At 68.4% G+C, this 55,605-nt stretch carries 59 protein-coding genes, 1 tRNA gene and 1 other RNA gene (2 of these 61 cut by a window edge); 27 read left to right on the top strand and 34 right to left on the bottom strand.

Annotated features, from left to right (window positions below; all coding sequences use genetic code 11):
* Positions 1-472, bottom strand: partial view of a stage II sporulation protein M gene (locus A5747_RS14480; RefSeq protein ID WP_076125301.1) — the 5' end (the start) only. Its footprint begins 530 nt before the window's first position; only the first 472 of its 1,002 coding nucleotides appear in the window; the start codon lies at positions 470-472; its stop codon lies beyond the left edge, outside the window.
* A gap of 36 nt (positions 473-508) precedes the next feature.
* Here A5747_RS14480 and A5747_RS14475 point away from each other — a divergent pair, with 36 nt between their 5' ends.
* Positions 509-1,402 carry an RDD family protein gene (locus tag A5747_RS14475; RefSeq protein WP_076125299.1) on the top strand — a complete coding sequence of 298 codons (894 nt, stop codon included), beginning with the start codon at positions 509-511 and terminating at the stop codon, positions 1,400-1,402.
* 6 nt (positions 1,403-1,408) lie between these two features.
* On the opposite strand, the gene A5747_RS14470 is transcribed toward A5747_RS14475, so the two are convergent.
* Positions 1,409-1,798, bottom strand: a complete 390-nt coding sequence (locus tag A5747_RS14470) for a hypothetical protein (protein ID WP_076125297.1) — start codon at positions 1,796-1,798, stop codon at positions 1,409-1,411.
* A 131-nt stretch (positions 1,799-1,929) separates the two neighbouring features.
* On the opposite strand from A5747_RS14470, the gene A5747_RS14465 reads away from it, so the two are divergent.
* Positions 1,930-2,640 carry a PadR family transcriptional regulator gene (locus A5747_RS14465; protein ID WP_076125295.1) on the top strand — a complete coding sequence of 237 codons (711 nt, stop codon included), beginning with the start codon at positions 1,930-1,932 and terminating at the stop codon, positions 2,638-2,640.
* Between the two features lie 18 nt (positions 2,641-2,658).
* Here A5747_RS14465 and glpK read toward each other — a convergent pair whose 3' ends face one another.
* Positions 2,659-4,206 (bottom strand): glycerol kinase GlpK, encoded by a 1,548-nt coding sequence (glpK, locus tag A5747_RS14460; protein ID WP_076125293.1) that lies wholly within the window; start codon positions 4,204-4,206, stop codon positions 2,659-2,661.
* Between the two features lie 72 nt (positions 4,207-4,278).
* Between glpK and A5747_RS14455 the strand changes: the two genes are divergently transcribed.
* Positions 4,279-5,751 (top strand): glutamate--cysteine ligase, encoded by a 1,473-nt coding sequence (locus A5747_RS14455; protein WP_076125291.1) that lies wholly within the window; start codon positions 4,279-4,281, stop codon positions 5,749-5,751.
* Between the two features lie 19 nt (positions 5,752-5,770).
* Positions 5,771-6,448, top strand: a complete 678-nt coding sequence (locus A5747_RS14450) for a class I SAM-dependent methyltransferase (RefSeq protein ID WP_076125289.1) — start codon at positions 5,771-5,773, stop codon at positions 6,446-6,448.
* 3 nt (positions 6,449-6,451) lie between these two features.
* On the opposite strand, the gene egtE is transcribed toward A5747_RS14450, so the two are convergent.
* From egtE to A5747_RS14400, 10 genes are all read right to left on the bottom strand, one after another.
* The gene (gene egtE, locus A5747_RS14445; protein WP_076125287.1) at positions 6,452-7,600 is read right to left on the bottom strand and encodes an ergothioneine biosynthesis PLP-dependent enzyme EgtE; all 1,149 of its coding nucleotides are present in this window, start codon (positions 7,598-7,600) and stop codon (positions 6,452-6,454) included.
* Positions 7,597-8,562 carry an L-histidine N(alpha)-methyltransferase gene (egtD, locus tag A5747_RS14440; RefSeq protein ID WP_076125285.1) on the bottom strand — a complete coding sequence of 322 codons (966 nt, stop codon included), beginning with the start codon at positions 8,560-8,562 and terminating at the stop codon, positions 7,597-7,599. Before egtD ends, egtE begins: the two co-directional genes overlap by 4 nt.
* Positions 8,559-9,263: an ergothioneine biosynthesis protein EgtC gene (egtC, locus tag A5747_RS14435; RefSeq protein ID WP_076125283.1), complete on the bottom strand. Its 705-nt coding sequence runs from the start codon at positions 9,261-9,263 to the stop codon at positions 8,559-8,561. The genes egtD and egtC overlap by 4 nt, the downstream gene beginning before the upstream one ends.
* Entirely contained in the window at positions 9,263-10,573 is a 1,311-nt protein-coding gene (gene egtB, locus A5747_RS14430) for an ergothioneine biosynthesis protein EgtB (protein ID WP_076125281.1), read from the bottom strand. Before egtB ends, egtC begins: the two co-directional genes overlap by 1 nt.
* A complete protein-coding gene (gene egtA, locus A5747_RS14425) occupies positions 10,570-11,838 on the bottom strand; it encodes an ergothioneine biosynthesis glutamate--cysteine ligase EgtA (RefSeq protein ID WP_076125279.1) in 1,269 nt (422 codons plus the stop codon). The genes egtB and egtA overlap by 4 nt, the downstream gene beginning before the upstream one ends.
* Positions 11,839-11,952: 114 nt before the next feature.
* Positions 11,953-12,600, bottom strand: coding sequence for a sensor domain-containing protein (locus A5747_RS14420; RefSeq protein ID WP_076125277.1), 648 nt, complete (start codon positions 12,598-12,600; stop codon positions 11,953-11,955).
* Positions 12,601-12,620: 20 nt separating this feature from the next.
* Positions 12,621-13,049 carry an organic hydroperoxide resistance protein gene (locus A5747_RS14415; RefSeq protein ID WP_076059501.1) on the bottom strand — a complete coding sequence of 143 codons (429 nt, stop codon included), beginning with the start codon at positions 13,047-13,049 and terminating at the stop codon, positions 12,621-12,623.
* Between the two features lie 57 nt (positions 13,050-13,106).
* Positions 13,107-13,472: a hypothetical protein gene (locus tag A5747_RS14410; RefSeq protein WP_076125274.1), complete on the bottom strand. Its 366-nt coding sequence runs from the start codon at positions 13,470-13,472 to the stop codon at positions 13,107-13,109.
* Between the two features lie 137 nt (positions 13,473-13,609).
* Positions 13,610-13,984: a hypothetical protein gene (locus A5747_RS14405; RefSeq protein ID WP_076059498.1), complete on the bottom strand. Its 375-nt coding sequence runs from the start codon at positions 13,982-13,984 to the stop codon at positions 13,610-13,612.
* Between the two features lie 46 nt (positions 13,985-14,030).
* Positions 14,031-14,987, bottom strand: a complete 957-nt coding sequence (locus tag A5747_RS14400; protein ID WP_076125453.1) for a carbon-nitrogen hydrolase family protein — start codon at positions 14,985-14,987, stop codon at positions 14,031-14,033.
* Positions 14,988-15,105: 118 nt separating this feature from the next.
* Between A5747_RS14400 and A5747_RS14395 the strand changes: the two genes are divergently transcribed.
* On the top strand, positions 15,106-15,435 hold the full coding sequence (locus A5747_RS14395) for a hemophore-related protein (protein WP_076125271.1): 330 nt from the start codon (positions 15,106-15,108) through the stop codon (positions 15,433-15,435).
* Between the two features lie 2 nt (positions 15,436-15,437).
* Here the strand turns inward: A5747_RS14395 and A5747_RS14390 are convergent, their stop codons facing one another.
* From A5747_RS14390 to A5747_RS14370, 5 genes are all read right to left on the bottom strand, one after another.
* On the bottom strand, positions 15,438-16,568 hold the full coding sequence (locus tag A5747_RS14390) for a DUF4185 domain-containing protein (RefSeq protein WP_076125268.1): 1,131 nt from the start codon (positions 16,566-16,568) through the stop codon (positions 15,438-15,440).
* 7 nt (positions 16,569-16,575) lie between these two features.
* Positions 16,576-17,610: an aspartate-semialdehyde dehydrogenase gene (locus tag A5747_RS14385; protein WP_076125266.1), complete on the bottom strand. Its 1,035-nt coding sequence runs from the start codon at positions 17,608-17,610 to the stop codon at positions 16,576-16,578.
* Positions 17,610-18,875, bottom strand: a complete 1,266-nt coding sequence (locus tag A5747_RS14380; protein WP_076115624.1) for an aspartate kinase — start codon at positions 18,873-18,875, stop codon at positions 17,610-17,612. Before A5747_RS14380 ends, A5747_RS14385 begins: the two co-directional genes overlap by 1 nt.
* 113 nt (positions 18,876-18,988) lie before the next feature.
* Positions 18,989-20,002 carry a hypothetical protein gene (locus A5747_RS14375; RefSeq protein WP_076125264.1) on the bottom strand — a complete coding sequence of 338 codons (1,014 nt, stop codon included), beginning with the start codon at positions 20,000-20,002 and terminating at the stop codon, positions 18,989-18,991.
* 57 nt (positions 20,003-20,059) lie between these two features.
* Positions 20,060-20,914 carry a C1 family peptidase gene (locus A5747_RS14370; RefSeq protein WP_083667679.1) on the bottom strand — a complete coding sequence of 285 codons (855 nt, stop codon included), beginning with the start codon at positions 20,912-20,914 and terminating at the stop codon, positions 20,060-20,062.
* Between the two features lie 290 nt (positions 20,915-21,204).
* On the opposite strand from A5747_RS14370, the gene A5747_RS14365 reads away from it, so the two are divergent.
* Together A5747_RS14365 and leuA are read left to right on the top strand one after the other, a co-directional pair.
* Positions 21,205-22,425: a DUF4185 domain-containing protein gene (locus A5747_RS14365; RefSeq protein WP_076125262.1), complete on the top strand. Its 1,221-nt coding sequence runs from the start codon at positions 21,205-21,207 to the stop codon at positions 22,423-22,425.
* Positions 22,426-22,509: 84 nt separating this feature from the next.
* A complete protein-coding gene (gene leuA / locus A5747_RS14360; RefSeq protein ID WP_233148047.1) occupies positions 22,510-24,369 on the top strand; it encodes a 2-isopropylmalate synthase in 1,860 nt (619 codons plus the stop codon).
* A 5-nt stretch (positions 24,370-24,374) separates the two neighbouring features.
* Here the strand turns inward: leuA and A5747_RS14355 are convergent, their stop codons facing one another.
* Positions 24,375-25,367, bottom strand: a complete 993-nt coding sequence (locus A5747_RS14355; RefSeq protein WP_076125258.1) for a DEDDh family exonuclease — start codon at positions 25,365-25,367, stop codon at positions 24,375-24,377.
* Between the two features lie 130 nt (positions 25,368-25,497).
* Here A5747_RS14355 and A5747_RS14345 point away from each other — a divergent pair, with 130 nt between their 5' ends.
* Genes A5747_RS14345 through A5747_RS14335 form a run of 3 tightly spaced genes read left to right on the top strand, consistent with a single transcriptional unit; the run spans position 25,498 to position 27,861 of the window.
* The gene (locus tag A5747_RS14345) at positions 25,498-26,727 is read left to right on the top strand and encodes a Mur ligase family protein (protein WP_076125256.1); all 1,230 of its coding nucleotides are present in this window, start codon (positions 25,498-25,500) and stop codon (positions 26,725-26,727) included.
* A complete protein-coding gene (locus tag A5747_RS14340) occupies positions 26,720-27,427 on the top strand; it encodes a type 1 glutamine amidotransferase (protein ID WP_076125254.1) in 708 nt (235 codons plus the stop codon). The genes A5747_RS14345 and A5747_RS14340 overlap by 8 nt, the downstream gene beginning before the upstream one ends.
* A gap of 2 nt (positions 27,428-27,429) precedes the next feature.
* Positions 27,430-27,861: a hypothetical protein gene (locus A5747_RS14335; RefSeq protein ID WP_076125252.1), complete on the top strand. Its 432-nt coding sequence runs from the start codon at positions 27,430-27,432 to the stop codon at positions 27,859-27,861.
* A gap of 6 nt (positions 27,862-27,867) precedes the next feature.
* Here the strand turns inward: A5747_RS14335 and recR are convergent, their stop codons facing one another.
* Both recR and A5747_RS14325 read right to left on the bottom strand, forming a co-directional pair.
* Positions 27,868-28,479, bottom strand: a complete 612-nt coding sequence (recR, locus tag A5747_RS14330) for a recombination mediator RecR (protein WP_076125251.1) — start codon at positions 28,477-28,479, stop codon at positions 27,868-27,870.
* Positions 28,480-28,492: 13 nt separating this feature from the next.
* On the bottom strand, positions 28,493-28,846 hold the full coding sequence (locus A5747_RS14325; RefSeq protein WP_076125249.1) for a YbaB/EbfC family nucleoid-associated protein: 354 nt from the start codon (positions 28,844-28,846) through the stop codon (positions 28,493-28,495).
* A 98-nt stretch (positions 28,847-28,944) separates the two neighbouring features.
* On the opposite strand from A5747_RS14325, the gene A5747_RS14320 reads away from it, so the two are divergent.
* Positions 28,945-29,706, top strand: a complete 762-nt coding sequence (locus tag A5747_RS14320; protein ID WP_198938190.1) for an Rv3717 family N-acetylmuramoyl-L-alanine amidase — start codon at positions 28,945-28,947, stop codon at positions 29,704-29,706.
* On the opposite strand, the gene A5747_RS14315 is transcribed toward A5747_RS14320, so the two are convergent.
* Positions 29,703-30,140 (bottom strand): SRPBCC family protein, encoded by a 438-nt coding sequence (locus tag A5747_RS14315; RefSeq protein WP_076059553.1) that lies wholly within the window; start codon positions 30,138-30,140, stop codon positions 29,703-29,705. The genes A5747_RS14320 and A5747_RS14315 overlap by 4 nt on opposite strands.
* 127 nt (positions 30,141-30,267) lie before the next feature.
* On the opposite strand from A5747_RS14315, the gene A5747_RS14310 reads away from it, so the two are divergent.
* Together A5747_RS14310 and A5747_RS14305 are read left to right on the top strand one after the other, a co-directional pair.
* The gene (locus A5747_RS14310; RefSeq protein ID WP_198938189.1) at positions 30,268-31,605 is read left to right on the top strand and encodes an FAD-binding oxidoreductase; all 1,338 of its coding nucleotides are present in this window, start codon (positions 30,268-30,270) and stop codon (positions 31,603-31,605) included.
* Complete coding sequence (locus A5747_RS14305; RefSeq protein ID WP_198938188.1) at positions 31,602-32,915, top strand: class I SAM-dependent methyltransferase; 1,314 nt, start codon at positions 31,602-31,604, stop codon at positions 32,913-32,915. The genes A5747_RS14310 and A5747_RS14305 overlap by 4 nt, the downstream gene beginning before the upstream one ends.
* 11 nt (positions 32,916-32,926) lie before the next feature.
* Here A5747_RS14305 and A5747_RS14300 read toward each other — a convergent pair whose 3' ends face one another.
* The 3 genes from A5747_RS14300 to ffs form a co-directional block, all read right to left on the bottom strand.
* Positions 32,927-34,735: a DNA polymerase III subunits gamma/tau gene (locus tag A5747_RS14300; protein WP_076125245.1), complete on the bottom strand. Its 1,809-nt coding sequence runs from the start codon at positions 34,733-34,735 to the stop codon at positions 32,927-32,929.
* A 45-nt stretch (positions 34,736-34,780) separates the two neighbouring features.
* On the bottom strand, positions 34,781-36,082 hold the full coding sequence (locus tag A5747_RS14295; RefSeq protein WP_139333093.1) for an aminotransferase class I/II-fold pyridoxal phosphate-dependent enzyme: 1,302 nt from the start codon (positions 36,080-36,082) through the stop codon (positions 34,781-34,783).
* Between the two features lie 51 nt (positions 36,083-36,133).
* Positions 36,134-36,230, bottom strand: an RNA gene (gene ffs, locus A5747_RS14290) — signal recognition particle sRNA small type.
* Between the two features lie 75 nt (positions 36,231-36,305).
* On the opposite strand from ffs, the gene A5747_RS14285 reads away from it, so the two are divergent.
* Both A5747_RS14285 and A5747_RS14280 read left to right on the top strand, forming a co-directional pair.
* Positions 36,306-36,394, top strand: a tRNA-Ser gene (locus tag A5747_RS14285).
* Positions 36,395-36,442: 48 nt separating this feature from the next.
* Entirely contained in the window at positions 36,443-37,270 is an 828-nt protein-coding gene (locus A5747_RS14280; RefSeq protein ID WP_076125243.1) for a hypothetical protein, read from the top strand.
* A 1-nt stretch (position 37,271) separates the two neighbouring features.
* On the opposite strand, the gene A5747_RS14275 is transcribed toward A5747_RS14280, so the two are convergent.
* Positions 37,272-38,012, bottom strand: a complete 741-nt coding sequence (locus tag A5747_RS14275; RefSeq protein ID WP_076125242.1) for an enoyl-CoA hydratase/isomerase family protein — start codon at positions 38,010-38,012, stop codon at positions 37,272-37,274.
* Positions 38,009-38,389 (bottom strand): hypothetical protein, encoded by a 381-nt coding sequence (locus A5747_RS14270; protein WP_076059465.1) that lies wholly within the window; start codon positions 38,387-38,389, stop codon positions 38,009-38,011. The genes A5747_RS14275 and A5747_RS14270 overlap by 4 nt, the downstream gene beginning before the upstream one ends.
* 138 nt (positions 38,390-38,527) lie before the next feature.
* Here A5747_RS14270 and A5747_RS14265 point away from each other — a divergent pair, with 138 nt between their 5' ends.
* The 3 genes from A5747_RS14265 to A5747_RS14255 all read left to right on the top strand — a co-directional run bounded on the left by A5747_RS14265 (position 38,528) and on the right by A5747_RS14255 (position 42,143).
* Entirely contained in the window at positions 38,528-39,010 is a 483-nt protein-coding gene (locus A5747_RS14265; protein ID WP_076059463.1) for a lipoprotein LpqH, read from the top strand.
* Between the two features lie 83 nt (positions 39,011-39,093).
* Positions 39,094-40,791, top strand: coding sequence for a hypothetical protein (locus tag A5747_RS14260; protein WP_076125240.1), 1,698 nt, complete (start codon positions 39,094-39,096; stop codon positions 40,789-40,791).
* Positions 40,788-42,143, top strand: coding sequence for a CHAT domain-containing protein (locus A5747_RS14255; protein ID WP_076125239.1), 1,356 nt, complete (start codon positions 40,788-40,790; stop codon positions 42,141-42,143). Before A5747_RS14260 ends, A5747_RS14255 begins: the two co-directional genes overlap by 4 nt.
* Here A5747_RS14255 and A5747_RS14250 read toward each other — a convergent pair.
* A complete protein-coding gene (locus A5747_RS14250) occupies positions 42,098-42,466 on the bottom strand; it encodes a hypothetical protein (protein WP_076125237.1) in 369 nt (122 codons plus the stop codon). The two genes, A5747_RS14255 and A5747_RS14250, sit on opposite strands and share 46 nt — an antisense overlap.
* 44 nt (positions 42,467-42,510) lie before the next feature.
* Between A5747_RS14250 and A5747_RS14245 the strand changes: the two genes are divergently transcribed.
* The 3 genes from A5747_RS14245 to A5747_RS14235 are packed head-to-tail and all read left to right on the top strand — an operon-like array spanning position 42,511 to position 46,058.
* A complete protein-coding gene (locus A5747_RS14245; RefSeq protein WP_076125236.1) occupies positions 42,511-43,833 on the top strand; it encodes a hypothetical protein in 1,323 nt (440 codons plus the stop codon).
* Complete coding sequence (locus A5747_RS14240) at positions 43,830-44,963, top strand: hypothetical protein (RefSeq protein ID WP_076125234.1); 1,134 nt, start codon at positions 43,830-43,832, stop codon at positions 44,961-44,963. The genes A5747_RS14245 and A5747_RS14240 overlap by 4 nt, the downstream gene beginning before the upstream one ends.
* 39 nt (positions 44,964-45,002) lie before the next feature.
* Complete coding sequence (locus A5747_RS14235) at positions 45,003-46,058, top strand: dihydrodipicolinate reductase (protein ID WP_076125232.1); 1,056 nt, start codon at positions 45,003-45,005, stop codon at positions 46,056-46,058.
* Positions 46,059-46,069: 11 nt separating this feature from the next.
* Here A5747_RS14235 and A5747_RS14230 read toward each other — a convergent pair whose 3' ends face one another.
* Both A5747_RS14230 and A5747_RS25285 read right to left on the bottom strand, forming a co-directional pair.
* Entirely contained in the window at positions 46,070-47,356 is a 1,287-nt protein-coding gene (locus tag A5747_RS14230) for a serine hydrolase domain-containing protein (RefSeq protein ID WP_076125231.1), read from the bottom strand.
* Positions 47,357-47,367: 11 nt separating this feature from the next.
* A complete protein-coding gene (locus tag A5747_RS25285) occupies positions 47,368-47,532 on the bottom strand; it encodes a hypothetical protein (RefSeq protein WP_175611155.1) in 165 nt (54 codons plus the stop codon).
* A gap of 60 nt (positions 47,533-47,592) precedes the next feature.
* Between A5747_RS25285 and A5747_RS14225 the strand changes: the two genes are divergently transcribed.
* The 4 genes from A5747_RS14225 to A5747_RS14210 all read left to right on the top strand — a co-directional run bounded on the left by A5747_RS14225 (position 47,593) and on the right by A5747_RS14210 (position 50,876).
* A complete protein-coding gene (locus A5747_RS14225; RefSeq protein WP_076125229.1) occupies positions 47,593-47,766 on the top strand; it encodes a CsbD family protein in 174 nt (57 codons plus the stop codon).
* Between the two features lie 93 nt (positions 47,767-47,859).
* Positions 47,860-48,555, top strand: a complete 696-nt coding sequence (locus A5747_RS14220) for a cutinase family protein (protein ID WP_076125445.1) — start codon at positions 47,860-47,862, stop codon at positions 48,553-48,555.
* A gap of 46 nt (positions 48,556-48,601) precedes the next feature.
* Positions 48,602-49,591, top strand: coding sequence for an NAD-dependent epimerase/dehydratase family protein (locus A5747_RS14215; RefSeq protein WP_076125227.1), 990 nt, complete (start codon positions 48,602-48,604; stop codon positions 49,589-49,591).
* A 91-nt stretch (positions 49,592-49,682) separates the two neighbouring features.
* On the top strand, positions 49,683-50,876 hold the full coding sequence (locus A5747_RS14210; protein ID WP_076125225.1) for a zinc-binding dehydrogenase: 1,194 nt from the start codon (positions 49,683-49,685) through the stop codon (positions 50,874-50,876).
* A 69-nt stretch (positions 50,877-50,945) separates the two neighbouring features.
* Here A5747_RS14210 and A5747_RS14205 read toward each other — a convergent pair whose 3' ends face one another.
* Both A5747_RS14205 and A5747_RS14200 read right to left on the bottom strand, forming a co-directional pair.
* Entirely contained in the window at positions 50,946-51,332 is a 387-nt protein-coding gene (locus A5747_RS14205) for a PPOX class F420-dependent oxidoreductase (protein ID WP_076125223.1), read from the bottom strand.
* A 12-nt stretch (positions 51,333-51,344) separates the two neighbouring features.
* The gene (locus A5747_RS14200; protein WP_076125221.1) at positions 51,345-52,055 is read right to left on the bottom strand and encodes an SDR family NAD(P)-dependent oxidoreductase; all 711 of its coding nucleotides are present in this window, start codon (positions 52,053-52,055) and stop codon (positions 51,345-51,347) included.
* 132 nt (positions 52,056-52,187) lie between these two features.
* On the opposite strand from A5747_RS14200, the gene A5747_RS14195 reads away from it, so the two are divergent.
* Positions 52,188-52,742, top strand: a complete 555-nt coding sequence (locus A5747_RS14195; RefSeq protein WP_076125443.1) for a TetR/AcrR family transcriptional regulator — start codon at positions 52,188-52,190, stop codon at positions 52,740-52,742.
* Positions 52,743-52,744: 2 nt separating this feature from the next.
* Here A5747_RS14195 and A5747_RS14190 read toward each other — a convergent pair whose 3' ends face one another.
* Positions 52,745-53,947 (bottom strand): cytochrome P450, encoded by a 1,203-nt coding sequence (locus A5747_RS14190; protein ID WP_076125219.1) that lies wholly within the window; start codon positions 53,945-53,947, stop codon positions 52,745-52,747.
* A 10-nt stretch (positions 53,948-53,957) separates the two neighbouring features.
* A complete protein-coding gene (locus A5747_RS14185) occupies positions 53,958-54,791 on the bottom strand; it encodes a mycofactocin-coupled SDR family oxidoreductase (protein ID WP_076125217.1) in 834 nt (277 codons plus the stop codon).
* 179 nt (positions 54,792-54,970) lie between these two features.
* On the opposite strand from A5747_RS14185, the gene A5747_RS14180 reads away from it, so the two are divergent.
* Positions 54,971-55,605, top strand: the 5' portion of a protein-coding gene (locus tag A5747_RS14180; RefSeq protein ID WP_233148046.1) for a rhomboid-like protein. 106 nt of this gene lie beyond the right edge of the window; the window shows 635 of its 741 coding nt (coding positions 1-635); the start codon lies at positions 54,971-54,973; its stop codon lies beyond the right edge, outside the window.

Genomic DNA, 55,605 nt, shown 5'->3' with positions numbered 1-55,605 from the left:
CGGCCGGGTGCTCGCTGTAGTACGACGCGACGTCGTGGTTAACCAATTGATCGATGTCGGTTGGAGTTCCGATCGCGGATTGCACCTCCGGATTGCCCGCCACCCAGAACCCGATGACCAGCACCATGGCGAAGAATGCCGCCGCCGTCCCCAACCACCAGCGCCAGCTGCGATAGGCCACCACCGGGAAAGACACCGTCCAGAACCGGATGAACGCACTGCTCAGCGGCGCGTGCGCACCCGTCACCGCGGACCGGGCGCGCGCGATGAGGCTCGAGAGCCGGCCGACCATCAGCGAATCCGACCCGATCGTGCTGACCGACCGCAGCATCGACAGATGGGTGGACACGCGCTGGTAGAGCTCGACCAGTTCGTCGACTTCCGCGCCGGTCAGCGACCGGCGGCGCTTGACCAACTGGTCCAGGCGGTCCCAGGTGGCGCGATGGGTCAGCACGAATGCGTCGACGTCCACCCTGAGCAGCCTAATTGGCCTGTAGCGTTCGGTGGTATGTCGGAGGTGGTGACCGGGGACGCCGTGGTCCTCGACGTCCAGATCGCCCAGTTGCCGGTGCGGGCGGTGGGTGCACTGATCGACATCACGGTGATGTTCGTCTTCTACCTGCTCGGGCTGATGCTGTGGGCCGCCACCCTGACGCAGTTCGACAGCGCGCTGAGCGCGGCCGTCCTGATCATCTTCACCGTGCTGGTGATGATCGGTTACCCGTTGACGTTCGAAACCGCCACGCGCGGACGGTCGGTGGGCAAGATCGTGATGGGCCTGCGGGTGGTGTCCGACGACGGTGGCCCAGAACGCTTCCGGCAGGTGGTGTTTCGCGCGCTGGCAGCGGTGGTGGAGATATGGATGTTTCTCGGCAGTCCCGCCGTCATCTGCAGCATGCTGTCGCCCAAGGCCAAACGCGTCGGCGACATCTTCGCCGGCACGGTCGTGGTGAGTGAGCGTGGCCCGCGCTCGAGTCCGCCGCCGGCCATGCCCCCGGCGCTGGCGTGGTGGGCGGCGTCGCTGCAGCTGTCCGGGCTATCCGCCGGCCAAGCCGAGGTAGCGCGCCAATTCCTCTCCCGCGCACCACAACTCGATCGTCAGCTGCGCCAGCAGATGGCGTACCGGATCGTCGGGGACGTGGTGTCGCGCATCGCCCCGCCGCCCCCGCCCGGCGCCCCGCCGGAGCTGGTGCTCGCCGCGGTCCTTGCCGAACGCCACCGCCGCGAACTGGCGCGGCTGCGCCCGACGATGCCGGCGCCGGGACCCTGGCCGCCGGCCGGGCCGACGCCTTGGCCACCCGGGCCGCCCGCGCCGGCCGGCCCGCCACTGGGCGGCCCGCCGCCGGCCGTTCCTTGGCCGCAGCAGGATCCGCAGGCCGGCGGCTTCTCGCCGCCTCGCTGATTGCCGCTAGCCGGAGACGGTAAACGCCATCCAGATCACGTCGATGATCAGCAGCGCCCATCCGGCCAGCGGAACGACGATGCCGCCGCGGCGCTTGGCGGTGAAGACCGAGACGGCGATGACGACGAACGCCACCACGGGCGCGCCGTAGAACGCGACCCCGAAGTCGATCCCCCCGCGGCCCAGGTTCGGGCAACTGCGATCGCTGCAGCCGTCGGTACTCATCACGGCGCCCAGCGCGAACAGCATCACAAGCGCGGCCGCCGGCACCGTGGACAGCGCCAACCCCCAGTTGACCCACGGCCAGACGCGGCGTCCACGCGCTTCACCCTGCGCCTGACCCGTCGCACTCCGCGTTGCGCTGTCGAACGTCACGTTGGAGTTATTTGCGTCCATCCCACAGGTGCTACCCGCCGAGTTCGGGCGCAAACCTGGAATATCTCATTGCATCGCGTTAGTTTACGATATATCGTGATATACCGAAGCGCACGACCCGGTGCGCGATCCAACAGACAGGACCACAGACAATGACCAATCCATTCACTCCTCCCGACGGCCCATTCGGCGCTGGACCCGGCCTGGGCTTCGGTTTCGGCCCCGGCCCGGCTCCCGCCCAGCGGCGCGCCCTGCATGAGGCCAGGCGCCAGGCCCGGCGAGAATTTCGCGAACACCTTCGCGACCAGGCCGGCAACCAGGGCTTCGGCCCCGGCTTCGGGCCGGGTTTCGGTCCCGGGTTCGGGCCCGGCTTCGGCTTCGGCCCCGGCGGCCGGCGCGGCGGATGGCGTCGCGGCGGTCCGGGCCGGGGACGCCGCGGTGACGTCCGGGCGGCCATCCTCGTGCTGCTGGCCGAGCGGCCGATGCACGGCTACGAGATGATCCAGCAGATCGCCGAACGCAGCAACGGAATCTGGCAGCCCAGCCCGGGCTCGGTCTACCCGACGCTGCAGCTACTGGCCGACGAAGGCTTGATCACGGCGACCGAGACCGACGGCAGCAAGAAGCTTTTCGAGCTGACCGACCCGGGACGCGCGGCGGCCGAGAAGATCGAAACCCCGCCGTGGGACGAGATCGCCCAGGGCGCCGACCCGGGCCACGTCAACCTGCGCACCGCCGCGGGCCAGCTGTTCGGGGCGGTCGCGCAGTCGGCGCACACCGCCTCTTCCGACCAGCAGCAGCGCATCGTCGACATCCTCAACAATGCGCGACGGGAGATCTACGGGATCCTCGGCGAGGACTGACGGCCGGCGGACCCTGGATCAGGTCACATCGACCCAATCCAGGGTCCGCTGCACCGCCTTGCGCCAGCCGGCATACCCGGCGGCGCGCTCGTCGTCGCTCCACTCCGGCGACCACCGCCTGTCCTCGCGCCAGTTCGCGCGCAGCTCGCCCGGGTCCGCCCAGAACCCGACGGCCAGACCCGCGGCGTAAGCGGCGCCCAACGCCGTGGTCTCGGCGACCACCGGCCTCACCACGTCCACGCCCAGCACGTCGGCCTGAATCTGCATGCACAGGTCGTTGCCGGTGATTCCGCCGTCGACCTTCAAAACCTCAAGGCGCACACCGGAATCGGCTTTCATCGCGTCGACCACGTCGCGGCTCTGGTAGCAGATCGCCTCGAGCGTCGCGCGGGCCAGGTGCGCGTTGGTGTTGAACCGGGATAGCCCGACGATCGCGCCGCGGGCATCGGATCGCCAGTACGGGGCGAACAGGCCGGAAAACGCCGGCACGAAATACACCCCGCCGTTGTCGGAGACCTGACGGGCCAGCGCCTCGCTCTGGGCCGCGCCGCTGATGATGCCCAGCTGGTCGCGCAGCCACTGCACGGCCGAGCCGGTCACCGCGATCGAACCCTCAAGCGCGTAAACGGGTTTGGCGTTCCCGAACTGGTAGCAGACGGTGGTCAGCAGGCCGTTTTTCGATCGGACGATCGTCTCGCCGGTGTTGAGCAGCAGGAAATTGCCCGTGCCGTAGGTGTTTTTCGCCTCCCCGGCCGCCAGGCACACCTGACCGACCATGGCCGCATGCTGGTCGCCGAGGACCCCGGTGATCGGCACCTCGCCGGCGACGGGGCCGGTGTCGGTGGTGACACCGTACGGTTGCGGCGACGACGACGGCGCGATCGCCGGGAGCATCGCACGCGGAATCGAGAAGAACGACAACAGCTCGTCGTCCCAGTCCAGCGTTTCCAGGTCCATCAGCATGGTGCGGCTGGCGTTGGTGACATCGGTGACGTGCACGCCGCCGCGCGGGCCGCCGGTCAGATTCCACAACACCCACGTGTCCGCGGTGCCGAACAGCGCGTCACCGCTTTCGGCGGCCTCGCGCACCCCGTCGACGTTGTCCAGGATCCACTGCAGCTTTCCCCCGGAGAAGTAGGTCGCCGGCGGCAAGCCCGCCTTTCGCCGGATCACGTCGCCGCGACCGTCGCGGTCTAGCGCCGACGCGATCCGGTCGGTGCGGGTGTCCTGCCAGACGATCGCGTTGTAATACGGGCGCCCGGTGCGCCGGTTCCACACCAGCGTGGTCTCGCGCTGGTTCGTGATTCCCAGGGCGGCAATGTCTTTCGCCGCCAGATTGGTTCGGTTGAGCACCGACGTCAGCACCGAGGACGTGCGCTCCCAAATCTCGACCGGGTCGTGCTCGACCCAGCCCGCGCGCGGCAGGATCTGCTCGTGCTCGAGCTGGTGCCGGGCGACCTCGGTTCCTGCGTGGTCGAAGATCATGCAACGGGTGCTGGTGGTGCCCTGGTCTATGGCGGCGACGAAGTCGGCCAAGTGCTCTCCTCCAACGTTCTGTCGTGTCATCGTCCATGATGGTCCACCCACACGCCGCCGGGAAACTTGCGTTGCCGCCGGTAAACATGTTCCATCGGCTTTGTGGGCGAAGAGGTCAAGCGCACCACCTATGACCACGCACATCGGCGGGAATACCGGCGCAAGGTGCAGTTGTGTCTGGACGTCTTCGAGAAAATGCTCTCGCAGTCACACTTCGATGCCGACCGGCCGCTCACCGGCATGGAGATCGAATGCAACCTCGTCGACGCCGACTACCAGCCCGCGATGTCGAATCGCTACGTGCTGGACGCCATCGCGGATCCGGCCTACCAATCCGAATTGGGCGCCTACAACATCGAATTCAACGTGCCGCCCCGCCCGCTGCCCGGTCACACCGCGCTGGACCTGGAGGCGGAGGTGCGGGCCAGCCTGAACGACGCGGAGACCAAGGCCAACGCCAGCGGGGCACACATCGTGATGATCGGGATCCTGCCGACGCTGCGGCCCGAGCATCTCGACGAGGGCTGGATGAGCGAGTCGACCCGATACGCTGCCCTCAACGAGTCCATCTTCAGCGCTCGCGGCGAGGATATCCAGATCGATATCGACGGCCCGGAGCCGTTGAGCTGGAACACCACCACCATCGCGCCCGAATCCGCTTGCACCAGCATGCAATTGCATCTGCAGGTGGCCCCGCGCGATTTCGCCGCCAACTGGAACGCCGCGCAGGTGCTGGCCGGCCCGCAGCTGGCCCTGGGCGCGAATTCGCCCTACTTCTTCGGCCACCAGCTGTGGTCGGAGACGCGTATCGAGGTGTTCACGCAGTCCACCGATACCCGCACCGAGGAGCTCACCACCCAGGGCGTGCGGCCGCGCGTGTGGTTCGGCGAACGCTGGATCACGTCGATCCTCGACCTGTTCAAGGAGAACATCAGCTACTTCCCGTCCCTGCTGCCCGAGCTGTCCGACGAGGATCCGGCCGCCGAGCTGGCCGCCGGACGCATTCCCGCGCTCTCCGAATTGCGCCTGCACAACGGCACCGTGTACCGGTGGAACCGGCCGGTGTACGACGTCGTCGACGGGCGCCCGCATGTGCGGCTGGAGAATCGGGTGTTGCCGGCCGGTCCGTCCGTGATCGACATGCTGGCGAACTCGGCCTTCTACTACGGCATGCTGCGCGTCTTGTCCGAATCCGACGATCCACTATGGACGAGAATGAGTTTCGCTGCGGCGCATGCCAATTTCGTCGAGGCGGCCCGGCATGGCATTGCCGCCCGCCTGCACTGGCCGGGCCTGGACCACGTGACGGCGCCGGAATTGGTGTTGAACACGTTGCTTCCGATGGCCGACGAGGGGCTGCGGCGGTGGGGTGTCGCCGCCGCGGCCCGCGACCGGTTCCTCGGCGTCATCGAGGGCCGCGCCGCGAGCGGACGCAACGGCGCCAGCTGGCAGGTGGCCACGGTGCGGGCGCTGCAGGACGGCGGGATGACGCGGCCCGCGGCGCTGGCCGAGATGCTGCGCCGCTACTGCGAACACATGCACGCCAACGAGCCGGTGCACACCTGGCCGTCGTAGGCGCGCGTACGTTGGGGCTATGTGTTCTGACATCTTGGACTGGGACAGTGCATACCGCGAGCAGGGCCAGTTCCAGGGCCCGCCGCCGTGGAATATCGGTGAGCCGCAGCCCGAACTCGCGGCGCTGATGGCGGCCGGCAAGTTCCGCAGCGACGTGCTGGACGCCGGCTGCGGGTACGCCGAGCTGTCGCTGGCGCTGGCCGCCGAGGGCTACACCGTGGTCGGCGTCGACCTAACCCCCACCGCCATCGCGGCGGCCACCAAGGCGGCCGAAGAACGCGGCTTGAGCACGGCCCGCTTCGTGCAGGCCGACATCACCTCGTTCTCCGGCTACGACGGGCGGTTCAACACGGTCGTGGACAGCACGCTGTTTCACTCGCTGCCGGTCGAGGGCCGCGACGGCTACCTGAGCTCGGTGCACCGCGCGGCGGCCCCGGGCGCCGGCTACTACGTGCTGGTGTTCGCCAAGGGCGCCTTCCCCGCCGAAATGGAACCGAAGCCGAACGAGGTGGACGAGGACGAGTTGCGCGCCGCGGTGAGCAAGTACTGGGAGATCGACGACATTCGGCCCGCCTATATCCACGCGAAAGTTCCCCAGATCCCCGACGCGCCGTTCGAATTCCCGCCGCACGACCGCGACGAAAAGGGCCGGATGAAGTTTCCCGCCTACCTGCTCACGGCGCACAAGGCCGGCTAGGCCTCAAGCAGACAAAGCCGCCGTCGCGGCGTTCAGTGCCTCGGCGAAGGCGCCCAGGTCGTCGGCCGTGGTGTCCGCGTGCGGCGAGATCCGCAGCACCGGCCCCGTCAGTTCCAGCGGCGCCCGCTGCACCCCGGCGTAGGTCGTCAGGATGCGCCGTTCGCTGAGCAACCATTCGCGCACGGCCGCTACGTCGGCGCCGCCGACCGGGGCCAAAGTGGTGATCGCACTGGGCTCCTCGACCTCCTCGATCACCGCCCACCCGGGCACGTCGGCCAGCACGCTGCGGCTGAGCGCGCCCAACTCGGCCAGCCGGGCCCGCACCGCCTCGGCGCCGCAGGCCAGATGTTCCCCCAGCGCCACCGAAAACCCCACGCGCGCAGCGACATTGGCCTCACCGAATTCCAGCTGCTGGGCCACCGTCGGCGACCCCGATTTCACGGCCCACTCGGGCGCGGCCAGCCTCGGACGCAACCGCTCCATCAGGTCGGGGCGCACGGCGAGCGCGCCCACCCCCCGCGGCCCGGCGATCCACTTGCGCGACGACGAATAGGTGACGTCCGCGCCCACCGCGGTGTCCACGTGACCCAGCGCTTGGGCGGCGTCCACGACCAGCGGCAGGCCCAACTCGGCGCAGAGCTTCGCAACCATCGCCGCCGGCTGGACCACCCCGCTATGGCTGGCCACCGTGGTCAGGTGGACGAAATCGGGCGGGTCGTCCTCGAGGGCCAACGCCGCCTCGTCGAGTGCCACCCGTCCGTCGTCCAGGGTCGGCAGCAGCCGGCGCTCGAACCCGTGGATCTCCATCAAGGCAAGGTTGGGGCCGTATTCGCCGGGCAGGCAGGCCACCGTCCGGCGATCCGCGGGCCAGCCGCCGAGCAGCAGATCCAGCGCGTTCAGCGAGCCGGTGGTGTACACCACCTCGGCGTCGGGCATCCCGCTCAGCGCGGCGAACGCGGCGCGCCCGGCGTCGAGCGCGGGCGTCGCGGCCTCGGCGGCGACATACCCGCCGACTTCGGCCTCGTACCGCGCGTGCTGCGCGGTCGCGTCGATGACCGCGAAACTCTGGCGCGAACAGGCCGCACTGTCCAGGTGCAGCCCGGCCACCGGCGGGCGGGCCTCCCGCCATCGGTCGGCCAGCGAATCGCTCACTTGACGGCTAACGACAACCCGAAATCACCGGCGGCGTCGGTCCACCAGCGGATGCGACGCAGTCCCGCGCCGGCCAATTCGGTGTTCACCCCGTCGGGGCGGAACTTGCACGACACCTCGGTGAGCATTTCCTCGCCGGCCGCGAAGTCGACGGTCAGCTCCAGCGCACCGACGCGCACCCGCTGCTCACGATCGGCCCGCAGCCACATCTCGATGCGTTCCTCGCGCGCGTTCCAGCGGGCCACGTGCCGGTATGCCGCGACGTCGAAATCGGCGTCGAGTTCGCGGTTGATCACCGCGAGCACGTTGCGATTGAACGCCGCCGTCACCCCGGCCTCGTCGTCGTACGCGCGCACCAGTCGGCCGGTGTCCTTGACCAAGTCGGTGCCGAGCAGCAGGCTGTCCCCCGGTCGCATCACCGCCGACAGGGTCGCGAGGAACTCCGCGCGCGGTTCGGGTGTGAGGTTGCCGATCGTCGAGCCGAGGAAGACGAACAGGCGGCGGCCCCCGTCGGGAATCTCGGTCAGATGTTCCTCGAAATCGCCGCAGACGGCTTTGATCTCGATGCCCGCGTACTCGCTCTGGATGGCGGTCGCCGCGGTCGATAGGACGCCGGCGTCGACGTCGAACGGCACGAACCTGCGCAACGACCCGCGGCCATGCAGGGCGTCCAGCAGCAGCCGGGTCTTCTCCGACGTGCCACTGCCCAGTTCGACCAACGTGTCGGCCTCGCTGGCCACCGCGATTTCGGCGGACCGGGCGCGCAGAATCTCGGCCTCGGCGCGCGTCGGGTAGTACTCGGGGAGCCGGGTGATCTGGTCGAACAGCTCACTGCCCACCGAATCGTAAAACCACTTGGGCGGCAGCGATTTCGGTGTGCGCCGCAGGCCGTCGAGCACATCGCGGCGCAGCGCGTGATGCGCCGAGTCGGCGGCGAGGTGGTTGGACAGCGACAGCGTCATCGAGATCCTTTCGGCGGGTGGTCCAGCGGGGTCATCGTGACACCCTTCGCGGTGACTTCGACCAGGTGGCGGTCCGGCACGTCCTCCCAGTCGGAGTCGTCGTCGTACGGTTCGCTGGCCAGCACCACGCCGTCGTCGCGGCGCAGGATGCACAGCGTGTCGCCCCAGGCGGTGGCGAGCAGCCGAGACCCGTTGGCGGCCAATATGTTCAGGCGCGCGAGGGGGTCTGACGTCCCGATCTCGGCGATGGCGTCGCCCAGCGCGTCCAGCCCGCGCTCGAAGATGGTTGCCGCGAGTATCGCGCTGTCGCAGACGGATTCGGCCGACGACGTCAGCGGCAGCACGGTGCGATCGACCACCCCGTTGTGCGACAGCAGCCAGCGGCCGTCGCTGAAGGGTGCGGTCGCGCTGGCCTCGATCGGCATGCCGACCGTCGCCGAGCGGACGGCGGCCACCACGCAGTGGCTGCGCAGTACCGGCGCGACCGACTCGAACGATGCGTCAGCCCACAGCGGCGCCGCGCTGCGCCAGCGCCGAGCGACGTCTCCGTCGAAAAACCCGACACCCCAACCGTCGGCGTTCATCAGGCCGTACTTTTGCCGGCGCGGCGCGTAGGACTGCACCCGCAGCCCGCACGGCGGTTCCAGCATCAGCGAGGAGACCGTGACGTCGGCCCCGAGCCAGCCGAGGTGGCGGCACATCAGCCGGAACCTCCCGCGTCGGGCGCATCCCAGGCCAGCCGGACACCGGAGAAGATCTGACGGCGGAACGGGTGATCCCAGTTGCGGAAGCTGGGCCGCAGGATGGACGGCTCCACCGCCCACGACCCGCCCCGCAGCACCCGGTAGTCGCCGTCGAAGAACGGCTGGGAATACCGCTCGTAGATCATCGGGACGAAGCCCGGCCAGGGCCGCAGCGGAGAACTGGTCCATTCCCACACATCGCCCAGCATCTGCTCAACCCCGTAGGCCGAAGCGCCGCCCGGGTATGCGCCGACGGGTGCCGGACGCAGCGCCGCGCCGCCCAGGTTGGCGAGCGTGTCCGACGGATCCTGCTCGCCCCACGGGTAGCGACGCCGGGTTTCCGTCGCGGGATCCCACGCGCAGGCCTTCTCCCATTCCGTCTCGGTGGGCAACCGCGCACCGGCCCAGGCCGCGTAGGCCTCGGCCTCGAAAAAGGTGACGTGCTGCACCGGTTCGTCGGCGGGTATCTCTTCGACGCGGCCGAATCGGGTGCGCGTTTGCGCGTCGGAGCTCCAGAATTGCGGCGCGGTCAGGCCCGCGCCCTGGCGGTGCTGCCAACCGCGCGCCGACCACCAGCGCGGCTGGTGGTAGCCACCGTCGTCGATGAAGTGTCGCCATTCGGCGTTGGTGACCGGGACCCGGCCGATCCTGAATGCCGGTACATCGACGACGTGGGCGGGACGTTCGTTGTCCAATGAGTAGGGCTCGGCGGCGGCATCCACGCCCTGCACGAACGGTCCGGCGGGAATCAGCACCGACGTCCCGGCCAACCCCGGCCGACCCGCGGGCAGGGTGGACGTATCGGGCAGCAGCGGCGCGCCGGTGCGCAGGTTCAGGGCCTGCAGCATGGTTTCGTCGTGCTGGTTTTCGTGGCTGACCACCATCCCGTACGTGAAGGCGGCACGCTCGCCGGCGGGATCGTCGGGCAGGGCATCCAGCGCGTCCAGCGCGGCGGATCGCACTGTGCGGCAATAGGATCGGGCCCGCTCCGGGGACAGCAACGGTAGCTCGACGCGGCTGGCGCGGGAGTGTTCGAACGCGTCGTAAAGCCCCTCTATCGCGGGGGGCAGCATGCCCGGCCGGCGCGGGTCCCCGCCGCGCAACAGCCACAGCTCTTCTTGCTGACCGATGTGCGCCAGGTCCCACACCAGTGGGCTCATCAACGGGTCGTACTGGCGGCACAGCTCGGCGTCGTCGAAATCGGTGAGCCGCAACGTCCGGGTCCGCGCCCGGGTCAGATCGTCGGCAAGCCTCTCCCGGGAAGTCACGGGCCCCCTTGCGCTCGCGCGGCCCGCGAGACCTCGGCCGCGATGCCGTGCTCGATCACCTCGTCGGAGAAGTCGTCCCCGGGACATCGGCCCCGCTCGACGCTGCGAATCAAGCGCGCCATCGCGTCGGTCAGCTCCGGGGGAGCCTGCTCGGCGGCGGCGGCCACGCACCGATTGGCGGCCTCGTACAGTCGCCGGTCGCGCAGACCGGCCTGGGCGGCGGTGTCCCAGGCGGTGGCGACCGGTTCGACGGCCTCGGCCGCGATATCGGCGGCGACCGGGTGGTCGAGCAGGGTCACCAGGGTGAACACGACAGCGGGCCAGAAGGCGTCCGGCACGCTGTCGAGGTAGCGGATTTCCAGCCACCGCCTGGGGCGGACCGGCGGAAACAGCGTGGTCAGGTGGTATTCCAGGTCGGCGATGGTGGGGCGGCGATCCCCCAGCAGCACCCGGCCGTCCACCCAGTCGGCGAAGGGCACCCAGCTCGTGACCGGCACCGCCTCCGGCGTGTGCACCAGCATCACGGGCGCCTTCAGCGCGTAGCGCGCCCAGTCGGTGCCGGGTTCGTCGCCGCTGGCACCCAGGATCGGCCCACAGCGGGCCGAGTCCATCTGTCCCCACACGCGCTGCCGGCTGGAGACCCAACCGGTGAACTCGCCGCCCAGCATCGGCGAATTGGCCGCGATCGCGATCATCGTCGGCCCCAGGGCATGCGCCAGCCGCACGCGGGCGGCCCACCCCTCCTTGGGCCCAGCGTCCAGATTGACCTGAATCGAGGCGGTGGAGGTCATCATCGCCGCGCCCGCGGACCCGGATTCGCTGGCGGCGAAGAACTCTTCCATGGCGCGGTAACGCGTGCCGGGGTTGATGCGCTCGGGCGGCCGCAGCGGATCCGTGCCGAGGAATACCAGGCCCAGCCCGGCGTCGGCGAAGGCCGGCCGAAGCACGGCCTGGTCGCGGCGCATCGCGTCGAGGGCCGCCAGCACGCCGTCGACGGGCGGGCCGGACAGTTCGACGGCGCCGCCCGGTTCCACGGTGACCCTGCTGCCGCCCGGCAGTGCCGGCAGCCGCTCGATGACGTCGGTGATCTCCGCCCAGCTCGGCCGGCGGAAGGGATCGGTCGGGTCGTGGCAGTGTGCTTCCATTTCCAGCCCGACGGACCCGAGGGGTGCATCCGCCAGACAGCCCTCGGCGATGTATTGCGCGGCGGCCGTGGAACTGGCCATCTCGGCTTCGAGCGCGGCAGAAGTGGCGGCGAACGTCATATCACGATCCCTCCGCGCCCGGCCATGGATCGCCGAGCGCCCTGTTCGCGGCTATCGGGACGATAGCCACCGTCACTTCATCTTCCAGATCGCCCCGACATATTCCCGGCCCGCTTACTGACCCAGCGCGTTCTGCATGGCCCCGGCCAGCACGTTGACGGCGGGCCCGCCGTTGCCAGATTGGCAGACCTTCGCCTGCAGCAACACGTTTTCGCGCAGCCGGGTTTGATCGAAACAGCGCCGATCGGTACCCGCTTCCTGCTTGGTCCAGTTGGCGTCGGTGCCGGTGGCCGGCCCGCCGTCGAACGACCACACCTGGGTGGAGCCGTTGTCCAAATGCATCGCGGTCGTCTGTCCCGAGCAACCGACGGTTCGGTCCACCACGCGATGGAACGCCCGGGACGCGGCGTCGTTGTTCGCGAACACCCCGACCGCCTGCCGGACCAAGTGGGTCTGGTCGTTGGCCGACGTCTGCGTGGTGGCCCCGTTGAACGACGCCAGGTCGGGGTCGTTGTACACCTCGGGCAATCCGATGTCGGCCCAGTTGTTGCATTCCGCGACTTCAACCCAATAACCCTGGAACGGCTGGGTGAAGACCGATTCCCAGCCCATCGGCCCGCCGACGATGTTGCCGACGGACCCCTTGCCGAGCACCGCGTAGGAGACCACCCCGGGTTCCGACGGGTGGGCGCTTGCCACCGGGATCGCCGGCGCGGCGCCCACGGTCACGGCGATCGTCGCCACCGCGGCGCAGATCCGCATGCTCCGATCCAATGGCCCGGCTAGACCTTGGCGGAGACGTCGACGTCGACGTTGCCGCGCGTGGCCTTGGAGTACGGGCACACCTGATGCGCCTGCTCCACCAAATCGTCGGCGACGCTTTGTTCCACGCCGGGCAGGTGGCCGACGATCTTGCCCGTCAGCCCGAATCCGCCCGCGGAATCCTTTCCGAACCCGATTTCGACGCTGACGCTGGTGGCGTCGTCCAGCGTGACCTTTGACTTGCCGGCGACCAGGCGCAGCGCGCCCAGGAAGCAGGCCGCATACCCGGCGGCGAACAACTGCTCGGGATTGGTGCCTTCGCCGCTGCCGCCCATCGCCTTCGGCGGCCGGGTTTCCAGGTCGATCCGGCCGTCGTCGGACTTCACGTGGCCGTCGCGGCCGCCGCCGGTCGCAGTGGATTCCGTGGTGTAAACGACTTCAATGGTCATGGGTCTCGATCATGCCAGGACCGCTGCCCGGCGGCGAATGTCGTTGCCCCCCAGATATCAGGGCCGCGGAGTGCCTTGCGTGTTCGGGGCCGGCGCGGGGGCACTGGTGGTCGGCGACTGCGCGGGACCACTCGGGGCACCGGGTCCATATCCCCACGGCCCGCCCCACGGCGGGCCACCGGGTCCGCCGGGGCCGCCGGGGCCGCCGGGGCCGTACATCATCCCGTGGTGGTGGTGACCGCAGTGATGGTTGTACCCGACGACCATGGCGCCGGCGAAAAACACGGTGGCGAGGATGAAGACGACCCCGGCAACGATCACCACCCATGCCGCGGCCACAAAGAGCGCGGGCGGCTTGACCCTTGGCGGCGGAGCTGCGGCGGCGGAAGTCGGCTGAGTTGATGGTTCAGGTGTTTCGCTCATGCCTCGATCCTGCCCTCTGCCCGTTACGACGGGTAGCCCGGCGCTCGAGGGAGCGCCGGGCTACTTGGTATTCAGTTGGCGGCCCGCCGGGTCCTCCTATCACCCCGCGAGCACGTGGACGGTGTGGAACTCTCCCCCTACGGCGTCCGCGACGGAGCTACCGAGGACGGAACCTGGCTGGGGCCGGGAGCGCCGGGCGTCACGGCTCCGGGTGCGGGTGCCGGTGCACCTGGAGCGTTCGCGCCGGGTCCGCCACCGGGACCGCCGGGGCCGAATCGGTGCATCATCGCGTGGTGCTTGTGGTGGTGATGGTGGTGGTGACCGCCGTGATGCCCCAGCGCCATCCCCGTGAAGAAGATGACCGAGACGATGAACACGATCCCGGCGACGATGGCGACCCAGGCCGCCGCGATAAAGACCCGGGGGGTCCGGTAGAGCGCCGGCTCGGTGGCCGCCGCCGGTGCAGTTGCGGTGGAACTCCGCACAGTGGGGGTTTCAGGTGTTTCACTCATGAGACACATGATGCGGGGGTAAACAATGGTTGCGGCTATGCGTTAGTTAAGTACCAGCTATGAGCTGAAACCCTGGTTGAGCAGCCACATGACGGCGGTAGTAGCGCCTGCCGTGCAGTCGCTGGTAGTTCCACGTTACGGCCGGAAGGGCCCCCCGGCGATGCAGCCAAAAGCCTTTCGGCGGTTGTGCTTTCGGTGCTCGACGGCCGATCACGATATCGGCGCCGACGACGCCCGCGCCCTCGTCGGCGGCGCGGGACGCGAGCACCGTACCGTCGGCGGCGACGATCATGGTTGCGCCTTCGAATCGGCCGCTGTAATCGATTGGCAGCCAAGGCATCCGGCATCGCAGTGCGCCGGCGTGCGCCGCATGGAGCACCGGCGCGCCTACATAGGCGGCGAAGGACTCGGCCGCGTGCTGCGCGGTTGCCGCGTTGCGGGTTTCCATGCGGCGGAAGATCGGCGACGGGTGCCAGCGGGGAACCGACCACCAGCCCGACCCCGTCATGGCCAGGTCGATGCGCCCGCGGAGCCGGTGCACCGTCTGCGTGCGCATGAGCTCCCAGCACATGGCGGCGCCCACGGTGAACTCGCCGGCCGGGATAATTCCGTCGTCGTGGCCGCCGATGTAGAACGAGTTCTCCCACATGGTGGGCAAGTCCTTGTCGTGGCGACCGGCCACGCCCTCCGCGGTCACCAGCAAGTAGGCATTGCGCACGTGCCCGTCGGTATCCCTGGCCAAGAACGACCCGCCGATCATGGCGCCGTGGCGCCGGGCCAGGCCCAACAGCAGTTCGGTGGCTTCGCCATCCGGTGGCAGGGCGGCATCGGCGAGTTCCGGCAGAAAGCCGATGCCGGTGGTGAAGAACTCCGGCAGGGCGATCACGGTGGCGCCCGCGGCTGCGGCCTCGTCGACCAGGCGCTCGACGGCGGCGAGGTTGGCGCCGACATCGGCGGGGACGGCGTCTAATTGGACGGCGGCAGCGCGCTGGCTTATCTCCATGTATCGATGCTCACCCGGCGGGCCGAATGACAGCAAGGACGAAGTAGCGACGATTTCCGCCATTGATTGGGGCGAGCCGACTAGGGTTGATGCGATCAGTTGGAGGGAGGGAGTCCACATGATCAAACTGTTGGCCGGAATGGGTCTAGTGGTTGGCAGCCTGGCAGTGTCGTTGACCGCTGGGGTCGCATCCGCGGATCCCGATCTGGGGTCGGCCGTCAACACGACCTGCAATTACCAGCAAGTCGCCGCGGCGCTGAATGCTCAAGATCCGCAGTATGTCTCGATGTTGAACTCATCGCCGCAAATGCAGGCCGGGTTGCGCCGGTTTCTCGCCGCGCCGCCGCCTGAACGCCAGCGGTTGGCGCAGCTGACGGTGAGCAACCCAGAGAATCAACCGTTAATACCGATCCTTAAAACGGCTTTCGACACCTGCAATAACTTCTGAGCTCACTCCGGCTTGAACGGGTTCACCGCGAACTGAATCACCCGGTACGGCGCGCTCACCCGCGCTCGCGTGTCCCACTGGCTGACGAAAATTCGAAGCTCATCGAGGGTGGATCCGGGCGAGATGTACCCGCCATACGGTTGCGCGAGCCGGTTGTCGTAGGGGGGCGGCAGGCTTTCCGCCGGCTCGGGCCACTCGTCGTGCTGCACCACCGTCGTCACCGGCGCGGTGCCCAGCGACGTCGGGTCGTTGGCCACCCGGACCTCCATGTTTCCCGTGCTGGCATTGAAATACGACAGCACCGCCTTGCCGTCGATCTGCCGGATGCACATCTCGCCCACCTGGTCGGGCCACAGCGGTGTCGGCGGCTTGTTCCACCCGCCGTCGGGTCCGGCCGCCCAGCCCTGCCACCGGGACCTGTCGGTGAACGACTGCGGCGTGGCCCGATACAGCACCACCGGGCGGCGGCGGGTGAAGCTGTTGGCGACGATGTACACCCACCCGCTCGGCGAATCGGGCGTGGGGACCGGGTCGTAGTACCCGCTGATCTGCGTCTGCGAGCCGTCCTGATACGAAGCGACGCGCCGGGAGCCTGGGACCGTCTGCCAGCCGGCGCGCACCGGTTCGGCCGCGACCAGCCGGGAGTTCTGCGGCTCCAGGTCGTGCGTAGTGGTCACCATCAGGTAGTTGCGGCGGTTGATCTCGACCACCCCGGCGGGCAGCTGCGAGTCCCCCGGCGGCGTCGGATCGGCCAACAGCGGCGTATTGATTCCGGTGACGCCGGTGTAGCGGACCCCGGCGGGATCGTCGACCGACGCGGTGTCGACGCGCAACGCGACCGGCGAGTACCAGCCACCGAAGCCGACGCCCTGGCCGGCGAAGCTGTCGCCGCACACCTGCAGCAGCTCGGTGGGGAACGCGACGAACTCGCACAGATCGGTGGCCCCGATGCCGTAGTCGCGGGTGGGGGTCCCGGTGCCGGCCGTCGGGCCGATTCGCAGCACCTGACCCGGGGCCAGCGGCTGCAGCACCGGCTCGGGCTCTGGAGCCGGCGGATCGGCGTGGGCAAGCCAAACAGGCTGGGGCGCAACCAAACACAAAACGCTTAGCAGGGCGGCCCGGGCCGAACTCACCCGGGAACTATAGTTCGGCGGCGAGCAGCTCGGCGATCTGGATGGTGTTCAGCGCCGCGCCCTTGCGCAGATTGTCGCCCGAGACGAACAGCGCCAGCCCCCGCCCGTCCGGGACGCCGGGGTCCTGCCGGATCCGGCCGACCAGCGATTCGTCGACGCCAGCGGCGGCCAGCGGCGTCGGGACGTCGACCAGCTTCACGCCCGGGGCGCCGTCGAGCAGGTCCCGCGCGCGCTCCGGCGACAGCGGCCGAGCGAATTCGGCGTTGATCGACAGCGAGTGCCCGGTGAACACCGGAACCCGCACGCACGTGCCGCTGACCAGCAGTTCGGGGATGCCCAGGATCTTGCGGCTCTCGTGGCGTAGCTTCTGGTCCTCGTCGGTCTCCCCGGATCCGTCGTCCACCAGCGATCCGGCCAGCGGCACCACGTTGAACGCGATCGGCGCGACGTAGGTCTTGGGCGCCGGGAACTCGATCGCGCCGCCGTCGTGCACCAGTTCCTCGGCCTCGCCGACCACCGCGCGCGCCTGCGTCGCCAACTCCTCGACGCCGGCCAACCCGCTGCCCGACACCGCCTGGTAGCTCGAGACCACCAGGCGCACCAGCTGAGCCTCGTCGTGCAGCACCTTGAGCACCGGCATCGCGGCCATGGTGGTGCAGTTCGGGTTGGCGATGATGCCCTTGGGCCGGTTGGCGGCATCGCGGGCGAAGTTGACCTCCGACACGACCAGCGGCACGTCGGGGTCCTTGCGCCACGCCGACGAGTTGTCGATCACCGTGACACCGGCGGCGGCGAATCGCGGCGCCTGCACCAGCGACATCGTCTTGCCGGCGGAAAACAGCGCAATGTCGAGGCCGCTCGGGTCCGCCGTCGCGGCGTCCTCGACCTCGATCTCCTGACCGCGGAAGGGCAGCTTGCGGCCCTGCGAGCGCGACGACGCGAAGAACCGCACCGACGTCGCGGGAAAATCCCGCTCGTCGAGCAGCCTGCGCATCACCTGGCCCACCTGACCGGTGGCACCCACGACACCGAGCGCGACCATCAGCGACCCGTCCCCGCGTACACCCTTGCCTCCTCGTCGCCGCCCAGCCCGAACGCCTCATGCAACGCCACGACGGCCTTGTCCAGTTCCGTGTCGCGGCACAGCACCGAGATCCGGATCTCGGACGTCGAAATCAGCTCGATGTTGACGCCCACCTGGGCCAGCGCCTCACAGAAGGTCGCCGTGACGCCGGGATGGCTGCGCATGCCGGCCCCGATCAGCGACACCTTGCCGATGTGGTCGTCGTACAGCAGCTGGGAAAAGCCGATCTCCTCCTGCAGGGCGTCCAGCTTCGCGACCGCCGTCGGGCCGCTGTCGCGGGAGCAGGTGAAGGTGATGTCGGTCTTGCCGTCCTCGATCTTGGAGACGTTCTGCAGCACCATGTCGATGTTCACGTCGGCGTCGGCGACGGCCCGGAACACCCGGGCCGCGTACCCGGGGATGTCGGGTATGCCGACGACGGTCACCTTGGCCTCGCTGCGGTCGTGCGCGACTCCGGTCAGGATGGGGTCTTCCATGGCTATGTCCTTGATCGATCCGACGACGACGGTGCCTTCTTTGTCCGAGTACGACGACCGGACATGCACCGGAATGTTGTAGCGGCGTGCGTATTCCACGCAGCGCAGCATCAAGACCTTGGCCCCGCAGGCGGCCAGCTCGAGCATCTCCTCGAACGTCACCGTGTCGAGCTTGCGGGCCTTGTGCACGATTCGCGGGTCCGCGCTGAAGATGCCGTCGACGTCGGTGTAGATCTCGCAGACGTCGGCGCCCAGCGCGGCGGCCAACGCGACCGCCGTGGTGTCCGAACCGCCACGGCCGAGCGTGGTGACGTCCCGGGTGTCCTGGCTGACCCCCTGAAACCCGGCTACCAAAACGATCCGGCCCTCGTCGAGTGCCGACTGCAGCCGCGTCGGCGTGACGTCGATGATCTTCGCGTTGCCGTGGGTGCCGGTGGTGATGACGCCCGCCTGCGACCCGGTGAACGACCGGGCGTGCGCGCCGAGCGATTCGATGGCCATGGCCACCAGCGCGTTGGAGATGCGTTCACCGGCCGTCAGCAGCATGTCGAGTTCCCGGGGCGGCGGGACGGGGCACACCTGCTGAGCCAGGTCCAGCAGGTCGTCGGTGGTGTCACCCATCGCGGAGACCACCACGACGACGTCGTTGCCCTGTTTCTTGGTCTCGACGATGCGTTCGGCGACGCGACGGATCCGGTCGGCGTCGGCCACCGAGGATCCGCCGTACTTCTGCACGACGAGCGCCACTGTTGTTCTTTCGGTCCGGAAGGTGATCGGAGGTCCAAAACAGAATACGTGTGGCGGCGCCTCATTTTTTCCGCTGTCGATTCCGCTGCCTCAGCGACCGGGCCGCGAAGCCCTCAGTTGAGGTTGGCGATTACCGCCCACGTGGCGATGGCCGAGCCCAGGGACGTCCAGTAGCCGTAGCGTTTGTAGATCTCGGTGGCCCAGCGCGCCTGGGCTTCGAGGTCGCCGATCTCGGCAGAGACCTGCGGGTCGCTGGCATTGCGAATCGAGCACCACTGGGGCGGGTCCGCAAGATCGGCGAGGGCCAGCGGCAATGTGGCATCGTCCATCTCCTCCGTCCGGGCGCCGGGGTAGTTGTGGACGATCCCGAACGAGTCGCTGGTGTTGGCGAAGCCGAAGTAGTCGACGGTTTCCACCCCGCCCAGGGGACCGCCAAAGGTCAGCCTCGGCGGGCGGGTGACCAGCGGATGCAGCCGTCCCGCGTTCGGGGCCACCAGGGCATCGAAGGCGGACGCGTGCCCGCCGCCCCACAGCCCCGGCCCGGTGAAGAGTCGCTGGGCCCAGGGCTTGTCCTTGAATGCCTTGGCGCAGTTGAACTTGGCGTTGGTGACGACGAAGACGTCGCCGAGCTGGGTGGCCGTCCCGATGCCTCCCGCGGTTCCGGTGGTGATGACCAGCTTCGGCTGGGCTTCGCTCACCATTTGCCGCCACAGCGCCACGATCGGCGCCGAAACGGCGTCGGTGGCCAGGTGCAGCTCCGACTTCACCGCCAGCGCGTCGACGTTGCCGATCCGGACCCGGGCCACATAGCCCAGGCAGCCGGCCTCGCGGGCCGGCGAACGCGCCGTGAGTTCGGTCTGGAAGCTCTCCCAGCGATGGGCGTAGGGCATCCAGCTCGCCCGCGGCATTCCCGGGGTCAGCACGTCAGCGAGGGCCTGCCCCTCGGCCGCCGTCCAGGTCACCACCAGGACGTCGCAGGACGGCAGCGGCGCGTCGGCCGGGCGGCCATAGGGGGCGCCGCGCGGCGCCAGCCCATCCGGCCACGGGATGGGGGCGGGCGCCTCGTGGGGCACCCGGTACGTGATGCGTTCGAGGAGGAGATCGTTGCTTACCTGTGCTATCGACATGGCCGGAGTTCCCTTCGAGCTGCTGCATCACGTCCGGGTGCGTTGTGCGGTGAGGTGCTACGGCGAAACCATCTGGATCGCCCAGAAGTCGCTCGCCAAGTGCGCCCCGTTGATGGGCGAGCTATCGGAGCTGGCCTTGGAACCGGTCAGATACTCGTAGGGCAGGTAGAAGTATCCGTGGTCGCCCCACGACGGTCCCCACGAGTTGCGAACGATCAAGTGGCTCTTGGGATCCGAGTAGCCGACGGCGACTACGGCATGGCCGCCGACCGTGGCCTCACCCCGTTTGGGCATGGGCACCACACCCGTTTGAGCGACGGGCTGCGATTCGAAACTCTGGTACACGGTAAACCCGAAAACGACGGGCAGATTCGAGGCGATCGCATCCTTGAGGTCTCCCAACGTCTGGATCGCCTCGTATTGCACCGCCTTGTCCTTCTTCGCGGCGACGTAGCAACGCTTCGGCGGTTTCACCGTGAACACACCGATGTCGTACGGCCACAACGTTTCCGGGCAAACGCCCTCGCGGTTCACTACCTTGATGCCGTCCCTGATGACCGCGCCCGAGTCGCTGGACACGGTTCCTTCGAGCGCGCGTTCGTTGTAGTAGATGAACAACCGCGAAGGGACAAAATCGGATAGGCCCTGCCGATCCCGCTCGTACTCCATCGCGGCGGCGATGGCATTTCCGGTGCACGATCCGAGCTGTCCCTGGTCGTAGACCGCTGGCATCGACGGACGCAGGTCGTACTCGCTGGGCGGCAGGTCCCTAAGCCTGGCGGTGTACACCATGTCGCGCGCATCCGGGAGCTGTGGGCGCCAGCCGAAACCGCGAACGTGACTCCAGTCTTGTGCCTGCGCGTCGCCTTTGACGCGGCTTTTGACGTGGCTGGTCTCTTGCAAAGTGGTCATTGCAACCTCCAAATCTCCTGTGGTGCGTCGACCGTAGGAGCCCAGACCTAGGGACGGCATGCGTAGTGCACCACCTGATTTCTCGGCCAACTACGCCATCCCGACGAGTAGGCCCCGCGCCGAGTTCGGTCGAGCAGGCCGGTCGGCGGATCGCCGAGGAAGACACAGGTAGCCCGCTACTCGTGCCCCCGGTGGCAGGTCCTCCGCATTGTTGGGGGTAAAGACGTTGTGGGAGTCGTCGTCGAGTCCGAGGGGTGCGACGACTCGGCCGGGACGCTAGCGGAGGAGCGATGCACGAGGCGGCGTTGCGCAAACAGGTGCTGCGGAGAGTCCGCTCGGGCGAGAAGGTGTCCACGATTGCGGCCAACAGCGGCGTCAGCGCCTCCACGGTATATAGGTGGAAGCGCGAAAGTGGCTGTGTCGCAACGAAACCGCGCGCCGCACTGCCGTCGGCCGAGGGCTACGTGGGGGACATCACCGGCCCGGGCATCACCGACACGTGGGGTGTTACCTGCACCGACCTGGGCGTTTGCGCGGTGGCGCCCAACGGCAAGCTGGTATCGGTGTTCGGGGATACCTTCTCGGGCCGCACCGTTGGACAGGGTGATTGGCGCGCTCCGGTCGCGCTGGTCGGCAGCGGGGACGCCAACGATCAGATCCGCTATGAGTACGCGGGCGGCGCCGACCCGAACTATGCGCGGCAGTTGTGGCCCTACGTCCACGACGGCGCGCCGTGGAACCGGGGCGGGATCAGCACCGTGATTCCGTCCGACGTCCTGGTCGTCGGGCAGACGATGTACCTGCATGCCATCGTCAACCGCGGCTTCGGGAACGTGATCTGGACCGGGATCTGGGCCTCCGTGGATAACGGCGTCAGCTGGCGGCGGATGGGCGCCCGGGCAAGGTTTCCCGCATCGCTGCACAACGGCTGCGCGCAGCTGTGGTCGTGGGACTACAACCCCGACGACGGCTGGGTGTACGTCGTTTCCACGGGGTTCCAGCGAGACAAGGGCGTAATCCTGCGCCGCGTGCGTCCGGGCGATATCGGCGACAGGACCAAATACTCCGGCTGGGGCTGGGCCGACAACCAGTGGGCGTGGGGCAACGCACCCACGCCCATCACGCCGCCGGCCGAAACGTGGGGCGAGCTGACCTTGCGCAGGCTCGATACCGGCACCTGGATCCTGGGCGGCTTCCTGTCCTCGGGATACGCATTGGGGTACCGCACGATCGACTCGCCGACCGCCAATCTGTACGAAGCCGAGGTCCAGACGCCGGTGGTCGGGACAACCTGGGACGCCCAAGACCTCGCGGCCAATAAGGTCGCCCAACTGTACGGCGGATATGTTCTGCCCGGCTCACGGCTGGACGTTCAGGGCGGCGTCGGCCTGGTGGTGTCGCAGTGGAACACCGCGACGGGGTGGCCGTACCGGACGATGCAGTTCAGGGTCACACTCAAGGACACCACGGCCCACGACGCTCGATTTCGGTCGCCGGGCCGAGCGCGGTAGAGTGCTCTACGTGCAGCGGGTGCTCCTCCTCGGACGCCGCGACGGGGTCTGATCCAGACCGGCTTCCCGTCGCGGGCGTTCGCGATGCGCCGGTCTGAGGTTCCTTCTGACACCCCCGGAGCAACTACCGTGACAAGTTTTTCCCAGCCTTCCGGTCCCGACGCCTATACGTCGGCGCGGACCGTCGTCCAACCCGCGGGCCCACCCGCACCCGGTCAGCCCGTGTGGAATCCCCAACGTGGTTCGTCGATGCCGATCAATCGGTACCGACCGTTCTTCGAGGAGGTCGAGCCCATTCGGCTCGCCGACCGCAGCTGGCCCGACCGCGTCACCGACACCGCACCGCTGTGGTGCGCGGTGGATCTGCGCGACGGCAACCAGGCGCTGATCGACCCGATGAGCCCGGCCCGCAAGCGCCGCATGTTCGACCTGCTGGTGCGCATGGGCTACAAGGAGATCGAGGTCGGGTTCCCGTCGGCCAGCCAGACCGATTTCGACTTCGTCCGCGAAATCATCACCGCCGGCGCCGTTCCCGACGACGTCACCATCCAGGTGCTGACCCAGTGCCGACCGGAACTGATCGAGCGCACGTTCGAGGCGTGCGAGGGCGCGTCGCGGGCCATCGTGCACTTCTACAACTCGACGTCAATCCTGCAGCGGCGCGTGGTCTTTCGCGCCGACCGCGCCGCGGTGCAGGCCATCGCGACCGACGGCGCGCGCAAGTGCGTCGAGCAGGCCGCCAAATACCCGGGCACCCAGTGGCGGTTCGAGTATTCGCCGGAGTCCTACACCGGCACCGAACTCGAGTACGCCAAGGATGTGTGCGACGCCGTCGGCGAAATCATCGGACCCACACCGGACAACCCGATCATCTTCAACCTGCCCGCCACCGTGGAGATGGCGACGCCCAACGTCTACGCCGACTCGATCGAGTGGATGAGCCGCAACCTGGCCAACCGCGAGTCCGTCATCCTGAGCCTGCATCCGCACAACGACCGCGGAACCGCAGTCGCCGCAGCCGAATTGGGCTATCAGGCCGGCGCGGACCGCATCGAGGGCTGCCTGTTCGGCAACGGGGAACGGACCGGCAACGTGTGCCTGGTGACGCTCGGGCTGAACCTGTTCTCCCGCGGCGTGGACCCGCAGATCGACTTCTCCAACATCGACGAGATCCGCCGCACAGTGGAGTACTGCAACCAGCTGCCGGTGCACGAGCGTCACCCCTACGGCGGGGACCTGGTGTACACCGCGTTCTCCGGCAGCCATCAGGACGCCATCAACAAGGGCCTGGATCAGATGAAGATCGACGCGGACGAAGCGGACTCCGACGTCGAGGACATGCTCTGGCAGGTGCCGTATCTGCCGATCGACCCGAAGGACGTCGGGCGTACCTACGAGGCGGTGATCCGGGTCAACTCGCAGTCCGGCAAGGGCGGGGTGGCCTACATCATGAAGGCGGACCACGGCCTGGCCCTGCCGCGGCGTCTGCAGATCGAGTTCTCCCAAGTGATCCAGAAGATCGCCGACGGCGAGGGCGGTGAGGTCTCGCCGAAGGAGATGTGGGACGCGTTCTCCGAGGAGTACCTCGCCCCGGTGCGGCCGCTGGAGCGGATGAAGCAGCGAGTCGACACCTCCGAGGAGGACGGCGGTCCGACCAGCATCGCCGCGACCGTCAAGATCAACGGGGTCGAGACCGAGATCACCGGCGTCGGCAACGGCCCGCTGGCCGCTTTCGTCCACGCGCTGGGCAAGGTCGGGTTCGAGGTGGCCGTCCTGGACTACTCCGAGCACGCGATGAGCTCCGGCGACGACGCGCAGGCCGCGGCCTACGTCGAGGCGTCGGTGGGCGGCCGGACCGTGTGGGGTGTAGGCATCGCGCCGTCGATCACGACGGCGTCGCTGCGGGCCGTGGTGTCAGCGGTCAATCGCGCCTCCCGCAATTAACCCGCTCAGAACAGCGCGAGCTGTTCGTCGACGGTGGTGACGTCGACGAATTCCTCCATGTTGGTGCCGCCGAGGACACCGCGCAGGGAGTCCATGAACTGCGCATCGGTCACGACGGGCACGCCCAGCTTGCGGGCCAGAAAGCCCTTGCCCTGCTCGGGTGCGACGTCGTTGCACACCACCAGCGAGGTCTCCAGGTCGACAGTGTCGCTGTAGGCCAGCCCGGCATGCAGGATCCGCTCGACGAGTTCCTCGTGGGTCCGGCGCACCTCGGCCGCCAGCGCCACCCGCATGCCCTGCACCAGCGGCCTGCCCGGGTCGTAGGGCCCCGGGTTCAAATACGGGCAGGGCATCCGGGAAGCCAGCACCTTCAGTGGCCGCAGCTCGTCGTGGGTCACCCGGCCGTTCGGCCAGCGGCGGCGGGTCACCGGACGCACCGGCAGCCAGATGTCGCGTTCGCGCGCCCGCGCCAGCGCCGACGCCAGCACCCCGGTCAGCACCATCGCGTCATCGAAGGCGTCGTGCGGCCGCTCCTGCGTCACGCCCCAGTGCGCCGCGAGCGTCTCCAGCCGCAGATTGTCGATGCCGAGGTCAAGGCGGCGGGCCAGCTCGACCGTGCACATGACGCTGTCGACCGGCAGTTCGGCCTCGGCGAGCTCCGCCTCCGCGGCGAGAAATGCGTAGTCGAAGGCGACGTTGTGGGCCACCAGCGTGCGGCCCCGCAGCACCTCGATCACGTCGCCGGCGACGTCGCGGAACTGCGGCTGGTCCTCCAGCATCGCGGCGGTCAGGCCGTGCACGTGGGTGGGCCCGGGGTCCACCCCCGGGTTCAGCAGGCTGACGACGGATTGCTCGACGTTGCCGTCGGCGTCGAGGCCCAGCGCGGCGAGGCTGATGATCCGCGCCTGACCTGGGCGAAAGCCCGATGTCTCGACGTCGATGACGGCCCAACCCCCGTCCGGCTCGCTTGCCGGGCGACCCCAGGACACCCCGTTCATAGCCTGAGGATTGCACGTCGGACCGACATCACCGGTTCGCTGCGCGCCGTGTCGTCAACTAAATCGATGAGGGCGACCCGCGGCACCCGGCGCCGAGCGCCGCGCTTGCGATCGCCCTTAAACTGCGCGGGTGGTCACCACCCGCGCACGCCTGGCACTCGCCGCAGGAGCGAGCGCGCGGTGGGCGTCGCGGGTCACCGGGCGCGGGGCCGGCGCGATGATCGGCGGCCTGGTCGCCATGACGCTCGACCGCTCGATCCTGCGTCAGCTCGGCGCGGGCCGGCGCACCGTCGTCGTCACCGGAACCAACGGCAAGTCCACCACCACCCGGATGACCGTCGCGGCCTTGGGCACGCTCGGCGCCGTCGCAACCAACGCCGAGGGCGCCAACATGGACGCCGGCCTGATCGCCGCACTGGCAGCCAACCGCGACGCGCCGCTCGCGGTCCTGGAAGTCGACGAGATGCACGTGCCGCACGTCTCCGATGCGGTGGAACCCAGCGTCATCGTGCTGCTCAACCTGTCGCGCGACCAGCTGGACCGGGTAGGCGAGATCAACGTGATCGAACGCACGCTGCGCGCCGGCCTGGCCCGGCACCCGCGCGCGGTCGTGGTCGCCAACTGCGACGACGTCCTGATGACGTCGGCCGCCTACGACAGCCCGAACGTGGTGTGGGTGGCCGCGGGTGGGGCGTGGGCGAACGACTCGGTGAGCTGTCCGCGCAGCGGCGAGGTCATCGTCCGCGAGCACGGCCACTGGTATTCGACCGGCGCCGACTTCAAGCGGCCCAGCCCGCAGTGGTGGTTCGACGACGAGACGTTGTACGGGCCCGACGGCGTGGCCCTGCCGATGCGGTTGACGCTGCCGGGCGCGGTGAATCGCGGCAACGCCGCCCAGGCCGTGGCCGCCGCCGTGGCGCTGGGCGCGGACCCGGCCCGGGCCGTCGCGGCCGTCTCGGCGGTCGACGAGGTCGCCGGGCGCTACCGCACGGTCCGCGTCGGCGCGCACGATGCGCGGATCCTGCTGGCGAAGAATCCGGCGGGCTGGCAGGAGGCGCTGTCGATGGTGGACAAGCACGCGGCTGGCGTGGTCATCGCGGTCAACGGGCAGGTGCCCGACGGCGAGGACCTGTCCTGGCTCTGGGACGTGCGCTTCGAGCATTTCGAGGACACCCAGGTAGTCGCCGCCGGGGAACGCGGCACCGACCTGGCGGTGCGGCTGGGATATGCCGGCGTCGACCACACCCTGGTGCACGACACCGTGGCGGCCATCGCGTCGTGCCCGCCGGGGCGGGTGGAGGTCGTCGCCAACTACACCGCGTTCCTTCAGCTGCAGCGGGCATTGGCGCGCCATGGCTGACTCGAGCGTGCGGATCGGGCTGGTGCTGCCCGACGTGATGGGCACCTACGGCGACGGCGGCAACGCCCTGGTGCTGCGCCAGCGGCTGCGGTTGCGCGGCATCGACGCCGAGATCGTCGAGATCACGCTGGCCGATCCGGTGCCGGAATCCTTGGACCTCTACACGCTGGGCGGGGCCGAGGACTACGCGCAGCGGCTGGCCACCAGGCACCTCATCCGGCACCCCGGACTGCAGCGCGCGGCGGACCGCGGCGCACCCGTGCTGGCGATCTGCGCGGCCATCCAGGTGCTCGGGCACTGGTACGAGACATCGGCCGGGGAACGGGTCGAAGGGGTGGGCATGCTGGATTTGACGACAGCACCGCAGGACAAGCGCACCATCGGCGAGCTGGTGACCAAGCCGTTGCTGGCCGGCCTGACCCAGCGCCTCACGGGCTTCGAAAACCACCGCGGCGGAACGGTTTTGGGGGCCGCGGCCGCACCGTTGGGCGCGGTGGTCAAGGGCGCGGGCAACCGGGCCGGCGACGGCATGGACGGCGCGGTCCAGGGCAGTGTGGTCGCCACGTACATGCACGGGCCGTGCCTGGCCCGCAACCCGGAGCTGGCCGACCTGCTGCTGAGCAAGGTGGTGGGCGAGCTGGAACCGCTGCAGCTGCCCGAGGTGGAGCTGCTGCGCCGCGAACGACTGGCGGTGCGCTAACCATGCGCGCGAAGATCAGCCCGCGGCTGGCCGCCGGCGCAGCTCTGCTCGGCGCTGCCGTGTTCGTCGCTTCGCCGACACCGGCGCACGCCGACTACGACGTCCCGAATGGCCGGTACAACGTGCTCTACCAGGACAGCGACAAACCGACCGCCTGGCTTTTCGTCCCATGCGGCTCGGACTGCACCCTGGCGACCTCGCAAGATGGCGGGACGTTTGTCATCAGCTGGGAATTCCACCTCGCCAACGGGCGATGGACGCACAGCGGCACGGCCCAGGCGCGGTGCCCAAACGGCGCATCGGCCCCGGTGAACGTCATTTACAGCTTCGATGCGGTGTCGCTTGCCGGCGAAGGCCTGACGACGACGTCGGACGGGTGCGGTGACGAGCCGGGCAAGACCTTTACGAGGTCATTCCAATTGAGCAAGGTCTGAGGGACGTCAGGCCATGGCCCGGCGGCCGGTGAGTGCGCGGCCCAGCGTCAGCTCGTCGGCGAACTCCAAGTCGCCGCCCATCGGCAGCCCGGACGCGATCCGCGTCACGGTCAGGCCGGGGATGTCGCGCAGGATCCGCACCAGATAGGTCGCGGTCGCCTCGCCCTCGGTATTCGGGTCGGTGGCGATGATCACCTCGGTGATGTCGACATCGTCGACCCGTTCACCGATCCGGCTCACCAGCTCGCGGATCCGCAGCTGATCGGGGCCGACGCCGGACAGCGGATCGAGCGCACCGCCCAAAACGTGGTAACGGCCACGGAATTCGCGGGTGCGCTCGACGGCCTGGATGTCCTTCGGCTCCTCGACCACGCACACCACCGACGCGTCGCGACGGGTATCGGAACAGATCCGGCACCGCTCGTCGTCGGAGACGTTGCCGCACACCGCACAGAACCGCACGCCGTCGCGAACCTTCGCCAGCACGGCGCTCAGCCGGTCGATATCCGCGGGTTCGACGGACAGCAGGTGGAAGGCGATGCGCTGCGCGCTCTTGGGTCCGATACCCGGCAGCTTGCCGAGCTCGTCGATCAAATCCTGGACGGGTCCCTCGAACATGGCGTTGGGAAGTTCAGAGCCCCGGCATTTGCGTCGGCGGCGCCGGCGGCTGTCCGGGCGGGCCACCCAAGCCGCCGGCCAGCGAGCCCAGCTGCTCCTGCGCCATCGCGGTGACCTGCTTGGAAGCGTCGGCCATGGCGCCGACGATCAGGTCCTGCAGCGTTTCGACGTCCGCGGGGTCGACGACCTTCGGATCGATCTTCACCCCGATCACCTCGCCGCTGCCCTTGACGATGACCTCGACCAGGCCGCCGCCGGCGTGCCCGTGCACCTCGGAGTTCGCGAGCCGTTGCTGCGCTTCCATGAGCTTTTGCTGCATCTGCTGCGCCTGGGCGAGCAGCGCCGACATGTCGCCTCCGGGTTGCATGACAATCCCCTCGCATCTTGGTCTCGAGTTGGTTTCGCCTGTGGATGTCGGGCGATTCGAAACACTCAGCGTAGACCGCGCGACGTTACCTTTGCGCCGTGGACCTACGAGTGAGCAGGCGTGTCGGGATCAAAATGACGATCGGCGCGCTGGTTGCCGCGTCGACGGCGGTGATGCCCAGCGCGTGGGGAGTCCCCGCCAACATCGCCGGCATGGTCGTGTTCATCGATCCCGGCCACAACGGCTCCAACGACGCGTCCATCACGCATCAGGTGCCCACCGGCCGCGGCGGCACCAAGGACTGCCAGACCAGCGGGACGTCGACCAACTCCGGCTACATGGAACACACCTTCACCTGGGACACCGCGCTTCGGGTCCGCGCCGCGTTGAACGCGCTCGGCGTCCGCACCGCCATGTCCCGCAACAACGACACGGGCGTGGGGGCGTGTGTCGACGCGCGCGCGGCCGCGGCCAACGCGTTGCGCCCCAACGCGATCCTGAGCATCCATGCCGACGGCGGCCCGCCATCCGGGCGGGGGTTCCACGTCAACTATTCGGCCCCGCCGCTCAACCAGGCGCAGGCCGGGCCGTCGGTGCAGTACGCCCGAATCATGCGCGATCAGTTGCAGGCGTCGGGCATTCCGCCCTCCAACTACATTGGCCAGGACGGACTCTACGGGCGGTCGGATCTGGCCGGCCTGAACCTGGCGCAGTATCCGTCGATCCTGGTCGAGTGCGGCAACATGAAGAATCCCGTGGATTCGGCGCTGATGGAGTCGCCCGAAGGCCGGCAGAAGTACGCCGACGCGCTGGTCCGCGGCGTCGCGGGGTTCCTGGCCACCCAGGGCCAGGCGCGCTAGCTTTCGAGTTCCTTTTTCAGGTTGGCCAGCACCTCGGCCTGGATCTTCTTCAGACCCAGTGGCGCAAAGGTCTTTTCGAAGAATCCCTTGACGCCGCCCGCACCGGTCCAGCTGGTCTTCACGGTGACGCTGGATCCCGGGCCCGCGGGAGCCACCGTCCAGTTGGTGACCATGGACGAGTTTGCGTCCTTCTCGATGACGGTGTGGCCGGCGACGTCGACGTTCACCTGTACATCGCGGACCCGTGATTTGGTCGCCTGCAGCCGCCACTTGGCAACCGTTCCGGCGCCCTGCCCGCCTTGGGTGACCTGGTACTCGCTGTACTGCGGGGACAGGATTTTCGGGCGAACGTTCTGATAGTCCGCAACCGCGGCCAGCGTGGCCTCCGGCTCGGCGTTGATCAAGATCGTGCTGGCCGCGCTCACCTGGCCCATCAGGCGCAACTCCTCTTTCCGATGCCGCCCCGCGCGGGTGCACGGGCTGTTTCCGAAGACTAGGGTATATGTGGTGCCAAGCCCTGGATCTGCACTCTCGGCTCACACATCGGGCGTTGATCGGTTGATGGCGAGTTATCGGTCCATCCCAGCAACGTCCGCGGTCCGGCTCGCCAAGCCCAGCTCAAATCTGTTCCGCGCCCGCACCAAACGTGACGCGCCTGGCCTGGACACCTCGGGGCTGACTCAGGTGCTCGGCATCGATCCGGACGCCCGCACCGCCGACGTCGCGGGCATGTGCACCTATGAGGACCTGGTGGCCACGACCCTGCCGTACGGGCTTTCGCCGCTGGTGGTGCCGCAGCTGAAGACCATCACCCTCGGCGGCGCGGTCAGTGGCCTGGGTATCGAGTCGGCGTCGTTCCGCAACGGTCTGCCCCACGAATCGGTGCTGGAGATGGATATCCTCACTGGCGCTGGCGAATTGGTCACCGCGTCCCGCGGACAGCACGCCGAACTTTTCCGCGCTTTTCCCAATTCCTATGGGACGCTTGGGTATTCGACGAGGCTCCGCATCGAGCTGGAGCCGGTGGCGCCGTTTGTGGCGCTGCGCCACATCCGGTTCCGCTCGTTGCCCGACCTGGTCGCCGCGATGGAACGCATCATCGACACCGGCGGGCAGGGCGGCACCGAAGTGGACTACCTCGACGGCGTGGTATTCAGCGCCGACGAAAGCTATCTGTGCGTCGGCAGGCGGACCGCCACCCCCGGCCCGGTCAGCGACTACACCGGCAAAGACATCTACTACCGCTCGATCCAGCACGACGCGCCGGGCATCGAAGCCACCAAAGACGATCGGCTGACGATTCACGACTACTTCTGGCGCTGGGACACCGATTGGTTTTGGTGTTCCCGCGCGTTCGGCGTGCAGAATCCCCGATTGCGCCGCTGGTGGCCGCGCCGCTACCGGCGCAGCAGCGTCTACTCGAAGCTCGTCGCGCTGGACCAGCGCTTCGGCATCGCCGACCGCATCGAGGCGCGCAACGGTCGTCCGGCGCGGGAACGGGTGGTGCAGGACGTCGAGGTGCCGATCGAGCGGGTCGTCGACTTCTTGGATTGGTTCGGCGAGAACGTGCCCATCACACCGATCTGGTTGTGCCCGTTGCGGCTTCGCGATCACGAAGGCTGGCCGCTGTATCCCATGCGACCCGACCACACCTACGTCAACATCGGGTTCTGGTCCTCGGTGCCGGCCAGTGACCCCGCCGAGGGCGCAACCAACCGGGCCATCGAGGCGAAGGTAAGTGAGCTCGACGGGCACAAGTCGCTGTACTCCGACTCCTTCTACACCCGCGAGGAGTTTGACGAACTCTACGGTGGGGAGGCCTACAAGACAGTCAAAAAGACCTACGATCCCGATTCGCGTCTCCTCGACCTCTATGCAAAGGCGGTGCAACGGCGATGACAACGACACGAGAGCCCGAACGCCCCACCAAGTCGGGCAAATTGAGCATGGCGGAGATCCTGGAGATCTTCACCGCCACCGGGGGACAGCCGCTGAAGTTCACCGCGTACGACGGCAGCACCGCCGGCAGCGACGAAGCCGAGCTGGGCCTGGATCTGCGGTCGTCCCGCGGTGCCACCTACCTGGCGACGGCCCCCGGCGAACTCGGCCTGGCCCGCGCCTACGTCTCGGGTGATCTGCAGGCGCACGGCGTGCACCCCGGCGATCCGTACCCGCTGCTCAAGGCGCTGACCGACCGGGTCAACTTCAAGCGTCCGTCGGCGCGGGTGCTCGCCAACGTGGTCCGCTCGATCGGCGTCGAGCATCTGTTGCCGATCGCGCCGCCGCCGCAGGAGGCGCCGCCCCGGTGGCGGCGGGTCGCCGACGGCGTGCTGCACAGCAAGACCCGGGACGCCGAGGCGATCCATCATCACTACGACGTGTCCAACACCTTCTACGAATGGGTGCTGGGCCCGTCGATGACCTACACCTGCGCGGTCTATCCCACCGCCGACGCGACGCTGGAAGAGGCCCAGGACAACAAGTACCGGCTGATCTTCGAAAAGCTGCGGCTGCAACCGGGCGACCGGCTGCTCGACGTCGGCTGCGGCTGGGGCGGCATGGTGCGCTACGCCGCGCGCCGCGGTGTCCGGGCGGTCGGCGCCACCCTGTCGGCCGAGCAGGCGAAGTGGGCGAAAAACGCGATCGAGGCCGAAGGGCTCGCGGAGCTGGCCGAGGTCCGGCACTCCGACTACCGCGACGTGGGTGAGGCGGGGTTCGACGCCGTTTCCTCCATCGGGCTGACCGAGCACATCGGCGTCAAGAACTACCCCGCCTATTTCGGCTTCCTGAAGTCGAAGCTGCGCACCGGCGGGCTGCTGCTCAATCACTGCATCACCCGGCACGACAACAAGTCGACCCCCTTCGCCGGCGGGTTCACCGACCGCTACGTGTTCCCGGACGGGGAGCTGACCGGTTCGGGCCGCATCGTCACCGACATTCAGGACGCCGGTTTCGAGGTGTTGCACGAGGAGAACTTCCGGCATCACTACGCCATGACGCTGCGTGACTGGTGCCGCAACCTGGTCGAGCACTGGGACGAGGGGGTCGAGGAGGTCGGGTTGCCCACGGCCAAGGTGTGGGGCTTATACATGGCGGCGTCACGAGTGGCCTTCGAGCGCAACAACCTTCAACTGCATCACGTGCTGGCGGCCAACGTCGACGAATGGGGCGACGACGAGCTGCCGCTGCGGCCGTGGTGGCAGCCGTGACCCGAAAGGGATCAGCCGCCGTCGATGCGGCGCGCGCCCAACTCGTTCTGTAACAGCTCGAGCGCGGCCTCTTCGGGGTCGCGGCGCGGCGCCGACGGCTCGTCGCGCCCCGCTTCGGCGAGCATGTGTTCCTCTTCGTCCCGCTGAGCCGAATCCGCTTGGGCGGGCTCGTCCGCGGGGGGATCCGGTTTGGCGGGCGGCGGGGCGCTCGGCCCGGGTTCCGCCGCGCCGACCTCACAACGCACTCGCCAGTTCACCCCCAGCGCGTCCTTGAGCGCTTCGGCGATGACGTCGGCGTTGCGCTGTTCGGACAGCCGCTTGGCCAGCGGCGCCGAGGCGTGGGTGAGCACCAACGTGTTGTCCTCGATCGCCCGGACGGTGGCCCCGGCGAGCATCACCTCGGTGGTGCGGCTGCGCTGGCGCACCTTGTCCCGCACCGTCGGCCACATGGTTCGCACCGCGGACGCGTTGAGTTCGCCTGGGGCAGAGGCTGATTCAGGGACCGCTTCAGGGACCGGCTCGGGCGCGGCTTCGGGTGGCGGCGGTGGAGCCGGTTCCGGGACCGGGGCGGGCTTGGGCGCCGCTGCCCGCTTGGGCGGCGGGCTGGGCGCGGCGGCCCGCGGCGGGGCCGGCGGCGCGGCGGTCGCCTCTGACGCCGGGATGGAAACGCCCAGCCGGGTCTCGATCCGCTCGACGCGTTGCAGCAGCGCCGCCTCGGCATCGCTGGCCGAGGGCAGCAGCAGTCGCGCGCAGACCACTTCGAGCAGCAGGCGTGGCGCCGTCGCGCCGCGCATCTCCCCTAGCCCCGCCTGCACCACCTCGGCGTAGCGCGTCAGCGCCGCCGGCCCGATGCGCGCCGCTTGCTCGCGCATCCGATCCAGCACGTCCTCGGGGGCGTCCACCACGCCGCGGCTCGCCGCATCCGGAACCGCTTGCAGCACAATGAGATCGCGGAACCGCTCCAGCAAATCGGTGGCGAAGCGCCGCGGGTCGTGGCCGGCGTCGATCACCGACTCGACCGCACCGAACAATGCGGCCGCATCCGAAGCAGCCAGCGCGTCGACGGCGTCGTCGATCAAGGCGACATCGGTGGCGCCCAGCAGGCCCAGCGCCCGCTGATACGTCACGTGCTGGCCCTCGGCCCCGGCCACCAACTGGTCCAGCACCGACAGCGTGTCGCGCGGCGAACCGCCGCCGGCGCGGATCAGCAACGGATACACCGCATCGTCGACGACGACGCCCTCCTGCTCGCAGATCCGCCCGACCAGCGCCCGCATGGTGCGTGGCGGCAACAACCGGAAGGGGTAGTGATGGGTGCGCGAGCGGATCGTCGGCAGCACCTTCTCCGGTTCGGTGGTGGCGAAGATGAAGATGAGGTGTTCGGGGGGTTCCTCGACGATCTTGAGCAGCGCGTTGAAGCCCGCCGTCGTCACCATGTGCGCCTCGTCGACGATGAACACCCGGTAGCGCGACTGCGCCGGCGCATAGAACGCGCGGTCGCGCAGCTCGCGGGTGTCGTCGACGCCGCCGTGGCTGGCCGCGTCGAGCTCCACCACATCGATGCTGCCCGGTGCGTTGGGCGCCAGCGCCACGCAGGATTCGCACACGCCGCACGGGTTGGCCGTCGGCCCCTGCGCACAATTCAACGACCGGGCCAGGATGCGCGCGGACGACGTCTTGCCACAGCCGCGCGGCCCGGAGAACAGATACGCATGGTTGATCCGGCCGGCTTCCAGGGCGATGGACAGCGGTTCGGTGACGTGCTCCTGCCCCACCACTTCGGCGAAGGTTGCCGGTCGATACTTGCGGTAGAGGGCCACGCTCAGCAGGCTACCGACGCCCGGTGACTCGGGCCCGACTGGCCGTCAGCGCACACTCGACGCGGACGGTGCCAGGTTCAGCATCGACTCCGAGGCCGCCAGCAGCGCGCACGTCGCCAGCCCGTCAACGGCGGCACGCAGGTCCGGTATCGACGGGAAAGTGGGTGCGACGCGGATGTTCTTGTCGTCCGGGTCTTTCCGATACGGGAAGGACGCGCCAGCCTCGGTGACCGCGATACCGGCGTCCTTGGCCAGGGCGACGGTCCGCCGCGCCGTGCCGGGCCACACGTCGAGGCTGATGAAGTATCCGCCCTTGGGTTCGGTCCACGAGGCGATCTTGGATTCGCCCAGCCGCTGATCCAGGATTTCCAGCGCCAACGCAAATTTCGGCGCCAGGATCTGCTGATGCCGCATCATCTGCAGGCGGACCCCGTCGGCATCGCCGAAAAAGCGCAGATGCCGCAGCTGGTTGACCTTGTCCGGTCCGATCGACTTCTTCCCCGCGTACTGCAGATACCAGGCGATGTTGCCCAACGAACCGCCCAGGAAACTGACGCCGGCGCCGGCGAAGGTGATCTTCGAGGTCGACGCGAACACATACGGCCGGTGCGGGTTGCCGGCCTTGGCCGCCAGCCCGAGGACGTCGACCTGGCGGACGAAGTCGTGGGTCAGGGTGTGGACCGCGTACGCGTTGTCCCAGAACAATCGGAAGTCGGGCGCGGCTGTCCGCATCTGGATTAGTCGGCGAGCCGTTTCCCACGAATAGGTGACGCCGGTCGGGTTGGCGAAGACCGGTACCGCCCACATCCCCTTGATCGCGGGATCCACGGCGACCAGTTCTTCGATGAGGTCGATGTCGGGACCGTCGGGCAGCATCGGGATCGGAATCATCTCGATGCCCATGGTCTCGGTGAGGTTGTGGTGCCGGTCGTAGCCGGGGACGGGACACAGGAACTTGACGCTCGGCTCGTCCTTCCACGGCCGTGGCGAGTCCACGCCGCCGTGCAGCAACGAGAAGACGACGATGTCGTGCATCAGCTCCAGGCTGGAGTTGTTACCCGCGATCAGGTTGGGCACCGGAATGCCGAGCAGCTCGCCGAATATCGCCCGCAATTCCGGCAGCCCGTGCTGGCCGAGGTAGTTGCGGGTGTCGGTGCCCTCCTCGTCGCGGTAGTCGTCCTCTCCAGGCAGGGTCAGCAGCCGGTTGGACAGGTCCAGCTGCTCTTCGGACGGCTTGCCGCGGGTGAGGTTCAGCGACAGCTTCATGGCCTGCAGCTCCGCGTACTGCTGCTGGTGGCGCGCGTGCAGGGCCGCTAGCTCGTCATGGCTGAGGGAATCGAACGCCACCAGGGGACCTTTCGCTGATCGCACGAGCTTCGGGGTCATGAATGCCCCCGGACATAGGGGACCCCGCGCACCCGACAGAGCCCATTGACCCTTGCTGCCTTCCGGCCCTGGGGGAGTTCACAGGATAGACGCCGCGCGGGGTCCATCGCGAGTGTAATACCTGGCCCGGAGTAACCCACGTGCAACCGGTGGGGGCCGTAGCGCACTCGGCTACCATGGCCACGGAGGATTCGCCTAGTGGCCTATGGCGCTCGCCTGGAACGCGGGTTGGGTTAATAGCCCTCGCGGGTTCAAATCCCGCATCCTCCGCCAGCTAGTCCCCGGTGCGGCCGAGGACTCACCATCAGCATGAGGAGGCGTATGGGGCGCAAGGTCGCCATACCGTGGCACTTGTTGTTTTCGATCGGTGCCGGCGTCCTCTATTTCTTCTGCGTGCTGCCCCGCTGGTACGAGCTGACGGGCGAGATGACGCGCGGACTGGGGATGGCGGGCCGCATCGCGTCGGGCGCGCTCATCGGGCTGGCCGCGCTGCCGGTGGTGTTCACCCTGCTGCGCACCCGCAAGCCGGAGCTGGGCACCCCGCAGCTGGCGCTGTCCATGCGGGTCTGGTCGATCGTGGCCCACGTGCTGGCGGGCGTGCTGATCGTCGGTACCGCGATCAGCGAGATCTGGCTCAGCCTGGACTCCGCGGGGCGGTATCTGTTCGGCATCTACGGCGCCGCCGCCGCGATCGGCCTGCTCGGAATCTTCGCCTTCTACCTGTCGTTCGTCGCCGAATTGCCGCCGCCACCGCCGAAACCGATCAAGGCGAAGAAGCCCAAGAAGCGTCGTCGCAAGAAGGACGAGGAGACCGACGAAGCCGCCGAGGACACCGAGGCAGCGGAGTCCGAGGCCGACGAAGAAGCCGAAGAGCCCGAAGACGAGGCCGAAGAATCCGAAGAAGCCGAGACGGTCGAGCCGGTCGCGGAAACCGAAGAAACCGCGGAAACCGAAGAAGCTGAAGAGCCAGTCGAGGCCGGGGAAGCCGAAGAGCCCGCCGCCACCGAAAAAGCCGAAGAGGCAGCGACGGAAGAGCCGGCCGCCGAGGAGACCTCGGGCGGGCTGCGCAATCGCCGCCCCACCGGCAAGGGCACCCACCGCATGCGCCGCCGGCGCACCCGCGGCGGCGTCGCGGTCGACGACGAATAACTCAGCGGCGCCGTAAGCGCTCGAGCGAGTCGGCGATGCGCGTCCGGGTCTGCTCGGCACCCCACAGCTCACGCACCTCGCGGTCGATCTCGCCGGCCTCGCCGATCCGCGCCAGAACGGGCGCCCTCAGCTGGGCTTTGGTGTGCCGATAGGCGTCGGGCGAGATCTCACCCAGGCCCGACGCCTCCGCCACGGCCGCCCCGACGAGATCGTCGGCGACGACGCGGTGGGCAAGTCCGCTGGCGACAGCGTCGCCGCCGCGATAGAGGCCGCCGCCGAGCAGCACCTCCTCCGCGTGATCGCCGCACGCGTGACGGATGACCTCGAGCGCGGCGGCCGGGAACGGCACCCCGACGCGGACCTCCGTCGCCCCGATCTGCGCGTCCGGGCCGATCAGGCGGCGGTCGCACGCACATGCCAGCACGCATCCGCCCGCGATCGCGGCGCCGTTGATCGCGGCGACGGTCGGCCCGGGGTAGCCGAACAGCGCGACGAACGCGTCGGACAGCGCGGGGATCAACCGCTCGGCGTAGTCGGCCCCGCCCTGCAGCACGCGGTTGAGGTCGACCCCGGCGCAGAACACCCGGCCCGCGCCGGTGACGACGAGCGGGCCGGCGCCCGAATCCCACAGCTCGCCGACGGCGGCGGTCAGCTCCTCCAGTAGCTCGACATCGAGGGCGTTGACCCGGCCCGAAGACAGGGCCAGCACCCGCACCGTTCCGACGGTCTGGATCTCGATCATTGCGGCCGGCCGACTATGACGACGGGAATGTCGGTGTTCTCGTCGGTGTGATAGCTCGCGCACACGCGGTGGTAGCCGTCGGCGATCTGCAACGGAACGCCGGTGGCGAAGTCGCCGCGGACCAGCAGGATGGGCGAGAGCGGTTCACCCTTTTTGATCTTGGAGAGATCGGACGCGACGTGTGGATTGTCCACCGGCAGCAGGCTCAGCTGGGCGGCCCGCAGTATGTCCTTGGCCTTCTTGTGCACAACGTCGGAGGTCTGCAGGCTATAGGTCAGCTCTTCGACGGTGTGCGGGTCGGCGAGCAAGGCGAGATAGTCGGCCGCGGCCGGAAAGTCATGGGCCTCAGGCTTTCCCAGCCATTTCACCTTCGGCAACGGCTGCCTCCGTTCGTAGGGCCACGTCGAGGCAGCCTACCGGTTGCACCGAAAAATTGGGATCGGTAGCAATTCGGGCGTTCTGTACTCCTCCCATGACGACGCCAACAGGGCGGCGCATGAAGGAAGGAAATCCCAGTGAAACGTCTTCTCGCGGCAGCGATTGGAGGCCTTGGCGTCGCGTCGGCGCTGGTGGCCTGCTCGAGCGGCGGCCACACGGCCAGCACGGGGTCAAGTGGCGCGCCCAGCGCCTCCACCGGCACCGGCGCCCAGGTCAAGGTCGGCGGCAGCGACCTCGCGGGGTTGAACCCGGCCTCGGTGACCTGCGTCAAAACCGGCGGCAAGATCGACATCGGCAGCGGGTCCACCGGCGGTGGCCAGCAGGCACTGGCGGTCGTGATGACCGACGAGGCCACGCCGAAGGTCGAATCGTTGGCCCTTGTCGTCGACGGCAACGCGCTGTCGGTCAGCAGCGGCATGGGCGCCAAGGTCGGCTCGGCGAACGTGGCGGTGGACGGTAAGACCTACACCATCACGGGCCAGGCGCAGGGCGCCGATTTGAAGAACCCGATGGCCGGCATGGTCACCAAGGACTTCAGCATCAAGGTGACCTGCGGTTGATCGGTCGAACTCCGGGCGGCGGACGTGGCCGGATCACACGTCCGCCGCTCCGGGTTTGCGCCGCCAAGACTTATGATGCAGCCGTGTCGATTCCGGCCGAGTTGGAGCGCGCACGCAAGCTGGCATTCGCCGCCGACGAGGGCGCGGCGCGGGATCTGCTGCTGTCGTTGCTGCCCCGCATCGAGCAAGAGGATCGCGACGATCTGGCGCTCGAGGCATTCGCGCAGCTTGGCGAGATCTACCTGGCGCGGGGAGCGAATGATGGCGTCCGCGAGTCGATTCGGCGCATCCGCGACTGCCTGGCCGCCTATTCCGCACAACCGGGTGCGCCCGCCGCGGATGTGGCGCACATGATCCGTCGGTACTCGCGGCGAGCCCAATTCCTGCAGACGGGACTGACCGCGGCGCTCGGCGATCACGAAGGCGCCGCGAAGGAGCTGGCGGCGTTGGACTACTCGAACACCGATTTCACCGACCTCGCCGACGAACATGCCTACCTGCTCACCTATGGGCAACTGCTGTGCGCGACCGCGCTCTGCGACGACGACCTGCATCTCGAGTCGCTTCCCTTGTGGGAGCGCGTGCTCGGCGCGGTAGCGGATCCGGATCGCCTGGGCGGCGACAGCGAGGCCGGGGACCATCTCCGGATCGATGCGGCTACCGCATACGGCAGGTTCTGCGTGGAAACCGGGCGGTTGTCCGAGGCGCAGCCGTGGCTGCGTCGCGCGGGAGCCCGCGCACAGGCGCGTGGATGGGAATTAGCCACGGCCAGAACACAATTGGAACGTGCCGCGGCATGCTGGTCGGCGGCCGACCACGCCACGACCGAGCAGCTGGTCTCGGAGGCCCAGCCCATCCTCGCGCGATACGCCCGAGCGCACGACGAGGCCCGGTGCTGGCTGTACCTGGGACTCACCCGGCTGGCCTCAGGCGCATTGGAAGCGGCCGACGAATGCTGGGGACACGCCGAGCGGCGGTGGCGTGAACTGGGCAAGCCACTGTACCTGCACCGTATCCTGTTGCAGCGCAGCTGGATAGCGATCTTCTGGGGCCGCTTCCCGGACGCGGTCGAGCTCATCGCCCAGGCTCGCGAGCTGCTCGACTCGTCGCCGCGCAGCAGCTGGCTGCAGTACGCGCAACTCGACAACCACCTCGGAACCGTGTGGCGCGCTGACGCATTGACCGACCTAGGGTTCGACAGTTCGGGGGACCCAGACGAGACGCTGCAGGAAACCGAGGCGCGGCAGGCCGAGGGCCTCGGCATCCTGCGCGGCGAAGTGGGCACCCCAGAGTATTGGCGCGGTATGACCAAACTCGAACAGGCCGCGGAGCTCAAGGTGCCGGCCGCGTTGGCGGTCGACTCGGTGCGGTACTCGATCGCCGACGCCGACGCGAGATCACGCTGGGCCACCAACGTCTCGGCGCCGATCTTGGCCAGTGCCTTCGCGGTCGCCTGGGAATGGGAGAACACCGAGCTGATCAGCGAACTGGTCGAATACCACAGCGCGCGAGGGACTTTCAATGCCGAACCGCAGGCGGCCAAAGTCGGCGAATGGGCATCCGCGGCCGCACCTTCGCTGCTGATCGACGCCGGTGAAGCGCTGGCAGCCGCCGGCCCGCCGGCGCGCGGCGGCGCATCGCTGACGCAGCTGGGCCCGTTGCCGCCGCTACAGATGCAGCCGGACGCCGGCCCGATTTTGAGTCACTATCGCGCGCTGGCGTTGCAGCGCTACGGCCGGGCGGTCACCGCCGACGAACCCGCCTGGTCGACCTGGCCATGAGTGACACGGACCGGCCGACTCTGGTCCTGCGCTTCGCGGATCTCGGGATCGTCACGTACGCCAGTTTGCGGATCGTCGGGCAGCCGTCCAGAACCGTCAATTGGGTGGTGGAGGAACCGATTCTGCTGGCGGCGCTGCAGGAGCTGGCCGACGCGTTGCCCGAGCCGCACGACGGTCAGAGCCGTCGAGACGCCATCGAGCGGGCGCTGACGGGCGGCCCGTTCGCGACCCCACGGGCCGAGCTGACGCTCGCCTACATCCTGGGTGTGCTGCTCATCGCCGAGCCCGGGTGGGAGCTGTTGACGGAATGCGTGGCAAGCCCGCGCGCGGTGCTGTTCGTCTCGCCCACCGCGCGCCTGGCTCGCGTCCCGTGGGGCCTGCTGGCCTTGCCGAAGTCGGGGCCGAGCAAGGAAGAACTCGTCCGCGCCCGCCAGGACGCCATCACCGCCAGCGGCAGGGTTGCCGCCCGAATCCCTTGGCAGCTGGCCGATATCGGCGAGCACACCGATGGGTACCGGCTGATGGAGATGGTCGACCTGCTGATGGCGGTTCCGCAGAACATCGTGCACTCGCCGCGGTCACCGGCCGGGTGGGACGCCCGCCGAGACGGTCCACCCGTGCTGGTGCTCGACCCCCGGGTGCCCGGCCAGCGCCCGGACTCCGCGCTCGGGTCGGTGCTCGGCAGGCCATCGGCCGAGACGGCGTTGGCGCGGCACTACACCGGGCTGATGGCACACCGTGCGGTGCTGCCGACGGTCGACGCGGCGGTGGAACTGTTCCGGCGTCAGGATGCCGACCGCCGCTGGCTCGCCGAACTGTTGGCGCAGTCCCCGAGCAGGCTGATGTACGTCGGCCACGCGAGTTCGCCGGATGGCCATGCCGCCCAGGCCGATCGGGCCGCCCTGCACCTGGCCTGCACCGCGGGCGCTCCCGGGGACGCCGACGCCATCGGCGACCACCGCCCGCTGACCGCCTCGGACCTGATGGCGTTGCGGCTGCCGATGCCGCCCCGGGTGGCGCTGCTGGCCTGCGCATCGGGCGGCGACTATCAGTTCGACGAGGCGACTGGCCTGGTGGCCGCCGTGATCCTGGGTGGCGCACAGTTGGTGACCGCCACGCTGTGGTCGCTGCCCACCACCGCGGCCTACCGGCAGTTCGCGGGCGATGACCGGACCGATCCGATGTCCGACGCGGTGATCGCCGTCGACGAGGCACACGAGGCCGTCGACGCGGGCTGCGCGGTGAATCGGTGGCAGCGTGAGCAGATGCGGCGCTGGCGCGACGGCGACGCCACGGCCAGCCCGCTCTACTGGGCCGCGCTGGTCAGTTTCGCCGTCGACGGCGCTCGCTGACAGTGGACGGCCAAGACGTCGTCGGGCAGCGAAAGGTCTTCGCGGGCAGCGGGATCGAACGCCACCAGGACGACGAGGCCCGGGCGCAGTATCGAGGCGTCCGAGCCCTCACCACACGCCAACTTGCCGACGAACGTCTCCCCCGACACCGCCACCACCTCGACGAAAACCTGGCGCCCGACCGCGCGCACGGTGCCGACGCCGACGGTGCGTTCATGGGAATGCCGATGCCGAGCGACGAGGCCACGAAAAGCGGTGTACAGCAGCATTGTCAGCGTCTTCATGTGACCAGGTTCGCGGTACGGACCGGCTACCGAACCCAACTTTTTCGCTGCCGCTATCTTCGGAAAGCCCCTATCCTGTCCTGATGAGTGCGGATTCGCAGGTGGCGACCGCCATCGCGGTCGGCCACCCGCGCAGGTCGGTGATCGAGAAGGCGTGGCGCGCGATCGGTCCCGGCGTGGAGGTGCTCAGCAGCGACGACGGCGGCCCGTTGAGCCGCACCGTCAAACGCATCGTGGACCCGTTGGTGCTGCGGCTGCGGTCCAACCCCCAGTATTCGAACCCCGTCGTCGATCCCGAGACGGCCGCCGCCATGCACGAGCTGATCGTCGGGAGCGCTGCCCAATTGCGTTCCGCCGCGGCATGGTTCGACACTCTCAAACTCGAGCGCCGCCGGCAGCGGATCCGCACGGGAAACGCCCAGGAGCTGTACTTCCCGGTGTGTTTCGAGCTCGCGGTGACGAAAGGCCCACCGGCACCGGAGGATCGCGGGACGGTGGCCGCAATACTCAGCGAAATCCACCTCGGCCGGGACCGCACCGCGATCGAAGTGTTGCGCCAGTACGTGGCGAGCCCAGCCGTCGTCGCCACGCTCACCGGCCAGCTCGATCGCAGCTGGCGTGACGTGCGGGCGGCCGGCAGGACCGACACCGGTCCCTTCCTGGCCGAGCTCACCACCGCGCTCGGTCGTGCGGCTGGCCACAGCGCCGCGGCCGCGCGCCAACGGGCGTGGTCTGCCGTCATCGCCGACTCGGCACCGTACGACCTGGGCGCCCTGGCCCGCACCGAAACGGCCGAGCTACCGTGGTCGATCGTCGAACTGGGTCTGAGTTCCTTTGCACCACAACGCAAACCGCAGATGTCCGCCGGCTCCGACAGCGATCGCCCGCTGGACCGCAGCGTCGTGGACCGGGTACGCGCGACGCTGCGGCGCGCCCTGGACCGCGACGCGTTGCCCGACATCCCGCTGCTGTGCGAGGAGGAGGTCGACCGCGCCTGCGCGCCATGGGGGCTGTTGTCCGAGGACAAGCAAGCCACGTTGGTCGCGGGCATCGAGGTGGCGGTCGAGCTGGCGCCGTTGGACCCGTCCGTCATGAGCCACTACGGGCTGGCCGCGCAGATCCAGGCCCGGCTGCGCAAGGAGGCCTACGTCTTGCACGCCAGGCGCTATCTCGCCGAGGGCGGTCCGATTCATCCGCGGCAACGGCAGGTCGTCGACGATCTCGCCGCCTACGCGCAGCCGTATCTGAGCCGGCTCTGGGCCCGGCTGCACGGGCGCGACGTCTGGCAGGAGCCCTGCGACGACGTCGACGACGTGCGGTCGCTGCTGGAGGGGGTCGCGCGCTCGGTGAGCCTCGACCACCGGCAACGGATCAAGGCGATGCTGGAGTTGCAGGTGGCCGGATGAGATTGGTTGCCGATTCCGGTCTTTGGCAAACCGGCCCCGCCACCGCACCCACGCCGCTGACCGCGGTGCTGGAAGTCAGCGGGGCCGTGCTGTCCTGGACGGTCGACGATCCCTCCGGCGCGGCCCAGATCACCTTCACCGATGTGGCACGCGCCGACTGGCTGTGGCGCGTCCTCGGCGAATCCGGACACGTCACGCTGGCTGCCGCGTTGGATGGCCCGGCCGACCGACCGCACAGCGTCGAGCTGACCGGTGTCGACATCGTGCCCGGATCGGTCGACCCGCTGCGACGGCTGGCCCTCGGCCACTGGCTGCGGCGCTGGTGGCCCGCCAGTCGCCGGGACGGCATCGCCGGGCTGGACCGCGCCCTGCTCGACGTCGAGGTCGCGCTGCTGACCAACGGGGCGCAGGGCTTCTTCACCGATGACACCCTGGATTCGGACGTGGCGCAGCTGCTGGCGCCGCACGCCGCGGCCCTGCTCATGCACGCCCGAAGTGACGATCCGCGAGTGCTCGACCTGGTGCGGGCCGGCGCCAGGGTAGCCGACGAAGCCGGCGTCGACGGCATCGGGTGGCCGGAATTGCATGCCGCCCTTGATGATTCGGGCGCCGAACTCTCGATGCCGAGCCGCCATCAGGATGACTACGCGCTGGCCGCCGCTGGGGACACGGGTGCGCGAGGGGCAACGGCGATCGCCGGCGGCGTCGCATCGATCAACTGGGGCGCGGTTCCGCCGGCGATATTCGACGCGGGCGAGGACACCGTCGACTGGGTTGTCGAGGCGGCCGGGGCCGCGCCGGTCGCCGCCGTGCGCGCGGCCGTCATCGGGCCGGACCCGGCCGCCGGCGTGGAGGTGCGACTGCGATCGGGGGTCATCAGCGGCACCGGTGTCCTGGACGCCGACGGCCGCGCCACCCTTCCGTTGGTCGACGGCCAGCAGCGGCCGGTCACGGAGTCGGCGGCCTGGGACCACGACTGGACGGCGACGTCGGTGACCATCGGCGCCGACGTCGCGGCGGAGACGCGCGAAATGCGGGAGCGGGTGCGTCGCTGGGCGCGAGCGCGGCTGGACCGCCCCGGCGACGACGCCTTCCTGGCCGAGATCCTCGCCGCCGAATCCGCCTACTAAGGCTTACTAAGATTCGGGTCGATTCCCTATGCTGAGCGAGTGCCAAACACCTATCGCGTCGTTCAGTGGAACACCGGAAACGTCGGCAAGAGCTCGCTGAAATCCATCGCCGACAACCCCACCCTTGAGCTGGTGGGGTGTTATGCCTGGTCAAAGGACAAGGTCGGCCGCGACGCCGGCGAGCTGGTCGGCATTCCGCCGCTCGGGATTGCGGCGACCAACGACGTCGATGCGCTGCTCGCCCTGAAACCGGACTGCGTGGTCTACAACCCGATGTGGTTCGACGTCGCCGAGCTGGTCCGCATCCTGTCGGCCGGCGTCAACGTTGTCACGACGGCGTCCTTCATCACCGGGCGCAACCTCGGCGACGGCCGCGACCGGCTGGTGGAGGCCTGCGAGCAGGGCGGCTCGACGCTCTTCGGGTCGGGCGTCAGCCCGGGCTTCGCCGAACTGCTGGCCATCGTGTCGGCGATGGTGTGCAACCGGATCGACAAGGTCACCGTCAACGAGGCCGCCGACACTACGTTCTACGATTCGCCCGACACCGAGAAGCCGGTGGGCTTCGGCCAGCCGATCGACCATCCCGAGCTGCAGCAGATGGCCGCCAAGGGGACGGCGATTTTCGGCGAGGCGGTCCAGCTGGTGGGGGACGCGCTCGGCATCGAACTCGACGAGGTCCGCTGCGTGGCCGAATTCGCCCAGACCACTGCCGATCTCGAAATGGCGTCCTGGACCATCGAAGCGGGATGCGTGGCGGGCGTCTACATCAGCTGGCAGGGCATCCTCGACGGCAAGACGGTGATTGACCTCAACGTCCGGTGGCGCAAGGGACAGACGCTCGAGCCCGACTGGAAGATCGAGCAGGACGGCTGGGTCGTCCAGATCGACGGGCAGCCGACGGTCACCACCAAGGTCGGCTTCCTGCCGCCACCGTATTTCCAGGCGGAGACGATCGCCGACTTCATGGACCTCGGGCACATCATGACGGCGGTGCCCGCGATAAACGCCATCCCCGCCGTCGTCGACGCGGCGCCGGGCATTGTCACCTACGCCGACCTACCGCTGACGCTCCCGCGCGGCTTCGTCAAGACCTAGCAGCCGAAAAGCTACGCGCTGCCCGACGCCGCCGCGTCCGCCCGTCGCCGGGCGGGTTTGGCGTAGGTCGCACCCAGCTGCGGCACCTCGAGCGGACCCTGACGTCGGGCGGCCTCGATCGCGGTGCGCAGCGGCCGGGCCAGGCCCGCGAACGATCCCATGTCGAACAGCCGTTGCGTCAGCAGCCGGTTGTGGACGTAAGCGAACGCGCTGCCGGTCTCCGGGTCGGCCCAGCCCAGCGTTCCGCCCAGCCCGACATGACCAAAACCCTTGAGCAATCCGGGCACCGGCGATTCGTGGTAGCCGAGATGAAAAGGCATGGGCACCACCATGTTCGCGTCCGGCCACTTGAACGGCGACCGACCCGCCAAACCGCGCGTCAACTCCTTGGACAGGTACCTTTTGCCGTCGATGCGGCCGTCGTTGGCCAGCACCGCGAACATCTTGGCCAAGCCGCGTCCGGTCACCACGCCGTTGGCCGCGGGCACCTCGCCGTCCAGGAACGCGGTGTCGCCTTTCACCAGCGATATGACCCCGGGGAAATACATCGCGCCGAGCGCCCCGGAGAACGGCAGACCGGCCACCCGCGGTGCGACGAACTTGAGCACCGGCATGCGCCACTTGCCCTGCGGCATCAGAATCTGCGCCGCCCTGGTGGGCGAACCGGCGGGCGGGCGGCCGAGGTGCAGGCCGTCGGTGTTGAGCGGCCGCGCGACCTCCTGGCGGATCAACTCCCGCATGCCTTTGCCGGTGACGGCGCGGGCCAGACCGGACAGCAGCCAGCCATAGGTCAGCGCGTGATACGCCTGCACGCCGCGCAGGTGATCCAGGGGCGCCTCGGCCAGGCGCTGCTCCATGAGGAGGTGATCCATCAGCTCCGTCTTGGTGACGCCCCGCAGATGCGACAAACCGGATCGATGCCGCAAGACGTCGCGAACCGTGATCTCGGCCTTCCCGTTGGCCGCGAACTCGGGCCAGTATTCGGCGACGGGCTCGTCATACGACAACAGGCCACGATCGGCCAGCCGGTGAATCACCGTCGAGGCGACCCCTTTGGTCGCCGAGAACACCATCGCGCCGGTGTCCGCGGTCCACGGCTCGGTGCCCGCCCGGTCCGACCACCCCGTCCAGACGTCGACGACCGGCCGGCCGTCGATGTAGACGCAGAGGGCTCCCCCACCCAGCCGCCGCCCGGGAAAGCGCTCGGCGAACGACTTGACGACGTTCGCGAAATGCGGATCGGCGGCGCCGCACACGTGGCGTGGCAGGCCGTCGTCGGTGACCAGCAGAGTCGACATCGAGAATGAAGCTAGCAGTGGGGTTGGTCAGGGGGTTCGCGCACGTCGGCGCCCGGGGGCGCATCGGGCGGCGCTTCCCGCAAAAACTTCCTCAGCCGAAGAAGCTGATTGACGACCATGCTGATACCCAGCAGCATCAGCGTCGCCACCACGGCCACCACGATTGCGGTGCTCACAACCTCCATGGTGGCAGCCCGCCACGTTATCCATTGCCGTACGTGGGTAGCCGAAAGTACATGAGTACCGAAGACAAGTTGAAGAACAAGATCGACGATTTGGGCGGCCGGGCCAAAGAGGCCATCGGCAAGGCGACCGGCAACGACGACACCAGGGCCGAAGGCCGCGCGGACCAGGCCAAATCCAGCCTGAAGGATGCCGGCGAGAAGGTGAAGGACGCCTTCCGGAAATAGCCACCCCATAGCCCGGGGCGCACCGGACGATTGAAAAACGAGGCCGGGGGCAATCCCTACCGCGATCGGCATCGAATACCAAGGGTGGAGGTCGTGGACTTGATCGGCACATGGGTGCGCCGGGTGGTGGTCGCCGGCGCGGTACTGTTCGCTTCCGCACTGCTCGGACCGTCGGCCCCATTGGCGTCGGCCGACCCCTGTCCCGACGTCGAAGTCATCTTCGCCCGCGGCACGGGCGAGCCACCCGGCGTCGGCAACATAGGGCAACAATTCGTCGACGCCCTGCGCGGGCGGATCGGCGCGCGATCGCTCGGGGTGTATCCCGTCAATTACCCAGCCAGCAGTGACTTCGGAAATCCTGATTTTCCGCTGACGGTGATCGACGGGATTCGCGACGCCGGCGCTCACGTCCAGTCCATGGCGGCGAACTGCCCCAAGACCCGGGAGGTGCTGGGCGGCTACTCCCAGGGTGCTGCCGTTGACGGCTACGTGACCTCGGCTGCCGTACCGCCCGGAGTGCCCGCTGACTTGGTACCGAAGCCGATGCCACCCGAGATCGCCAATCACGTTGCCGCGGTGACGCTGTTCGGGACGCCTTCCGACCAATGGCTGGCGCAGTATGGCGCGCCGCCGATCGCGATCGGCCCGCTGTACAAGCCCAAGACCCTCGAATTGTGCGCACAGGGCGACCCCATTTGCGGTACCGGCAATGACAACGCCGCGCATGTCATGTACGGGGTGAACGGCATGACGGACCAAGCCGCGGACTTCGCCGCCAGTCATCTGTAATACCCCTGGCGCCTCCGTAACCGACGGCCGTTGCGAGAATCGCACGATGCACGTTCTGATCACGGGCGGGACCGGATTCGTGGGCGGCTGGACTGCCAAGCTCATCTCTGACGCCGGACATTCCATCCGGTTCCTGGTGCGAAATCCGGATCGGCTGCAGACCTCGGTCGCCAAACTGGGAGTCGACGTGTCGGACTTCGCCGTCGGGGACATCACGGATCGCGTCTCGGTCCGCGACGCGTTGCGCGGCTGCGACGCCGTCGTGCACAGCGCCGCCCTGGTGGCAACCGACCCGCGCCAGACCAACGAGATGCTGACCACGAACATGCAGGGAGCCCAGAACGTCCTTGGCCAGTCCGTCGAGCTCGGCCTGGATCCGATCGTGCACGTGTCGAGCTTCACCGCGCTGTTTCATCCCGGCCTGGAGATGTTGACGGCGGACCTGCCGGTGGTCGGCGGGGCGGACGGATATGGGACGTCCAAGGCGCAAGTCGAGATCTACGCGCGCGGCCTGCAGGACGCGGGGGCACCGGTGAACATCACCTATCCCGGAATGGTTCTCGGTCCGCCGGTCGGTGACCAATTCGGCGAGGCGGGCGAGGGCGTCAAGGCCGCGTTGCAGATGCATGCGATCCCGGGGCGAAGCGCGGCATGGTTGGTCGTCGATGTTCGCGATTTGGCCGCGTTGCACGCGGCGCTGTTGGAGCCGGGCCGCGGGCCGCGCCGTTACACCGCGGGCGGGCATCGGGTTCCGGCGGCCGAGCTGGCCAACATGCTCGGCCAAATCGCCGGCACGCCAATGGTTGCCGTCCCGATTCCCGACACCGCGCTGCGGGTAGCGGGTGCGGTGCTGGATCGAGCGGGGCGGTATCTGCCCTTCGACACGCCCTTCACCTCGGCGGGGATGCAGTACTACACCCAGATGCCGGCCTCTGACGACTCGCCAAGCGAGCGCGAACTCGGCATCACCTATCGCGATCCGACCGAAACCGTCGCCGACACCTTCGAAGCGCTTCGCAGCGCCGCCGGCTCGTAGGGGCCACGAGAGCGCAACTACCGACGCCCTTTCTCGTCGGGAAACGCGTCGTCCATTGCACTTTCGCGATAGCCCGAGGACCATCCCAAGCATGAAGAGCGTCACGTGCACCAACGCAAAGCTCGAAGTCGTCGACACCCCAACCCCGGCGCCGGGCAAGGGCCAGTTGCTCATCGAGGTGCAGCGGTGCGGCATCTGCGGATCCGACCTGCATGCGCGCCACCACTGCGACGAGCTCGCCGACGTGATGGCCGAATCCGGGTACGACGCGTTCATGCGATCGAACCAGCACGTGGTGTTCGGCCACGAATTCTGCGGCGAGGTGCTCGATTACGGGCCCGGCACCCGCAAGGCCCCGCGGGCCGGTACCCGCGTCGTCGCCTTGCCGCTGCTGCGCCGCGGCAAGGAGGTGCACGGGATCGGGCTGTCGACGATGGCCCCGGGCGCCTACGCCGAGCAGCTTCTCGTCGAGCAGTCGCTGACGTTGCCCGTCCCCAACGGGCTGGCGCCCGAGGTGGCCGCCCTGACCGAGCCGATGGCGGTCGGCTGGCACGCGGTGCGGCGCGGCGAGGTCGGCAAGGGTGACGTCGCGATCGTGATCGGCTGCGGGCCAATCGGTCTCGCGGTTATCTGCATGCTCAAGGCGCACGGCGCGCGCACCGTGATCGCCAGCGACTTCTCGCCCGGCCGGCGCGCGCTGGCGACCGCCTGCGGCGCCGACACAGTCGTCGACCCCGCGCAGGATTCCCCCTACACGACGGACGCGAGCGGCAAACACCTGCAGGGCATCCTCGAGGCGTTCGATCTGGCTGTCGACACCATCGAGAAGCTGCAGCGGCTGCGACTGCCCTGGTGGCACGTGTGGCGTGCCGCCGAAGCCGCCGGCGCCACGACGCCGAAGCACCCCATCATCTTCGAATGTGTCGGTGTCCCAGGCATTATCGACGGGATCATCGCGGGCGCGCCGCTGTTCTCGCGCATCGTCGTGGTCGGTGTCTGCATGGGCTCGGACCACATCCGCCCGGCGATGGCGATCAACAAGGAGACCGATCTCCGATTCGTGCTCGGCTACACCCCGCTGGAGTTCCGCGACACGCTGCACATGCTCGCCGACGGCAAGGTCAACGTCGCGCCGCTGATCACCGGGACGGTGGGGCTGCCCGGGGTCGAGGCCGCGTTCGACGCGCTGGGCGATCCGGAGGCGCACGCGAAGATACTGATTGACCCCAAGAGCGACGCTACGAGTCCCGTTCCGGTCGACGCCATTCCGCGACGCCGAGACTGAAACCGCGCACACCCGCCGCGGCGTTCTTGTGCGTGTTAGTGTCGCGGCGCCCGCGGGCCAGCAGCCCCGTCAACCGGCGGGCTGGATCTCCAGCCCGACGTGCACCTTGTCGATGCCGCCGCGCACGATCGAGTGCGCATAGAACCACCAGGCATGGTACCAGTACCGCTTGAGCACGGCGTTGTAGACCCGCCGCGTCTCGGATTTCGGCAGGACCCGGGCGACGCCTTCGACCGGGTCGCCCTTGGGCTTGCCGAGTGCGGTGCTGCGCGCGATCGTCACCCGGGGCGTGTTGTTGATCCGCCTCACCTTCCACGACCCGTCGTCGGTGATGACCAGCAGCTTGTCGCCGTCCGGCACTCCCCAGATCGCCGTCGGCTTGGGGCGGCCGTCCTTGGTGAAGGTGGTCAGGAGCAGGTACTTGGACTTGATCACGTCCTGAAAACTGGGAGCCACACCTAATGCTTATCAGGTGTTGCGACCACCGTTGACGCCGAGAATCTGCCCGGTGATGTAGCCGGCTTCCTCGGAGACGAAGAACGCGCACGCCGCGGCGATGTCCTCGGGCTTGCCCACGCGCCGAACCGGCGTGCGATTGATGTGGTCCGCTACGGTGCCGCCGAGCAGGTGCCGGCTCTCGGCGCTGCGCAACATCGGTGTGTCGATGAACCCCGGCGGCACGGCGTTGACGGTGATTCCGCTCGGCCCGTACTCCAGCGCCAGCGACTTGGTCAGCCCGTTCACCGCGGACTTCGCCGCCACATAGTGGGCCATGAACGGCTGTCCGGAGTGCGTGCTGGACGACGAGATGTTGACGATGCGTCCCCAGCCGGCCTCGACCATGTCGGGCAGCACGGCCTGGATGGTGTGGAAGACACCGTTGAGGTTGACGTCGATCACCCTGGACCATTCCTGGAAGGACATGCTCAAGAACTTCTTGAAGCCCTCCACCCCGGCGGCGTTGACCAGCACCAGGATTGGGCCGAACTCGTCGCGGATCGCCGATACCGCCGCATCGACCTGCGCGCGATCGGTGACGTCGGCGACGTGTCCGGTCCCGTCGTCGGTGGGCGACAGATCGATGACGGCCACGTGAAATCCGTCGCGGCGCAACCGTTCCGCGACGGCACGGCCTATGCCCGACGCACCGCCGGTCACGACCGCCGTCTTCTGGCTCAATTCCTCACCCTTCGCGAAAGCTGAGCGATCGCTCAGGTCCGTTGGCCTCACCTGCCTATCACCCCGGCGCACCACGGTCAAGTACGATTTGGGCAATCGCTCAACGAAGGTAGGTCGATGACCACTCGCGACATGCTGATCGACGCGACGAGTCGGATCATGGTCGACGAGGGCTACGCCGCGGCCACATCGCGGCGGGTCGCGGCCGAAGCCGGCGTCAAACCGGCGTTGGTGCACTACTACTTCCCCACGATGGACGAGCTGTACTTGGACGTGTTCCGGCGCGGCGCCGCCGCGTATCTGGAGCGGCAAAAGAAGGCGCTGGCCTCCGACCGGCCCCTGCATGCCTTGTGGGACACCCTGATCGGGCCGAAGGACACCCGGCTGCTCCTGGAATTCATGGGCCTTGCCAACCACCGCAAGGAGATCAGGGCCGAGATCGCGGCGTGGCAGGAGCGGTGGCGCGAAATGCAAATCACGGCACTGAACTTCGTCGTTCGCGAACATGGGCTTGACACAACGGAATTCCCACCGGCGGGCATCGCGGTCGTCATCGCGTCGATTGGCCGCATGCTCATCTTGGAACAGGCGCTCGGCACTTCCGGGGGTCACGACGAGGCCGTCGCGCTCGTCAACCGCCTGCTGGACCGGTACGAGATGCCGACACCGAAGCCGCGCCGCGGCTGACCTCAGGGCAGCACCACCCGCAGCCGCTCCCAGCCGCGAACCGTCGACGTCGGCGCCAATTTTGCTGTGTCGTAGTCGATGTCCCATTCGGGCCAGCGGTTGAGCATCTCGTCGAGCGCGACGCGCCCCTCCAGCCGGGCCAGGTTGGCGCCCAGGCAGTAGTGCACTCCCTTGCCGAAGGTGATGTGCGAGATGTTGTCGCGGTGGATGTTGAACGTGTCCGGATCGGTGTAGCGGCGTGGGTCGCGATTGGCGGCTCCGAAGAGTAGCAGCATTGCGCTGCCAGCCGGAACGGTGGTGCCGTAGATTTCGAAATCCTTTGCCATCCAACGGGCTACGTGGGGGCCGGTGGGTTCGAACCGCAGCGTCTCGTCGACGGTGCGGTTCAGCAGCGACCGATCCTCGTAGATCTCCCGACGTTGGTCGGGATGCTCGGCGAGCACCTTGGCGAGCCAGCCGATCAGCCGACCCGTCGTCTCGTTACCGGCGCCGGCGACCACCTGCGTGTAGTGCAGGACCTCCTTGCGGGTGAGCTTGCGGTGCACGCCCGCATCGTCGTCGAACTCGACGTTGAGCAGCTGCGTCATCAGGTCGTCGGACGGGTTCTTCGATCGCCACTCGACGTAGTCGGCATAGATCCGGCCGTCGGCGATGGAGTCGGCGTCGGCGACCTTCAGCGGCGCGCCCGGCTTGGTCCGCAGGTTGGCATCGTTGGCGTCCCGGACCGAGATCTGCTCGGACTCGGGAATTCCCAGCAGCATGCCGATCACCCGCATCGGCATCATCGACGCGAGCTCGGCGATGATGTCGAATCCGTCCGATCCGACGAGCGGATCCAGGCACCGGACGCAGTAGGCGCGGATCTGGTCTTCGATTTCGGCCATCCGGCGCGGGGTGAATACCCGTGACATCAGCCCGCGCAGCGCCGTGTGCTCGGGCGGATCCTGGAACATCATGACGCCGCCGGGCATGTCGAATTTCGACTTGATCAGCTCGAGGATGTCGCCGCGTCGGTTGGAGAAGGTCTCCCAGTTGGCCAGTGCCCGTTCGACGTCGGAATGTCGTGATATCGCCCAGAAGTCGTAGCGCTCGTTGTAGTAGATCGGCGCCTCGTCGCGCAGCCGCGCGTAGGTCGGATAAGGGTCGGCGTTGATGCCGGTGTCGTAGGGGTCGTAATAGACGTCCGTGTCGTTGGTGACGGTCACGATGCGTTCCTTACTTCAGGCTGCTGCCGGCATCCACGTTGAGCGCGACGCCGGTGATGTAGCGCGCTTCGTCGGAGGCCAGGAACAGCACGGCGTTGCTGATGTCTTCGGGGGTCACCCAGGGGATCGGCAGGACGTGAAAGCTCTGGCACACCGGCGCGAGATCGTCCGGACCGGGGTTTTCCAGTTCGGGCCGAAATGCGCGGTAGGTCTGCTCGTTCATCAACAACGGCGAATTCACATGGGTCGGGAGAACGGCGTTGACCCTGATCATCCGCTGACCCAATTCGACGGCGAACGATCGCATCAGGCCGATCACCCCGTGCTTGGCCGCCACGTAGTGCCCGACGTGCGGGTAGGCCTTGAAACCGGCCACGGAGGACGTCAAGACGATCGAGCCGCCGCGATCGCCCCGCAGGATGTGTGGAACGCCGGCCTTCACCGTCTTCCAGACCCCGCTCAGATTGACGTCGATCATCTCCTGCCACAGCGCCTCGTCGGCCTTGTGCAGCTTTCCCGCCGTCGTACCGATACCGGCGTTGGCCACGATGACATCCAGGCGACCCAGCTGCTCGACTCCGCCGTCGACGACGGCGCTCAGGGCGTCGAAATCGCGCACGTCGACTTCGGCGGTGACGACACGGCCCCCGGCGTTCTTCACCATCCCCGCCGTCTCGTCGAGATCTTCCGGCGTCGCGCCGTCGGCGGGCGAAGCCTCGAATTTGCGGCAGATGTCCACGGCGATGATGTCGGCCCCCTCCCGCGCGAGCCGCACCGCGTGGCTTCTGCCCTGCCCGCGGGCCGCCCCCGTCACGAACGCGACCTTGCCGTCCATCCGGCCCATTGCACCCTCCGCCCGGGCTGTTTTTGGGCGATCGCCCAATTTGCTGCGCAGGGCCATGTCTAGCAGCATCACGATTGCCTCGTCAAGAGCCCCCGAAAATCTGTGAAGATTCATCACACGGGTGTGAAAGCTTCGTTAAGAATGTGGCCGATCGCGCCGCCAACCAGCATCGTTGACGTATGAAGGCGACGGTTGCGCGATTGCGCGTCACGGCCGGATACGCACTGTTGCTGATCGGGGTGTCTCTTACGCTGACCATGCTCGGTCCGCACGCGCGCGAGGCCGCCGTGAGCCGCATGAGTACCAACTTGCACAATCTGCGCCACGGCCACATGGGCACCCTGGTCGGCAGCGCCTTCGTCGACGGCAGCGATGCGGTCTATGTCTGGTTGCCGGGCTTGGTGTGCCTGCTGGCGCTTGGCGAACTGATTTGGCGCAGTAGGGGTTTGGTCCTCACGTTCACGGTCGGTCACATCGGCGCGACGCTGTTGGTCGCGATAGGTTTGGCCGCCGCGCTGAAGGCGGGATGGCTGCCGATGTCGGTGGCGCGGGCCAGCGACGTGGGGGTCAGCTACGGCGCGGTGTGCGTTCTTGGCGCGCTGACGGCATCGATACCGTCGCGCTGGCGGGCGGCCTGGGTCGGGTGGTGGCTCGGCGTGGCGATGATCGCGGCCCTGGGAGCCGACTTCACCGCCTTCGGTCACATCCTCGCGCTGCTGCTGGGCATTCGGCTGTCCTTCCAACTGCCGTCAACGGCCCACTGGACACCCATGCGGGTGGCCTTACTCTCCGTCGGCATCGCGTTCGGCTACTT

Origin of the sequence: Mycobacterium sp. IS-836 (assembly GCF_001954275.1) — a bacterium.
GTDB lineage: Bacteria > Actinomycetota > Actinomycetes > Mycobacteriales > Mycobacteriaceae > Mycobacterium.
This window is presented reverse-complemented; position numbering and strand designations above follow the sequence as displayed.

What these genes read in the sequence shown, in the direction of transcription:
- A5747_RS14475 (WP_076125299.1), top strand. Translation starts at nt 509, where the DNA reads ATGTCGGAGGTGGTGACCGGGGACGCCGTGGTCCTCGACGTCCAGATC.
- egtC (WP_076125283.1), bottom strand. Translation starts at nt 9,263, where the DNA reads ATGTGCCGCCACCTCGGCTGGCTCGGGGCCGACGTCACGGTCTCCTCG.
- A5747_RS14185 (WP_076125217.1), bottom strand. Translation starts at nt 54,791, where the DNA reads ATGGGCCGGATGGACGGCAAGGTCGCGTTCGTGACGGGGGCGGCCCGC.
- A5747_RS14420 (WP_076125277.1), bottom strand. Translation starts at nt 12,600, where the DNA reads ATGCGGATCTGCGCCGCGGTGGCGACGATCGCCGTGACCGTGGGCGCC.
- A5747_RS14335 (WP_076125252.1), top strand. Translation starts at nt 27,430, where the DNA reads ATGCGCGCGAAGATCAGCCCGCGGCTGGCCGCCGGCGCAGCTCTGCTC.
- A5747_RS14240 (WP_076125234.1), top strand. Translation starts at nt 43,830, where the DNA reads ATGAGATTGGTTGCCGATTCCGGTCTTTGGCAAACCGGCCCCGCCACC.
- A5747_RS14395 (WP_076125271.1), top strand. Translation starts at nt 15,106, where the DNA reads ATGATCAAACTGTTGGCCGGAATGGGTCTAGTGGTTGGCAGCCTGGCA.
- A5747_RS14340 (WP_076125254.1), top strand. Translation starts at nt 26,720, where the DNA reads ATGGCTGACTCGAGCGTGCGGATCGGGCTGGTGCTGCCCGACGTGATG.
- A5747_RS14245 (WP_076125236.1), top strand. Translation starts at nt 42,511, where the DNA reads ATGAGTGCGGATTCGCAGGTGGCGACCGCCATCGCGGTCGGCCACCCG.
- glpK (WP_076125293.1), bottom strand. Translation starts at nt 4,206, where the DNA reads ATGACACGACAGAACGTTGGAGGAGAGCACTTGGCCGACTTCGTCGCC.
- A5747_RS14470 (WP_076125297.1), bottom strand. Translation starts at nt 1,798, where the DNA reads ATGGACGCAAATAACTCCAACGTGACGTTCGACAGCGCAACGCGGAGT.
- A5747_RS14315 (WP_076059553.1), bottom strand. Translation starts at nt 30,140, where the DNA reads ATGGGCCAGGTGAGCGCGGCCAGCACGATCTTGATCAACGCCGAGCCG.
- A5747_RS14465 (WP_076125295.1), top strand. Translation starts at nt 1,930, where the DNA reads ATGACCAATCCATTCACTCCTCCCGACGGCCCATTCGGCGCTGGACCC.
- A5747_RS14230 (WP_076125231.1), bottom strand. Translation starts at nt 47,356, where the DNA reads ATGTCGACTCTGCTGGTCACCGACGACGGCCTGCCACGCCACGTGTGC.
- A5747_RS14210 (WP_076125225.1), top strand. Translation starts at nt 49,683, where the DNA reads ATGAAGAGCGTCACGTGCACCAACGCAAAGCTCGAAGTCGTCGACACC.
- A5747_RS14375 (WP_076125264.1), bottom strand. Translation starts at nt 20,002, where the DNA reads ATGTCGATAGCACAGGTAAGCAACGATCTCCTCCTCGAACGCATCACG.
- A5747_RS14275 (WP_076125242.1), bottom strand. Translation starts at nt 38,012, where the DNA reads ATGATCGAGATCCAGACCGTCGGAACGGTGCGGGTGCTGGCCCTGTCT.
- A5747_RS14280 (WP_076125243.1), top strand. Translation starts at nt 36,443, where the DNA reads ATGGGGCGCAAGGTCGCCATACCGTGGCACTTGTTGTTTTCGATCGGT.
- A5747_RS14405 (WP_076059498.1), bottom strand. Translation starts at nt 13,984, where the DNA reads ATGAGTGAAACACCTGAAACCCCCACTGTGCGGAGTTCCACCGCAACT.
- A5747_RS14415 (WP_076059501.1), bottom strand. Translation starts at nt 13,049, where the DNA reads ATGACCATTGAAGTCGTTTACACCACGGAATCCACTGCGACCGGCGGC.
- A5747_RS14450 (WP_076125289.1), top strand. Translation starts at nt 5,771, where the DNA reads ATGTGTTCTGACATCTTGGACTGGGACAGTGCATACCGCGAGCAGGGC.
- A5747_RS14385 (WP_076125266.1), bottom strand. Translation starts at nt 17,610, where the DNA reads ATGGTCGCGCTCGGTGTCGTGGGTGCCACCGGTCAGGTGGGCCAGGTG.
- egtA (WP_076125279.1), bottom strand. Translation starts at nt 11,838, where the DNA reads ATGACGTTCGCCGCCACTTCTGCCGCGCTCGAAGCCGAGATGGCCAGT.
- A5747_RS14310 (WP_198938189.1), top strand. Translation starts at nt 30,268, where the DNA reads ATGGCGAGTTATCGGTCCATCCCAGCAACGTCCGCGGTCCGGCTCGCC.
- A5747_RS14305 (WP_198938188.1), top strand. Translation starts at nt 31,602, where the DNA reads ATGACAACGACACGAGAGCCCGAACGCCCCACCAAGTCGGGCAAATTG.
- A5747_RS14370 (WP_083667679.1), bottom strand. Translation starts at nt 20,914, where the DNA reads ATGACCACTTTGCAAGAGACCAGCCACGTCAAAAGCCGCGTCAAAGGC.
- A5747_RS14410 (WP_076125274.1), bottom strand. Translation starts at nt 13,472, where the DNA reads ATGAGCGAAACACCTGAACCATCAACTCAGCCGACTTCCGCCGCCGCA.
- A5747_RS14215 (WP_076125227.1), top strand. Translation starts at nt 48,602, where the DNA reads ATGCACGTTCTGATCACGGGCGGGACCGGATTCGTGGGCGGCTGGACT.
- A5747_RS14225 (WP_076125229.1), top strand. Translation starts at nt 47,593, where the DNA reads ATGAGTACCGAAGACAAGTTGAAGAACAAGATCGACGATTTGGGCGGC.
- A5747_RS14195 (WP_076125443.1), top strand. Translation starts at nt 52,188, where the DNA reads ATGCTGATCGACGCGACGAGTCGGATCATGGTCGACGAGGGCTACGCC.
- A5747_RS14255 (WP_076125239.1), top strand. Translation starts at nt 40,788, where the DNA reads ATGAGTGACACGGACCGGCCGACTCTGGTCCTGCGCTTCGCGGATCTC.
- A5747_RS14325 (WP_076125249.1), bottom strand. Translation starts at nt 28,846, where the DNA reads ATGCAACCCGGAGGCGACATGTCGGCGCTGCTCGCCCAGGCGCAGCAG.
- egtD (WP_076125285.1), bottom strand. Translation starts at nt 8,562, where the DNA reads ATGACGCTGTCGCTGTCCAACCACCTCGCCGCCGACTCGGCGCATCAC.
- leuA (WP_233148047.1), top strand. Translation starts at nt 22,510, where the DNA reads ATGCGCCGGTCTGAGGTTCCTTCTGACACCCCCGGAGCAACTACCGTG.
- A5747_RS14365 (WP_076125262.1), top strand. Translation starts at nt 21,205, where the DNA reads ATGCACGAGGCGGCGTTGCGCAAACAGGTGCTGCGGAGAGTCCGCTCG.
- recR (WP_076125251.1), bottom strand. Translation starts at nt 28,479, where the DNA reads ATGTTCGAGGGACCCGTCCAGGATTTGATCGACGAGCTCGGCAAGCTG.
- A5747_RS14355 (WP_076125258.1), bottom strand. Translation starts at nt 25,367, where the DNA reads ATGAACGGGGTGTCCTGGGGTCGCCCGGCAAGCGAGCCGGACGGGGGT.
- A5747_RS14400 (WP_076125453.1), bottom strand. Translation starts at nt 14,987, where the DNA reads ATGGAGATAAGCCAGCGCGCTGCCGCCGTCCAATTAGACGCCGTCCCC.